This window comes from Phocaeicola sp. ICN-14070, from assembly GCF_037892625.1.
Taxonomy (GTDB): Bacteria; Bacteroidota; Bacteroidia; order Bacteroidales; family Bacteroidaceae; genus Phocaeicola; species Phocaeicola plebeius.
In genome coordinates this window covers 1-57,671 of record NZ_JBBKBF010000004.1, presented here as the reverse complement: position 1 = coordinate 57,671, position 57,671 = coordinate 1, and the positions used below count along the sequence as shown (strand labels likewise).

At 44.5% G+C, this 57,671-nt stretch carries 42 protein-coding genes, 2 tRNA genes and 3 pseudogenes (1 of these 47 running past the window's edge); 33 read left to right on the top strand and 14 right to left on the bottom strand.

What is annotated here, in order from left to right; translation table 11 throughout:
• From WKT20_RS02110 to WKT20_RS02080, 7 genes are all read left to right on the top strand, one after another.
• Positions 1-249: the end of a hybrid sensor histidine kinase/response regulator transcription factor gene (locus WKT20_RS02110; protein WP_340416746.1), read on the top strand. 3,588 nt of this gene lie to the left of the window's left edge; 249 of the gene's 3,837 nt are visible here — the last part of the coding sequence; its start codon lies beyond the left edge, outside the window; it ends in the stop codon at positions 247-249.
• A gap of 115 nt (positions 250-364) precedes the next feature.
• Entirely contained in the window at positions 365-3,337 is a 2,973-nt protein-coding gene (locus tag WKT20_RS02105; RefSeq protein ID WP_340416745.1) for a SusC/RagA family TonB-linked outer membrane protein, read from the top strand.
• A 21-nt stretch (positions 3,338-3,358) separates the two neighbouring features.
• Positions 3,359-4,930, top strand: coding sequence for a RagB/SusD family nutrient uptake outer membrane protein (locus tag WKT20_RS02100; RefSeq protein ID WP_340416744.1), 1,572 nt, complete (start codon positions 3,359-3,361; stop codon positions 4,928-4,930).
• Between the two features lie 18 nt (positions 4,931-4,948).
• Positions 4,949-6,397 (top strand): DUF5114 domain-containing protein, encoded by a 1,449-nt coding sequence (locus tag WKT20_RS02095; protein ID WP_340416743.1) that lies wholly within the window; start codon positions 4,949-4,951, stop codon positions 6,395-6,397.
• A gap of 14 nt (positions 6,398-6,411) precedes the next feature.
• The gene (locus WKT20_RS02090; protein WP_117670123.1) at positions 6,412-7,509 is read left to right on the top strand and encodes a glycoside hydrolase family 53 protein; all 1,098 of its coding nucleotides are present in this window, start codon (positions 6,412-6,414) and stop codon (positions 7,507-7,509) included.
• Positions 7,510-7,591: 82 nt separating this feature from the next.
• Positions 7,592-10,084, top strand: a complete 2,493-nt coding sequence (locus WKT20_RS02085) for a glycoside hydrolase family 2 TIM barrel-domain containing protein (RefSeq protein ID WP_340416742.1) — start codon at positions 7,592-7,594, stop codon at positions 10,082-10,084.
• Between the two features lie 6 nt (positions 10,085-10,090).
• A complete protein-coding gene (locus tag WKT20_RS02080) occupies positions 10,091-11,104 on the top strand; it encodes a glycoside hydrolase family 53 protein (protein ID WP_117670127.1) in 1,014 nt (337 codons plus the stop codon).
• A 175-nt stretch (positions 11,105-11,279) separates the two neighbouring features.
• Here the strand turns inward: WKT20_RS02080 and WKT20_RS02075 are convergent.
• Positions 11,280-11,444 (bottom strand): annotated as a pseudogene (locus WKT20_RS02075) (DUF4491 family protein); the annotation flags it as partial.
• A gap of 182 nt (positions 11,445-11,626) precedes the next feature.
• Between WKT20_RS02075 and WKT20_RS02070 the strand changes: the two are divergent.
• The 7 genes from WKT20_RS02070 to WKT20_RS02040 all read left to right on the top strand — a co-directional run bounded on the left by WKT20_RS02070 (position 11,627) and on the right by WKT20_RS02040 (position 26,282).
• Positions 11,627-13,273: a DUF6377 domain-containing protein gene (locus WKT20_RS02070; protein WP_278453680.1), complete on the top strand. Its 1,647-nt coding sequence runs from the start codon at positions 11,627-11,629 to the stop codon at positions 13,271-13,273.
• A gap of 214 nt (positions 13,274-13,487) precedes the next feature.
• The gene (locus tag WKT20_RS02065; protein WP_340416741.1) at positions 13,488-16,517 is read left to right on the top strand and encodes a SusC/RagA family TonB-linked outer membrane protein; all 3,030 of its coding nucleotides are present in this window, start codon (positions 13,488-13,490) and stop codon (positions 16,515-16,517) included.
• Positions 16,518-16,535: 18 nt separating this feature from the next.
• The gene (locus WKT20_RS02060) at positions 16,536-18,086 is read left to right on the top strand and encodes a RagB/SusD family nutrient uptake outer membrane protein (protein WP_118164529.1); all 1,551 of its coding nucleotides are present in this window, start codon (positions 16,536-16,538) and stop codon (positions 18,084-18,086) included.
• A 19-nt stretch (positions 18,087-18,105) separates the two neighbouring features.
• The gene (locus tag WKT20_RS02055) at positions 18,106-19,623 is read left to right on the top strand and encodes a SusF/SusE family outer membrane protein (protein WP_117702029.1); all 1,518 of its coding nucleotides are present in this window, start codon (positions 18,106-18,108) and stop codon (positions 19,621-19,623) included.
• A 20-nt stretch (positions 19,624-19,643) separates the two neighbouring features.
• The gene (locus WKT20_RS02050) at positions 19,644-21,443 is read left to right on the top strand and encodes a glycoside hydrolase family 66 protein (RefSeq protein WP_118244006.1); all 1,800 of its coding nucleotides are present in this window, start codon (positions 19,644-19,646) and stop codon (positions 21,441-21,443) included.
• Between the two features lie 14 nt (positions 21,444-21,457).
• On the top strand, positions 21,458-23,614 hold the full coding sequence (locus WKT20_RS02045; RefSeq protein ID WP_117702027.1) for a glycoside hydrolase family 97 protein: 2,157 nt from the start codon (positions 21,458-21,460) through the stop codon (positions 23,612-23,614).
• Positions 23,615-23,795: 181 nt separating this feature from the next.
• Positions 23,796-26,282, top strand: a complete 2,487-nt coding sequence (locus WKT20_RS02040) for a glycoside hydrolase family 31 protein (RefSeq protein ID WP_340416740.1) — start codon at positions 23,796-23,798, stop codon at positions 26,280-26,282.
• A 109-nt stretch (positions 26,283-26,391) separates the two neighbouring features.
• Here the strand turns inward: WKT20_RS02040 and WKT20_RS02035 are convergent, their stop codons facing one another.
• Both WKT20_RS02035 and WKT20_RS02030 read right to left on the bottom strand, forming a co-directional pair.
• Complete coding sequence (locus WKT20_RS02035) at positions 26,392-26,709, bottom strand: DUF4491 family protein (RefSeq protein WP_007559331.1); 318 nt, start codon at positions 26,707-26,709, stop codon at positions 26,392-26,394.
• Positions 26,709-27,179: an Lrp/AsnC family transcriptional regulator gene (locus tag WKT20_RS02030; RefSeq protein ID WP_007559330.1), complete on the bottom strand. Its 471-nt coding sequence runs from the start codon at positions 27,177-27,179 to the stop codon at positions 26,709-26,711. The genes WKT20_RS02035 and WKT20_RS02030 overlap by 1 nt, the downstream gene beginning before the upstream one ends.
• A gap of 274 nt (positions 27,180-27,453) precedes the next feature.
• On the opposite strand from WKT20_RS02030, the gene WKT20_RS02025 reads away from it, so the two are divergent.
• Genes WKT20_RS02025 through WKT20_RS02015 form a run of 3 tightly spaced genes read left to right on the top strand, consistent with a single transcriptional unit; the run spans position 27,454 to position 32,673 of the window.
• Positions 27,454-27,984 carry an NUDIX domain-containing protein gene (locus tag WKT20_RS02025; RefSeq protein WP_007559328.1) on the top strand — a complete coding sequence of 177 codons (531 nt, stop codon included), beginning with the start codon at positions 27,454-27,456 and terminating at the stop codon, positions 27,982-27,984.
• An 8-nt stretch (positions 27,985-27,992) separates the two neighbouring features.
• Complete coding sequence (locus WKT20_RS02020; RefSeq protein WP_340416739.1) at positions 27,993-31,010, top strand: tetratricopeptide repeat protein; 3,018 nt, start codon at positions 27,993-27,995, stop codon at positions 31,008-31,010.
• Between the two features lies 1 nt (position 31,011).
• The gene (locus tag WKT20_RS02015) at positions 31,012-32,673 is read left to right on the top strand and encodes a TonB-dependent receptor (protein ID WP_340416738.1); all 1,662 of its coding nucleotides are present in this window, start codon (positions 31,012-31,014) and stop codon (positions 32,671-32,673) included.
• A 2-nt stretch (positions 32,674-32,675) separates the two neighbouring features.
• On the opposite strand, the gene ribD is transcribed toward WKT20_RS02015, so the two are convergent.
• Positions 32,676-33,716, bottom strand: a complete 1,041-nt coding sequence (ribD, locus tag WKT20_RS02010) for a bifunctional diaminohydroxyphosphoribosylaminopyrimidine deaminase/5-amino-6-(5-phosphoribosylamino)uracil reductase RibD (RefSeq protein ID WP_340416737.1) — start codon at positions 33,714-33,716, stop codon at positions 32,676-32,678.
• Positions 33,717-33,748: 32 nt separating this feature from the next.
• Here ribD and prmC point away from each other — a divergent pair, with 32 nt between their 5' ends.
• From prmC to WKT20_RS01970, 8 genes are all read left to right on the top strand, one after another.
• Positions 33,749-34,591 carry a peptide chain release factor N(5)-glutamine methyltransferase gene (prmC, locus tag WKT20_RS02005; protein ID WP_117702021.1) on the top strand — a complete coding sequence of 281 codons (843 nt, stop codon included), beginning with the start codon at positions 33,749-33,751 and terminating at the stop codon, positions 34,589-34,591.
• Positions 34,588-35,067: a regulatory protein RecX gene (locus tag WKT20_RS02000; protein WP_118164513.1), complete on the top strand. Its 480-nt coding sequence runs from the start codon at positions 34,588-34,590 to the stop codon at positions 35,065-35,067. Before prmC ends, WKT20_RS02000 begins: the two co-directional genes overlap by 4 nt.
• Positions 35,051-35,740, top strand: coding sequence for a ComF family protein (locus WKT20_RS01995; protein ID WP_304313506.1), 690 nt, complete (start codon positions 35,051-35,053; stop codon positions 35,738-35,740). The genes WKT20_RS02000 and WKT20_RS01995 overlap by 17 nt, the downstream gene beginning before the upstream one ends.
• Positions 35,741-35,841: 101 nt before the next feature.
• Positions 35,842-36,477: an orotate phosphoribosyltransferase gene (gene pyrE, locus WKT20_RS01990; RefSeq protein WP_117670158.1), complete on the top strand. Its 636-nt coding sequence runs from the start codon at positions 35,842-35,844 to the stop codon at positions 36,475-36,477.
• A 128-nt stretch (positions 36,478-36,605) separates the two neighbouring features.
• A complete protein-coding gene (locus WKT20_RS01985; protein WP_340416736.1) occupies positions 36,606-37,034 on the top strand; it encodes an SRPBCC family protein in 429 nt (142 codons plus the stop codon).
• Positions 37,035-37,074: 40 nt separating this feature from the next.
• Complete coding sequence (argH, locus tag WKT20_RS01980; RefSeq protein WP_117702054.1) at positions 37,075-38,415, top strand: argininosuccinate lyase; 1,341 nt, start codon at positions 37,075-37,077, stop codon at positions 38,413-38,415.
• Positions 38,416-38,491: 76 nt separating this feature from the next.
• A tRNA-Gly gene (locus tag WKT20_RS01975) sits at positions 38,492-38,564 on the top strand.
• Between the two features lie 16 nt (positions 38,565-38,580).
• Positions 38,581-38,665 (top strand) — tRNA-Leu (locus WKT20_RS01970).
• Positions 38,666-39,061: 396 nt separating this feature from the next.
• On the opposite strand, the gene WKT20_RS01965 is transcribed toward WKT20_RS01970, so the two are convergent.
• The 3 genes from WKT20_RS01965 to WKT20_RS01955 all read right to left on the bottom strand — a co-directional run bounded on the left by WKT20_RS01965 (position 39,062) and on the right by WKT20_RS01955 (position 41,376).
• The gene (locus tag WKT20_RS01965; RefSeq protein WP_304208615.1) at positions 39,062-39,991 is read right to left on the bottom strand and encodes a J domain-containing protein; all 930 of its coding nucleotides are present in this window, start codon (positions 39,989-39,991) and stop codon (positions 39,062-39,064) included.
• A gap of 84 nt (positions 39,992-40,075) precedes the next feature.
• On the bottom strand, positions 40,076-40,507 hold the full coding sequence (locus WKT20_RS01960) for an Hsp20/alpha crystallin family protein (RefSeq protein WP_022052577.1): 432 nt from the start codon (positions 40,505-40,507) through the stop codon (positions 40,076-40,078).
• 284 nt (positions 40,508-40,791) lie between these two features.
• On the bottom strand, positions 40,792-41,376 hold the full coding sequence (locus WKT20_RS01955) for a LysR family transcriptional regulator (RefSeq protein WP_340416735.1): 585 nt from the start codon (positions 41,374-41,376) through the stop codon (positions 40,792-40,794).
• A 102-nt stretch (positions 41,377-41,478) separates the two neighbouring features.
• Between WKT20_RS01955 and WKT20_RS01950 the strand changes: the two genes are divergently transcribed.
• A complete protein-coding gene (locus tag WKT20_RS01950) occupies positions 41,479-41,724 on the top strand; it encodes a hypothetical protein (protein ID WP_117702017.1) in 246 nt (81 codons plus the stop codon).
• 20 nt (positions 41,725-41,744) lie between these two features.
• Positions 41,745-41,945: pseudogene (locus WKT20_RS01945) on the top strand (thioredoxin domain-containing protein); the annotation flags it as partial.
• Positions 41,946-41,956: 11 nt separating this feature from the next.
• Here the strand turns inward: WKT20_RS01945 and WKT20_RS01940 are convergent.
• From WKT20_RS01940 to priA, 4 genes are read right to left on the bottom strand one after another with little or no spacing between them, the layout of a single operon-like run.
• On the bottom strand, positions 41,957-43,183 hold the full coding sequence (locus WKT20_RS01940; RefSeq protein WP_118244031.1) for an anaerobic sulfatase-maturation protein: 1,227 nt from the start codon (positions 43,181-43,183) through the stop codon (positions 41,957-41,959).
• 28 nt (positions 43,184-43,211) lie between these two features.
• A complete protein-coding gene (locus WKT20_RS01935; RefSeq protein ID WP_117702014.1) occupies positions 43,212-43,694 on the bottom strand; it encodes a low molecular weight protein-tyrosine-phosphatase in 483 nt (160 codons plus the stop codon).
• Complete coding sequence (locus tag WKT20_RS01930; RefSeq protein ID WP_117702013.1) at positions 43,691-44,407, bottom strand: phosphatase; 717 nt, start codon at positions 44,405-44,407, stop codon at positions 43,691-43,693. Before WKT20_RS01930 ends, WKT20_RS01935 begins: the two co-directional genes overlap by 4 nt.
• Before the next feature lie 11 nt (positions 44,408-44,418).
• Positions 44,419-46,881 carry a replication restart helicase PriA gene (gene priA, locus WKT20_RS01925; protein WP_340416734.1) on the bottom strand — a complete coding sequence of 821 codons (2,463 nt, stop codon included), beginning with the start codon at positions 46,879-46,881 and terminating at the stop codon, positions 44,419-44,421.
• A 91-nt stretch (positions 46,882-46,972) separates the two neighbouring features.
• On the opposite strand from priA, the gene WKT20_RS01920 reads away from it, so the two are divergent.
• Complete coding sequence (locus WKT20_RS01920; RefSeq protein ID WP_340416733.1) at positions 46,973-47,956, top strand: Gfo/Idh/MocA family protein; 984 nt, start codon at positions 46,973-46,975, stop codon at positions 47,954-47,956.
• A 90-nt stretch (positions 47,957-48,046) separates the two neighbouring features.
• Here the strand turns inward: WKT20_RS01920 and WKT20_RS01915 are convergent, their stop codons facing one another.
• Positions 48,047-48,640 carry a porin family protein gene (locus tag WKT20_RS01915; RefSeq protein WP_340416732.1) on the bottom strand — a complete coding sequence of 198 codons (594 nt, stop codon included), beginning with the start codon at positions 48,638-48,640 and terminating at the stop codon, positions 48,047-48,049.
• A 269-nt stretch (positions 48,641-48,909) separates the two neighbouring features.
• Positions 48,910-51,195 (bottom strand): outer membrane beta-barrel family protein, encoded by a 2,286-nt coding sequence (locus WKT20_RS01910; protein WP_340416731.1) that lies wholly within the window; start codon positions 51,193-51,195, stop codon positions 48,910-48,912.
• A gap of 126 nt (positions 51,196-51,321) precedes the next feature.
• On the opposite strand from WKT20_RS01910, the gene WKT20_RS01905 reads away from it, so the two are divergent.
• Genes WKT20_RS01905 through WKT20_RS01895 form a run of 3 tightly spaced genes read left to right on the top strand, consistent with a single transcriptional unit; the run spans position 51,322 to position 54,491 of the window.
• Entirely contained in the window at positions 51,322-52,725 is a 1,404-nt protein-coding gene (locus WKT20_RS01905) for a sensor histidine kinase (protein ID WP_340416730.1), read from the top strand.
• A 10-nt stretch (positions 52,726-52,735) separates the two neighbouring features.
• Positions 52,736-53,437, top strand: a complete 702-nt coding sequence (locus WKT20_RS01900; RefSeq protein ID WP_118164577.1) for a response regulator transcription factor — start codon at positions 52,736-52,738, stop codon at positions 53,435-53,437.
• Between the two features lie 19 nt (positions 53,438-53,456).
• Positions 53,457-54,491 (top strand): threonine aldolase family protein, encoded by a 1,035-nt coding sequence (locus WKT20_RS01895; protein ID WP_340416729.1) that lies wholly within the window; start codon positions 53,457-53,459, stop codon positions 54,489-54,491.
• Between the two features lie 76 nt (positions 54,492-54,567).
• Here WKT20_RS01895 and WKT20_RS01890 read toward each other — a convergent pair whose 3' ends face one another.
• Positions 54,568-55,098, bottom strand: a complete 531-nt coding sequence (locus tag WKT20_RS01890; RefSeq protein WP_117702007.1) for a gamma carbonic anhydrase family protein — start codon at positions 55,096-55,098, stop codon at positions 54,568-54,570.
• 199 nt (positions 55,099-55,297) lie between these two features.
• Here WKT20_RS01890 and WKT20_RS01885 point away from each other — a divergent pair.
• Positions 55,298-56,321 (top strand): annotated as a pseudogene (locus WKT20_RS01885) (DUF5690 family protein); the annotation flags it as partial.
• 1 nt (position 56,322) lies between these two features.
• Positions 56,323-57,549, top strand: coding sequence for an NAD(P)/FAD-dependent oxidoreductase (locus tag WKT20_RS01880; RefSeq protein WP_340416728.1), 1,227 nt, complete (start codon positions 56,323-56,325; stop codon positions 57,547-57,549).
• Positions 57,550-57,671: the final 122 nt, after the last annotated feature.

The following is a 57,671-nucleotide window of genomic DNA, read 5'->3' as shown; positions in this document are numbered from 1 at the left end:
GCGCTTTGCAATCTTTCCGGTGTAGGAAGCAAACAAATCTACCGGAAAGTAAAACAGCTCACGGGCATGTCTCCGGTGGAATATATCAAATCCATCCGAATGAAGAAAGCCGCAATGCTGTTACAGCAGCGGAAATTTACCGTATCGGAGATCATGTACATGGTAGGTTATTCTAATGCGTCTTATTTCTCGAAATGTTTTCAGGGAGTATTTGGTAAAACCCCCAAACAATACGCTTCAGAAGACTGAAAAAAGCTGTTTTACAACAGTTGTCCGATTTCTTTTGTTATATGTCCGATATGTTTCTTTGAAGTAGCAGGTTGTATTCTACCTTTGCCACGAACAAAAAACCATAATACGTAACATGAAAAACAACATTTTTAATCTGCTGAAAGTGTTCCTGTTCTTTCTGATAATAACAGGAGGCGGAAACACAATCACACTTTCCGCGCAACAAAGCGGAAAAAGAATCATTACCGGACAAGTCATCGATGATGAAAATCAAGAACCTCTTATCGGAGTCAGTGTATTGGTAGTAGGTACCACAACCGGGACTATCACCGATTTCGATGGAAACTACTCAGTAGAACTTCCGGCAGGAAGCAAGCAACTTCAATTTTCGTACATCGGATACGCTTCTCAAACAGTAAATGTGTCTGCCAACGTATTAAACATTCGACTGAAATCGGATACAGAAATGCTGAGCGACGTGGTAGTCATCGGTTACGGTACACTGCGTAAAAGCGATTTGACCGGCTCGGTTACCAACGTGTCGAGCGAAGATTTCAATACGGGACTGGTCAGCTCGCCGGAGCAGCTTATCAATGGGAAAATCTCCGGTGTACAGATTATGTCGAACAGTGGTTCGCCTACGGCAGGTAGTACCATCCGTGTACGTGGAGGTGCTTCGCTGAACGCCAGCAACGACCCGCTTATCGTGCTGGATGGTGTGCCATTGGAACAAGGAGGTATCAGCGGAAACGATGGAAACTTCCTCAGTCTGATTAATCCGAATGACATTGAAAGCATGACCATTCTGAAAGATGCTTCTTCTACGGCAATCTATGGCTCACGTGCTTCAAATGGTGTTATCATCATCACTACTAAAAAAGGGAATTCCGACAAGTTGAAAGTAACGTTCAGTACAACCAATTCCATTCAGACCCGCACAAGAATGGCAGACATGCTGAGCTATGACCAGTTTGTAAACGTAGTAAAAACGCAAGGAAGTGCTGCCCAGCAAGCTTTATTGGGAACGGCAAACACCGACTGGAACGACCAGGTTTATCATAACGCTTTCGGAACAGATAACAACCTGAGTTTGGCAGGACGTATCGCCCCGAACTGGCCAATCCGCGTATCGGTAGGTTATTATAACCAGGATGGTTTGCTTAAAACAGACAATGCCGAACGCTTTACCGGTAGCCTTTCGTTGTCTCCGTCTTTTTTTGATGACCATCTGAAATTGACTATCAATGCCAAAGGTTCGCTCAATAAGAACCAGTTTGCCAACACTTCGGCCATCTGGGGAGCTTCTACCATGAATCCCACTATACCTGTTTATTCTGGGACTGACGCATTTGGAGGCTTTACAGAAGCCATTACGGGCGATGGGAGTCCGGTGACGGGCGGAGTAAGGAATCCGGTTGGTTTACTGGAACAACGCGATGCTCATAGCAAGGTAGTCCGTTTTATCGGTAACTTCGATGTTGACTACCGTTTGCATTTCTTCCCTGACTTGAAACTCCATGCCACATTGGGATACGACTATGCCGAAGGAAAAGGCTCGGAATACGTATCGCCCGAAGCTGCTCAATATTATACTACCGGGGGATATTATTATCCGTATGGACCGCAGAAAAACGAGAACAGGCTGCTGACCCTGTATGCTAACTACAATAAGTTTGTTGATACCCTCAACAGCAGTTTCGATGCAACCGTAGGATATGATTACCAATATTGGAAATCCGCCACTCCGGCTACTACACAAATGAATGCCGCCGGAGAAATACAAACTCAATACAGGACATCCGACCAACGTCATGTGTTGCTTTCGTACTACGGACGTCTGAATTATTCTTACGGTTCGCGCTATATGCTGACGGCTACTGTTCGCCGTGATGCCACCTCCCGCTTTGCACAATCGCAGCGCTGGGGTACATTCCCTTCTGTTGCTTTAGGATGGAGAGTTACGGAAGAATCGTTTATGAAAGACCAACAAGTATTAAGTAACCTGAAACTGCGTGCAAGTTATGGAGTCACTGGCCAGCAAGACGGTATTGGCAATTATAATTACCTGCCTGTTTATATCATCAGCCAAGATGGGGCACAAGGTATCGTAGGAGGTACTCCTATTTATACATACCGCCCGGAAGCATACGTATCAGACTTGAAATGGGAAACAACTACCTCGTGGAACTTTGGATTCGACTTTGGTTTCTTGAAAGACCGCATCACGGGTAGCTTGGATTATTATACCCGGAAAACAAAAGATTTGATTGCCACGGTTCCTGCCGCCGCAGGTTCTACGTTCGACCGCAACATCACAACCAATGTCGGTAACGTAGACAGCCAAGGTATTGAATTGTCTTTAAACGCTACACCGGTTCAAACCAAAGATTTAACATGGGATGTCAGCTTTAATATGACTTGGCAGAAAATGAAGGTTAAGAATTTGTCGATTGTGGAAGGAGGACAAGCTACCAACACACAAGTAGGGCCGGCGGTAGACGGACAATATGTGCAAACCCTTTCCGAAGGATATGAACCCTATATGTTTTATGTATATAAGCAGCTGTACGATGAAAAAACCGGAAAGCCTATTGAAGGTGTTTATGCCGATTTAAACAATGACGGTACTATCAACGAAGGCGACTTATACCGCTACCATTCGCCTGCCCCGGATTTTATCATGGGATTAAGTACTTCACTACAATGGAAACGATGGAACCTGGGCATGAGTTTCCGTGCCAATATCGGTAACTATGTTTACAATGGCATGGCTATGACTACCGGAGCCTTTGAAACAATGAGCTACAATGCTTATCAGCTGAACAATCTTTCAACCAGCTATCTGGAAACCGGATTCCAGACCCGCCAGCATTTATCCGACCATTACGTTGAAAATGCTTCTTTCTTAAAGATGGACAATCTTACATTGGGTTATAACTTCGGAGAAATCTTCAAGGGATGCAACCTCAATATCAGTGCGATGGTTCAAAACGTATTTTGTATCACCAGATACAGTGGCGTAGACCCGGAAGTACCTAATGGTGTGGACAATACGTTTTATCCGCGTCCGCGTACTTATTCTTTGAATATCGGACTTAATTTTTAATCTTCAATCCAGTACCAAGCTATGAAACGAATATTATATACAGCAATGATTTGCTGCGGATGTTTTCTTACTCCTTCCTGCGTAGGAGATTTGGATCAGTTCCCGCATACGGAAATCACTTCCGAAAATATTTATAACAGTGCAGAAAGTTATTATCAGGTATTAGCAAAATTATATACGGCAATGGTCACTACCGGCCAGGAACAGAACGGCAGTCAAGACCTCTCAAGCAACAAAGGATTCGATTACATGCGCTGTTATTTTAACCTGCAAGAAGTCGGTACCGATGAAGTGGCCTATACATGGTTATCCGGTGAAACGCTGAGCGACATCAGCAACCTCTCTTGGGATGCTACCGATGTATGGGTTTCGGATATGTACTATCGTATCTATTATAACATTGCGCTTTGTAATGAGTTTCTCCGTCATACTACAGACGATGCAATCGCTGCATTCGACGGACAAACACAGTCTACCCTGCGTACATATCGTGCGGAAGCCCGTTTCCTCCGCGCACTGTTTTATTACCACGCACTCGACTTTTTCCATGATATTCCATTTGTCTCTGAAAACGACCCTGTGGGCAGTTACATTCCCCCACGCTATACAGCCCAACAGATTTTCGATTTTATTGAGACGGAATTAAATGAAATTACAGGAACAGAGAACGGATTGCTGAACCGCGACGAATGCCCTTACGGACGTGCTTCGAAAGGAGCCGCTTACACGCTGCTGGCAAGAATGTATCTGAACGCTGAAACCTATATCGGCGAGGCTCGCTATACTGAATGTATCACTGCTTGTAACCATGCCATCGAACAAGGCTATACGCTGGAACAGGATTATGCCAAGCTGTTTAATGCTGATAACGATAAACGTACCAACGAAATTATTTTTACACTTCCTGTTGATGCTACCACTACTGTTTCATGGGGAGCTTCCACGTATGTGGTATGTGCGGCGGTACCTGCCGGCATGGCACAAAACTCAGTCGGAGTAGCCAGCGGATGGGGGTCTATGAGAATGCGCGGTGCTGCCTCTGCCCAATTCAATAATGACCCCAGAGGTATGTTTATCACCGAAGGGCAAACCCTCAATATTACAGACATGACTAACGAGAAGGAAGGTTATGTGGTAACTAAATGGTCAAACATAACCGATGCGGGAGAAACGGCATCCAATACGGCACAATCGGGTGTGAATACGGACTTCCCGTTATTCCGTCTGGCAGATGTTTACTTGATGTATGCCGAAGCTACGGCACGGGGCGGGCAAGGAGGCAGCATGGATCAGGCTTACAAGTATGTAAACGAACTGAGGGACCGTGTGGGAGCTGAACCGATTCCGAACTGGGCTGCCATGACCAATGACAATTGTATCTTTTTCCTTGCCGAACGCTTGCGCGAACTGTATTGGGAAGGCACACGGCGTACTGACTTGATTCGCTTTAACCGTTTTACTTCTAATACATACGTATGGGAGTGGAAAGGAGGAACACTGGCAGGAACAGGGGTAGACAGCAAATATAACATTTATCCTATTCCGTCTACCGAACTGACTGCCAATCCGAATTTATATAATGAGAACTATTAATACTTAAACTCTTTTGTTATGAAAACGATAAAAAGCCTGTTTGCTGTATTGTTCGCATTGCTTGCTTTTTCGGCTTGCGAGAAAGATGGCGACAAAATATATTTGCAGAGCCTGGAAAGCAATAACTTAATGGCTACCACCGACAGGGTTGAACTGAATGCTGACTTGGCTCAAGAGATAGTGGTTTCACTGGCGTGGACAGACCGCACGATTCAGATAAGTGACCCTGCGGTAGGAACAACTGTCACCGTTACAACCTATGTGGAAGCATCGCTGTCGGAGGATTTTTCTACCACCGTCAGCAAGACTGCAACGACTTCACTTTCCATCGCATTCACAGGGCTGGAACTGAACTCATTAGCAAGCGAGATTGGAGCTGTTACGGGACGGAATAATAAGATTTATTTCCGTCTGGCAGGAACTACCGGAACAAATATTCCTCCGGTATACAGCAATGTGGTAAGTATCGATGTCACACCATACAAAATGGATATGAACACCGGTACTGTCATCCTGTCAAATGATCAGACGGAGAATTTGGGTGAAACAGGTGTTACTTTTTACTCACCGGATGCCGACGGTATATACAGCGGATTTATCTCTATACCTGAAGCATGGTATCATATCCTTCTTAAAGAAGGAGACGGCTCGATATGGGGAACATCAGGAAGCGAAGGGGCATTCCATCTTACAGACGACCCGAACAACTCGCTCCAGAATATGTGGTTTCCTGGAACAGCTGGATGTTACTATGTTATCGTCAATACGCAAGCGGCAGAATGGAGTGCGCTTCATATCAGTTCGCTCTCTGTCAGCGGACTGACAAGCGAAAGCATCGACCTTACGTTAGACCAAGCCACAAACCAATGGGTTGCCACATTTACTGCCGACGCTGCCGGAAGCCGCACGATAACCATCAACGGGCAGGGAGAACTGTATAATGTGGAAACCGGAGACGGCTCGGGCACAGCCACCGGCATTGCGTTTGCCGCCGATGGAGAGCATGTCGCTTTAGCCGAAACTGCCGGAAACATTACGGTTGATGTGCCGCAGGCAGGAGAATGTACCGTCCGACTGAATCTGTATGATCCGATAAACTGCACGGTCAGCGTAGAGGCAGGAGCAGCCGAACTGCCGGGCGGAGGAGACTCCGGTGAAGAGACTCCCGTCACGCTTCCCGAATCGCTCGACGTGGTTTCTTATTCCACCGGTTCCGAAGTCATCTTGACTACACTCTACCCTACCGGCAGCGAAAGCGGTGTGTACACAGGCACTTATTCCGGAGAAGTAAGAGACCAAATCAACATCGTAGACCGGACGAACTCGGTATGGTATGGATGCGACCCGGATGAAAACTCGCAACTGTCTTCACAAGACGACAAATGGAATATATGGTTCGACGGAACCGGAGCGGTTACCCTTACCGTTGACCTTACTAACATGACTTGGAATTACACAGCAAATTAAAAAACGAAACAACCATGAAAAAGATAAAAAACTGGTGGATGGGCTTACTCCTATTGGCGGGGGTTGCCATCACTTCCTGCAACGACGATGATAAACCGGTATTCCCCGAAATTCCGGAAGAGACATACGATATGACGGGATTTGCCCGCGGTGCCGATGTAAGCTGGCTGACCGAAATGGAAGCTAACGGAAGGAAGTTTTATGATGCCGACGGAAAAGAACGGGAATGTATGTCTCTGCTCCGCGAACTTGGGATGAATGCTATCCGTTTACGTGTGTGGGTGAATCCTGTCGACGGCTGGTGTAACCAAGCCGACGTAGTTGCCAAAGCATGGCGGGCACATAACTTGGGATACCGGCTGATGATTGATTTTCATTACAGCGATACATGGGCGGATCCGGGAAATCAAACCAAACCGGCGGCTTGGGAGGATTATTCGTTTGATGAACTGCGTCAGGCTGTCGCCAACCATACGACTGAAGTATTGACTACGCTTAAAAATCAAGGTATCGACGTGGAATGGGTACAAGTAGGAAACGAAACCAGCAACGGCATGTTGTTTGACGAAGGCAAGGCAAGCACGGATATGGCAAACTTTGCGGCATTGGTCAATTCGGGTTACGATGCTGTAAAAACGGTTTATCCTGAAGCTCAGGTTATTGTTCATTTAGACCGGGGTAACGAGTTGACGCATTATGCATGGATATTTAATGGCTTGCAAGGGAACGGAGCGAAATGGGATATTATCGGAATGTCGCTTTATCCGGGCGAAGACCCTGATGAAAACAATGGACTGGCTGAATGGAGTCCGGTAGATGAAAACGGGCAGACATGGAAGGCACAAAACGATGCTTGCATTGCCAATATGCAATCGCTTATCAGTACGTATCATACCCAAATCATGGTTTGCGAGATAGGTATCCCGTGGAACTACGAACAAGCTGAAGCCTTTTATTCCGATTTCATGACCAAAGCTAAACAGGTAGAGGGATGCTTGGGGGTATTTGTTTGGGAACCGGAATGTTATGGAGGATGGAACGGATACCAAAAGGGCTTATTTGATGACAGCGGAAAACCTACTGCCTCACTGAATGCTTTCGCTCGTAACTAAAATTTGTTATCAGGAGGGGAGTAGTGAAAAGACTTCCCTCCTGAATAGATTATTCAAATCTAACTATTCAAAAACCAACAATATGAAACATACAAACCTATTTAAACTCATCTTCTTCTTTGTATGTGTTATCACGTCGGGCTCTGTATGGGCACAACGCAGCGAGCAGCTGTTAGAAAAAGGATGGCGGTTCACAAAAGGAGACGTGAAAGGGGCCGAGACTCCCGGATTTGATGATTCGGAGTGGGAGGCTGTTACGATTCCTCACGACTGGGCTATCTTTGGTCCGTTCGACCGCAGCCATGATTTACAGAACGTAGCTGTTACCCAGAATTTTGAAACGGAGGCTTCGGTGAAAACCGGACGGACGGGCGGATTGCCATACGTGGGTGTAGGCTGGTATCGTACTACTTTCCATGCACCTGCCGGCAAACAGATTACGCTGATGTTCGACGGCGCGATGAGCGAAGCCCGTATCTACGTAAATGGAAAAGAAATAGGCTTTTGGCCCTGGGGATATAATTCTTTCTATTTTGATGTAACACCGTATGTCAATAAAGATGGACAAGCAAACACGCTGGCAGTACGCTTGGAAAACCGTCCGCAGTCTTCGCGCTGGTATCCCGGAGCCGGACTTTACCGGAATGTGCATGTCATTGCTACAGACGACATACACGTACCCGTTTGGGGTACGAAACTGACTACCCCACACGTAAGTGTTGATTATGCTTCGGTAAAATTACTTACAACGGTAGCAAATGCCGACAATAAAGATGTCCGTATCGTAACCGAGATTGTTTCGCCCGAAGGAAAGATAGTTGCCGCCAAAGACAATACGCGCAAAATCACTAACGGAATGTCTTTCGAACAAAACTTTCTGGTAAATTCCCCGATGTTGTGGTCGCCCGAAAGTCCTTCATTGTACAAAGCCGTTTCTAAAGTCTATGCAGACAACCGGCTTGTTGATGAATATACCACCCGTTTCGGCATTCGCAGTCTGGAGTTTGTAGCCGACAAAGGATTTTTTCTGAACGGCAAGCACCGCAAATTTCAAGGAGTATGCAATCATCACGATTTAGGGCCGTTGGGAGCGGCTATCAATGTATCTGCCTTGCGCCATCAGCTGGTTTTACTGAAAGACATGGGATGTGATGCCATCCGTACCGGACATACCATGCCTGCCCCTGAGCTGGTGGAACTTTGCGACGAGATGGGTATCATGCTGATGGTTGAATCGTTCGATGAATGGGATATAGCCAAGTGTGAGAACGGATACCACCGCTTTTTCAATGAATGGGCGGAAAAAGACATTGTAAACATGGTTCGCCATTACCGCAACAATCCCAGCGTGGTGATGTGGAGCATCGGCAACGAGGTTCCTACCCAATGGAAACCAGAAGGTTGCAAAGTTGCTGCATTCTTACAGGAAATTTGCCATCGAGAAGATCCTACACGTCCTGTCACTTGCGGCATGGATCAGGTTTTGAGTGTGTTAGACAATGGATTTGCTGCCTTGTTGGATGTTCCCGGTTTCAATTATCGTACCCACCTCTATACGGAAGCATATAACCGCCTGCCGCAAAATATCGTGCTGGGTTCAGAAACCGCTTCTACGGTCAGCTCGCGTGGAGTATATAAGTTCCCGGTCGTTAAACGCCACACAGCGATGTATGACGACCACCAGTCTACCGGATATGATTTGGAATATTGTTCATGGAGTAATGTACCCGATGAAGATTTTGCATTAGCTGATGATTATCCGTGGACAATCGGGCAGTTCGTATGGACCGGCTTCGATTATCTGGGCGAACCCTCGCCTTACGATACTGATGCTTGGCCCAGTCACAGCTCACTGTTCGGTATCATTGATTTGGCAAGCTTGCCTAAAGATCGTTATTACTTATATCGTAGCATCTGGAATAAACAGTCGCCTACATTATATATATTGCCCCACTGGACTTGGCATGGGAGAGAAGGAAAAAATACGCCTGTGTTTGTTTATACCAGCTATCCCGAAGCCGAACTTTTTGTCAACGGAAAAAGTTATGGCAGGCAGTGCAAACTTACGGTCGAGGAAAGCAGGGCATTACAGGGAAAAGATTCGCTCTGGCTGCAACGCCGCTACCGCCTGATGTGGACAGACGTGGTTTACGAGCCGGGCGAAGTAAGAGTAGTGGCTTATGACGAAGCAGGAAAAGCGGTGGCAGAACAGACAGTCCGTACTGCCGGAAAGCCGCATCATATAGAACTTTCCACCCCTCACCATACACTAAATGCCGATGGAAAAGAGCTTGCTTATGTAACCTTGCGCATCGTAGATAAAAACGGCAATCTCTGTCCTACCGACGGGCGCTTGGTTAACTTTAGGGTAAAAGGAGCCGGAACTTACCGTGCTTCAGCCAATAGCGACCCCACTTGCCTCGATCTTTTCCATCTGCCCCGGATGCACGTTTTTAACGGAATGTTGACGGTTATCCTCCAGGCGGGCGAAGAAGCCGGCACATTGGAACTGCAAGCTACAGCTAAAGGCGTAAAAAGCGGAAGTATCCGGATTAACGTGAAACCTGTAAAATAACTGGGTATGAAGAAGATAATATATCTTGCGTGGATGGCTCTTTGTTCCTTCCACGCGTATGGACAAACAGACACTACGTTCTACAAAGGTGCCGACATCAGTTGGACTACCCAACTCGAAGCAGAAGGGCACCGGTTTTATAATCAGAAAGGCGAAGAACGTGAATGTACTGCCCTGATGAAAGAATTAGGGCTTAACGCCATCCGTCTGCGCGTGTGGGTAGACCCTGAAGACGGATGGAGCAGCAAGGAAGATATGCTTACACTGGCTAAGCGCGCTCAAGCAAACGACATGGAGCTGATGGTAGACTTTCATTATAGCGATTTTTGGGCAGACCCTGCACATCAAACCATTCCACGTGCTTGGCAGAACCTGTCGTTCGAAGATTTGAAGGTAGCTGTGGCCACACATACACGCGATGTCTTGTTGCTACTTAAAAATAGCGGCATCAAACCTCGCTGGGTACAGGTGGGCAACGAAACCAGCGACGGTTTCCTTTGGGAGGTGGGACGCGCCAGCACCAATATGCCGCAATATGCTGCCTTGACCACTGCAGGTTATGATGCCGTAAAAGATATTTTCCCGGAAACGACTGTCATCGTCCACCTTGACAACGGGTTTAACAACGAATTGTATAATTATATCTTTGACGGACTGAAGGCTAACGGAGGGAAATGGGACATGATAGGTATGTCGCTTTATCCGTACTGGTCGATTATGTACAAACACGTTAAAAATGCTGATGAAGCGATAACGCGGTGTATGGATAATATTCGTCGGATGAGCCGAAAATATAACTGCCCCGTCATGATTGTTGAAACGGGAATGGAGTCGGCAAAACCGGAAGAAGGGAAAGCGCAGCTTGCCCGTATCATCCGCCAAGCCCGTATGGAAACCGAAGGAAAATGCCGGGGTGTGTTTTATTGGGAACCCGAATGTAAACCCACTCCTTACGTATTGGGTGCATTTACTGCCGATGGACATCCTACCGCCATTATGGAAGCCTTTACGGAAAATTAGTGAGTGTAAGAGTTTGAAAAGCCTTTTTTTATTGCATTCTATTTTTTCATAAGGTAATTTTCAATTACGTTTAATTATTAGGCTCAGTCCTTCATGGAGCATATCATGGCTTCATTACTATGTCTGTAAAAAACGGGTTCTGGAAGTTGTCATATTGCTTCTAGAACCCGTTTTCTTACTGCTCGTATTCTTTCTTCCGTTTCGGATTCATCGGGAACCAGCCTTTCAGCACGCGTTCGCGCTGTTCGAAGACCTCCTTGATGGTCCAGAAAGAAGAGAATGAGAAAACTCCCAACAGGGTCGACAGCAGAATCTGACTTACCAGTACGGAACCGATAACCTATATTTCAGTAATTTATCTCATTATGGACAGAAGGCGGCTGGAGCATTGAAATAAATTTATGGTATATTCAAATCAGTTATAATTTGAGAAAGAAATATTTATTGTTTCATTTAATTGATTAATTTTGTGTTCATACGATAGATTTGAATTTGGTTTAACTTATAGTTATTGTATCTAGAATGAAGAAATTCTTGATTTCGTTGTTTCTGCTTTTTTTTGCTATTGTTTCTATGGCAGATGAGATGCCTATGTTGTTATCAGAGCTTGATAAAGCAATTAAAGAACGTCCTTTGTATATAAAGAAGCGTTTGGAATACTTGGAGCGTTTGAATAAAATGTTAGATAATTCAGAAACTAATGAACAACGTTATCATATATTAGGAGAGTTATATTCTGGATATTCTTCTTTTAATGCTGACTCTTCATTGCATGTGGCTCGTGCTATTTATGAAGTTGCTCAACGTATCCAGAATGAGGATTACCAGATAAATGCTTTAATGAATATGGCGGAGATTTCTGGAGTTGCTGGTATGTTTAAAGAATCTCTGGATTTGATGAAAAAGGTTAATCGGAAACGGTTGCCTGATTATTTGCGACCTTATTATTATCATGTTTATCGTACTGTTTATGGGAATATGGCTGATTATACGGTTTCTGTTGCCCAAAAAGGCCAATATAATAGATTAACGGATTCTTATAGAGATTCTATTTTGCTGGTAAATAATCAGGAGTCTGTTACTTATCAAATTGTTAAGGCTGATCGTTATAATGTTCATGGTCAATGTAAGGAAGCTATTGCAATGCTTGAAGACTATACTAATAAACATAAAATGGAAGTTCATGATGAGGCTATACTTTATTATACATTATCAAACTCTTATTCTTTAATTGGAGATAAAGAGAACCAGAAACGCTGTTTGTTGCTTTCTGCTATAGCTGATATGAAATCGGGAGTTAGAGAATATGCTTCCTTGAGAGAACTGGCTGTGTTACTTTATCAAGAGGGAGACCTCGATCGTGCTTATTCTTATTTGAAACTTTGTATGGAAGATGCAGCTATGTGTAATGCCCGTTTACGGATTATAGAAACCTTGAAAATATTTCCGGTGATAAATGAGGCTTATCATTTAGAAAAAGCAAGGCGGCAGCATAAGTTACAAATAATGTTTATTTGTATTTGTATCTTGTCATTTATTTTATTGGGAGGAGTTTATTATATGTATTACCAGATGAAACGTCTGGCGGTAGCACGACGTCAAGTAATAGATGCGAACCGGAAACTACAGGATTTAAACAATGACTTGTGCCTGTCAAATGCTAAGTTGAAGGAGTTGAATCACGCATTGAGTGAGAATACTTATTTAAAAGAGATTTACATAGGACGTTATCTTGATCAATGCTCAACGTATATTGAGAAGTTGGATGAATACCGTAAAAGTTTAGCTAAATTAGCTGCGGTTGGAAAGGTTGAGGAATTGTATCATCAGTTGAAGTCTTCTCGACTGGTTGATAAAGAATTAAAAGATTTTTATGCGAGTTTTGATGATACCTTTTTGTTGCTGTTTCCGACTTTTGTTGATGATTTTAATAAACTATTAATTGAAAGTGAAAAAGTTCATTTAAAGCCTAATGAACGGCTTAATACAGAGTTGCGTATTTTTGCATTGATTCGGTTAGGTATTACAGATAGTGTAAAAATAGCTCAGTTCCTTCGCTATTCGGTTACTACCATTTATAATTATCGAACTAAGGCACGGAATAAGGCGGCTTGCAATCGGGATGAATTTGAAAAATATGTCATGCAAATTGGTAGTTTAGAGCAGTAGCGTCTTGCTTTTCATTTATTGGATTACTACTTTTTTGACATTGGAATCATTCTCTAATATTATAATAATTAGAAAGTTATGATTATTTGAATATCTTAAGTTACTACTTTTATACTTGGTTGCCTTGAAACTTTTATATTAGCATAATACTTTTGCATTGTTGGAAAAGGATGTAGTAATATTACATCTAATTTATTAATTAAAAGTCTAATTTATGCAAAACAGCACTTCAAGGTTTCTACAAAAGAAGCGAGCGCTTTCTCTTTTAGGAGGGCTATTTATTACAGCAAGTGTATTTGGTCAGAATCTTACGGTAACAGGTACTGTAAAGGATGTTACAGGAGAACCTGTTATTGGGGCAAATGTTATCCAGGAAGGAACGTCGAATGGTTCTATAACGGATATTGATGGAAAATTCTCTTTAAGTATTCCTAAAGGATCTGTTTTGGTGATTTCTTATATAGGATACGCAAGTCAGAATGTAACAGTGACAGGTAACCAGCCGCTCGTTATTACTTTGAAGGATGACACGGAACTATTGGATGAGGTAGTTGTTGTGGGATATGGTACGATGAAAAAGAGTGACCTGACAGGAGCAGTAGGTTCTGTCGGAGCGAAGGATATGAAGAACTCTCCAATATCTAACGTAGGTCAGGCACTGCAAGGTAAAGTTGCAGGATTGCAGATTATAGATAGTGGTAAGCCCGGAGATAATGTTACTATTCGAGTACGTGGTATTGGTTCTATCAATGATAGTAATCCGTTGATAGTAATTGATGGAGTACCTACAGATTTAGGACTTAATTCTATCAATATGGCAGATGTCGAGCGTGTTGATGTTCTAAAAGATGCTTCTGCTACAGCTATTTATGGTTCTCGCGGTGCTAATGGTGTAGTAATGGTTACTACGAGAAAGGGAGAAAGTGGGAAAGGTAAGCTTTCTTTCAGTGCTAATTGGGCTGTACAGAATGTTACGAATCAACCAGATATGTTGAATGCGAGTCAGTATGCAGCTTATAGCAATGATATGCTTTCTGCAGCTGGGCAAACAACAAATCCTTTGTGGGCGGATCCTTCTTCATTGACTTCAAGTACTGATTGGCTTGATGAAATGTTCCGTACAGGACTATCACAAAATTATACAGTTAGTTACTCTGGAGGGAATGAAAAGTCTCATTATTATGTTTCTGGTGGATTGTTAGAGCAAAAAGGTGTGGTAGAGAGCGTTAAATATCGCCGTTTTACGTTTCAAGCCAACACGGACTCTCAGGTTTTGAATTGGTTGAAGTTCTCAAATAACCTGACATTTTCTACTGATACTAAAACTTCAGGAAGCTATGATGTGGCCGGTGCAATGAAGGCACTTCCTACACAGCCGGTTAAAACAGATGAGGGTGACTGGAGCTATCCTGGTTATCCGGACTACGACAATCGTTCACAGGCTAACTGGTACGGAACGATGCGTAATCCTATTGGGCCTATATACAATGATAGCAAGCGGACGGATGGATATAATCTCTTGGCTAATATTTCAGCAGAAATAAAGTTTTGTGACTGGTTGCAGTTTAAGTCAACATTTGGCTATGATGCTAAATTTTGGTTTTATGAGGACCTTTATCCAAAGTATGACTGGACTGCTTCTGGAGAAGCTGGTGAAACAAGTAAGTACCAAAGTAGTGATAAATCTTTTACTTACTTGTGGGATAACTATTTTACTTTTAATAAAGATTTTGGAAAGCACCATTTAGATGCTATGGTAGGTAGTTCTGCACAGTGGAATAAATATAATTACATGAATGGTAATGTATCCGGCTTTTTATTTAATGAATTTAGTCAGTTGACCAATGCGAAGGAAATAACAAGCTTGACGGGTTCCATGAGCGAATGGGCTTTACTTTCGTATATGGCTCGTGTCAACTATTCATTTGATGATAAATACTTAGTTACGGCAACTGTACGACGTGATGGTTCTTCACGTTTTGGAGAAAATAATCGTTGGGGTACATTCCCTTCTGTGTCATTAGCATGGCGTATATCCAAAGAATCTTGGTTTCCACAAAGTGAGGTCGTGTCCGATTTAAAATTACGTGCAGGATATGGAGTAACTGGTAACCAGGCTTCAATTGGTAATTATGATTTTGCAGCATTGTTTGATATCCGTAAATATGCTTTTGGAGGGAAGGTTGTCGATGCGTTGACTACAACAAGTTTGTATAATCCTGATATCCGTTGGGAGGCTATTCATCAGGCCAATATCGGAGTTGACTTAAGTTTGTTTAATTCGCGTGTAAACCTATCTTTGGATGCTTATGTAAAGAATACAAAGGATATGTTAGTTTCAGCTTCAGTTCCTATTACTGCCGGATTTGATGAAACAGTCTCAAGTTGTCAGACTAATGCTGGAAAGGTCCGTAATAAAGGTGTTGAGTTGGCTTTACATACTTATAACTTTGTCGGAGGGGATTTTAACTGGGATACTAGTTTGAATTTGACTTATAATACCAATGAGATTGTAGATTTAAATAGCAACATACCGATGTTCCGTAATGAGATTGCCGGTGAAAATGTAATTCGTTTGGCTAATGGATTTCCGATAAATACTTTTTATGGATATGTGACTGATGGTATTTTCCAAAATTGGGAGGAAGTTAATTCACATGCATTCCAAAGTACAGAAACTTGTCCGGGAGATATTCGTTTTAAAGATCTGAATAATGATGGAAAGATTAATGAAGATGACCGTACTGTTATCGGTAATCCATCTCCTAAGTGGATATTCTCAATGAATAATAATCTGAGTTATAAAGGATTTGATTTGTCTATTTATTTGCAGGGAGTGAGTGGAAATGATATTTTTAATGCAAATAATATAATGAATGAGGGTATGGCTGGAGCTGCGAATCAGACTACGGCAGTTCTGAACCGTTGGACAGGGGAAGGAACAAGTTATGTCATGCCTCGTGCGGTACTGAATGACCCAGCTAAGAATAATCGTGTTTCTGACCGTTGGGTTGAGGACGGCTCTTATTTGCGTATAAAGAATATTACGCTAGGATATAATTTCCCCCAAAAATGGATAAAGAAGTTAACCTTGGAGAATGCACGTCTGTTTGTTTCTTGCGATAATGTGGCTACTATTACTGGATATTCTGGTTTTGACCCAGAAGTAGATATTAATGGGATAGATAATAATCGTTATCCTATTTCACGAACTCTTAGTTTAGGAGTCAACTTTAATTTCTAATCTGAAAAAACAATTATTATGAAACATATTACTTATATAATATTGGCATCTGCTTTGCTGACTTGTTCTTCTTGCAGTGATTTTTTGGAAAAGTATCCTAAGGATTCTCCTAGTACTACTATTCCTATGAGCGATGATTTGGCTGTAGCTATGACTAACGGATGTTATCAGTCTTTACAGTCTATGAATCTTTATAATCAGCGTATCTGGAGTATGGATATTTGTGCCGGTGATAGCGAAGCGGGGGGAGATCCTTCTACAGGTACTGATGGAGTTGAAACAAAAGAAATTGCTAATTTCTATGCAACTCCAAGTAATAATCTTGCAGTTGGATTATGGAGAGGAGGATATACTGGTATCGGTAATTGCAATACAGCCATTCAGTCTTTATCAGCTAATGCGGATAATATTTCTCCGGAAATATTGACCCGTTCTTTGGGTGAGGCTTATTTTTTACGTGCGCATTATTATTTTATCTTGGTTCGTTGTTTTGGAGGAGTTCCTATTCGTACAGAACCGGCTAAAGTTAGTGACCCTAAAGACATTGCCCGTAATACAGTAACAGAAGTCTATGACCTGATTATAAAAGATTGTAAGGAGGCTATAGAGCGCTTACCTCAAAAAAATGAGTTAGCTCCAGCTGACTTAGGACGTGTTACTAAGGATGCCGCTTGCACTCAGTTAGCAAAAGTTTATTTGACTCTTGCTTCATACGGTAATACCTATGCATCTTTAGCACCCGAAGAAGGATTTTATCAAGCAGTTGTTGATTTATGTGATGAGATCGCTACGATGGGATATGATTTGGCAGCTTGTGATTATGCTTCTTTATGGAATGAGAATTTAATTAAAAATAAGAATAGTGCAGAATCTATTTTTGAAATACAATATTCTGGAGAGAATGCAGGAACGGGCGGTTTTTGGGCAAATGATGGACAGTCATCCTGGTGTTCAACATTTATGGGGCCTCGTAACTCTGGATTTACTTATGGCTCTTATGGGTGGAATCAACCTACTGATGAATTCTTTGAATCGTATGAAGAAGGTGATAAACGTAAAGATATTACCGTATTTTATGAAGGATGTCCGGATTTTGATGGAAAGTCCTATAAGGCAAGTTATGCTTTTATGACTGGGCGTAATGTGCGTAAATTTATTATTCCTATTTCTTTAAATTTATATCAGGATGCAGAGACAAGTCCTCAGAACTTTATAGCTTACCGTTATGCGGATGTATTATTGATGAAGGCGGAGGCTTTGAATGAATTGGGTGAAACGGTTCAGGCGCAAACTCCATTGAATATAGTACGACGTCGCGCCGGATTAGGAGACTTTCTGTCAACTAATAAGGAGGAAATGAAGGAGAAAATCATTCATGAGCGCCGGATGGAACTTGCATTCGAAGGTCATCGCTGGTTTGATTTAATCCGTATTGATGGGGGAGATTATGCCTTGAAGTTCTTTAATTCTATTGGCAAGGTAAATGCAACTAAAGACCGTATGTTACTACCTATTCCACAAGTAGAAATGGATGCGAATGCATTGATGGTACAGAACCCCGGTTATTAATAACTTAAACTTATAGATTATGAGAGTTCAAAATATATTTTTTTATTTATCCGTATTGCTTTGTTGTGTTTTTACGTTAAGTTCTTGTTCAGAGGATTTGACTGAAACAAATAAAGGCTATGATGTGCTGACATTGACTGCTGATAAGGAGGTGATTAATCTTAATGAAAATGATGCGGCTTTGACAGCTCTAACATTAAAGTGGACTAGTGGTACAAATTATGGGACAGGAGCGCGGCTGAATTATAAGTTGGAGCTGCGGGAGAAAGGAAGTACCGAACCAACAGAACCATTGTTAAATAAGCGATTTAATGATCAGGAACTTTCTTATGCTTTTACAGTTAGAGAATTAAATGATTATTTGCATGCTGCTGGAATTAGTTTGACATACGGTGAAACAGTGGAAGTTGAAGCAACTGTGATTGCAGAGGTTGTTGGTTATGAAGACTATGAGCAGAATTCTTCTGTTTCTTTTAAAGTGACTACTTATGAACCGGTTTCTGAGACATTATATATTTGTGGTGATGCGACGGAAGGTGGATGGTATGTAGAACAAATGGGAGTGTGCAGTCTGGTTGATAACCAGCAACCTGGTATTTTTAATATTACTGCAACATTGACCGAGGGTAAGGATTTTAAGTTCTTTACTCAAATGGACTTTTCTTCTATTGCTTATGTTTGTGCTCCTGATGGAGAACAAATATTAAGTGATGGTATGACCATAAATATTATTCAAAAAGTTGATGATACGGTAGATGACTTGAATTTTCAGGTAACAGAAACCGGAACCTATAAGCTTACGATTGATTTGTTGAATAATACTCTGAATATAGTCAAGAGTACTCCAGCGGCTCCAGCTTTTAATACTTTGTATTTTGTCGGTAGCTTTACTAATTGGACTTCTAAACCGATGAAGCAAGATCCTGTGAATCCGTTCGTATTTTTATATGGTGATGTATTTACATGGACTCCTGATGGTGAGTTTAAGTTTGGAACCATGGATGGAAGTTGGGATAATATGTATATGGCAACTCAAGATAAAGCTCCGTATACGGATACTAATGTAAAATTGGGTGGTACAGATCAGAAATGGGTTTTGAAAGAAGAAGAATGCGGAAAGGCTTATAAGATTCGTTTGGACATAACAACAGGCCAGGAAAAAATGGTGATGGCTCCTTTTGAACCTTATACGGAAATTTCTTTGCTAGGTGATGCTACTCCTGCAGGTTGGACTTTGCCTTCTTCTGCTCCAATGACAAAGATTGACGAATATACTTATCAGTGGACTGGAAATCTGACAGCAGGTGAAATTAAGTTTACCTGTGATAACCAGTCTGATTGGATGGGAGCTTGGTTTATGGCTGTAGAAAATGGTCTTACATTTGAAGCAGGTGAATATGATATGTACTGGATTGATAAAACGAATCCAGATTATGGTTATGGAAGCTTAGATAATAAATGGGTTGTGACTGATCCGGGAAACTATACGATTACCCTGAATCAAGCTACAGAAAAACTCTTAGTTCAGAAGAATTGATTAAATTAGAATTGTTTATCATGAAAAAAATAATTTACTTGGCAGGAATTTTTCTCCTTTTTACTGCATGTAAGAACGATGACGGAGCAGGAATGGCAAATTTGGAATATGAAGGAGGTGAAGTTTCTGTTAAAATAGAGGAAGGAACTGGTATTTCTTTATTTACGGATAAAGCTTGTTATGCACCAGGAGAAACAGTAAGTTTTGGTATTTTAGGTGACATTCCGTCGAACGCAAAAATTCGTTATCGTCATTTGGATGAAGTAATTGAAGAACAACCTTTGGCTGGTTCGTCATGGACGTGGACTCTTCCAACTGTAGATTTTACAGGTTATATGGTTGATATTTATGCATCATCGGATGATAAGGAAGTAATTTACGGAACAATTGCGGTTGATGCTTCTAGCGATTGGAAACGATTTCCTAGGTATGGATTTGTGGCAGAGTTTGGTCAGAAATCGGATGAAGATATAAAGGATGAGATGTCTTATTTGAGCCGTTGCCACATTAATGGTGTACAATTCCAAGACTGGCATAATAAGCATCATTGGCCTTTAGGAAGTACTCGTGATGGACAGATTATGCCTGTGTATAAGGATATTGCCAGTCGTGATGTATATACGGAAACTGTGGAAAAGTATATTGAGGTGCAGCATGCTTTGGGGATGAAGTCCATTTTTTATAATCTTTGTTTTGGTGCTTTGGATGATGCGAATTTGGATGGTGTGAAAGATAGCTGGGGGCTTTTCAAAGATTATAAGGCAAAAACGCGTGATTGCCATGAATTGCCTGATAGTTGGAAAAGTAATATTTATTTGACAGATCCGGGGAATAAGGCATGGCAGGACTATTTGATACAACGTAATACAGACGTATATAATCATTTTGCTTTTGATGGTTATCAGATAGACCAGTTGGGAAACAGAGGAACCGTATTTAATGTATATGGTAAGGAAGTTGATTTGCCACAAGGTTATGCGTCATTTATAAAGGCAATGAAGCAGGCACATCCAGATAAGAGGTTGATTATGAATGCTGTCAGCCGCTATGGCGCAGAACAGATAGCCAAAACAGGAAAGGTCGATTTTTTGTATAATGAGGTATGGGGTAAAGATAATGACCGTACTGAGGCGAAATTTAGTCATCTGAAAACAATTATAGATGAGAATAATGAATACTCTGGCAATCAGTTGAATACCGTATTTGCAGCCTATATGAACTATTGGTTGGCTGAAAATGTAGGTGAATTTAATACTCCTGGGATCTTGTTGACCGATGCGGTGATGTTTGCGTTGGGAGGTTCGCATTTGGAACTTGGTCCTCACATGTTGTGCAAGGAGTATTTCCCTAATGACAATTTGAAAATGACGGAGGCTTTAAAAAAGAATATAATTCATTATTATGATTTTATGACTGCTTATCAGAATGTGCTGCGTGATGGTGGTTCATTGACAACTAATGTCGATATTGTATCTGTTGACGGTAAATTTGAGGTGCAATCCTGGCCACCGGTTAAAGGAAAGTTATGTACGATAGGGCGTAGTCTGGAAAATCAGGATGTTATTCATTTGTTGAATTTATCACAAGCTGATAGTGATGAATGGCGTGATGATTATGGAACTATGCCGGAACCAAATACAATTGAAAACCCTTCCTTTAGTATTTGTCCTTCACGTTCTGTGAAAGGTCTTTGGATGGCATCACCTGATTATGCCGGAGGAGCCGTAATCCCAATTGCATTTAAGGTAAATGGGAACCGTTTAGAGTTTACTTTGCCTTCATTAAAATATTGGAACATGTTGGTTGTTGAATATAAATAAGAATAAAAAACAGTATGAAGCTAAAATTAATTATATCTGCATTATTATTTTCAGCATTAAATGTTGATGCTGATGTGGTAACATCACCTAATGGAATCGTTTCAATTGATTTCCAGTTAAAGAATGGGATACCTACTTATAAAGTAGATTACAAAGGTAAACCTGTAATTAAAGAAAGTAGATTAGGTCTGGAATTACGTGATGGAAAGAATTTGATGGATGGCTTTGAACAACTTAATGCTACTACATCTACTTTTGATGAAACTTGGCAGCCTGTATGGGGTGAGGTCAAAGAAATACGTAATCATTATAATGAACTTCTTGCAGAGTTGAAGCAGCCATCAACAGATCGTTATATGAATATTCGTTTTCGGGTATATGATGATGGGGTTGGATTTCGTTATGAATTTCCCCAGCAAAAAAATTTAGTTTATTTTGTAATAAAAGAGGAGCATAGTCAGTTTGCTATGACTGGTGATCATACGGCTTGGTGGATTCCTGGGGATTATGATACACAAGAATATGATTATACAGAATCTAAATTGTCAGAAATACGTTCATTATTGTCTAATGCGGTAACTTCTAATGCTTCTCAAACTGTATTTTCCCCAACAGGAGTGCAAACATCATTGCAGATGAAAACAGATGAGGGGTTGTATATTAATTTGCATGAAGCAGCTTTGGTTGATTATTCATGTATGCATTTAAATCTGGATGATAAAAATTTAGTATTTGAGTCATGGCTTACTCCTGATGCAGACGGATTCAAAGGACGTTTACAAACTCCATGTCATTCTCCATGGCGTACAGTTATGGTCTCTGATGATGCATGTGATATTTTATCATCTCATTTGATTTTGAATTTGAATGAGCCATGTAAAATTGAGGATACTTCTTGGATTAAGCCTGTAAAATATATGGGGGTATGGTGGGAGATGATTGCTGGAGGGAAGCCATGGAGCTATACTAATGATATTCCGTCCGTGAAGCTTGGAGAAACGGATTATCGGAAAGTAAAATCTAATGGTAATCATCCTGCTAATACAAGAAATGTGAAGAAGTATATTGATTTCGCTGCGAAACATGGATTCGATCAGTTGTTGGTAGAAGGATGGAATGTTGGTTGGGAAGATTGGTTTGGAAATCAAAAAGATTATGTTTTTGATTTTGTGACTCCTTATCCTGATTTTGATATTGAACAGTTGAATAGATACGCACATGATAAAGGAATAAGATTGATGATGCATCATGAAACATCTGGTTCATCTCGTAATTATGAGAGACATCTTGAACAGGCTTATCAGTTAATGAATAAATATGGCTATACAGCCGTAAAAAGTGGGTATGTGGGAAATATCTTGCCTTATGGTGAACACCATTATGGGCAGTGGATGAATAATCATTATTTGTATTGTGTTGTAGAGGCTGCTAAACATAAAATAATGGTGAATGCTCACGAAGCAGTTCGTCCTACAGGACTTTGTCGTACATATCCTAATCTGATTGGAAATGAATCTGCACGTGGAACGGAGTATCAGGCTTTTGGTGGCAGTAAAACATTTCATACGACAGTCTTGCCTTTTACGAGACTTCAAGGAGGGCCGATGGATTATACACCAGGTATTTTTGAAATGAATATTTCCAAATTAAATCCAAATAATAGCTCACACGTAAATGCTACATTGGCAAATCAATTAGCATTGTATGTAACGATGTATAGCCCTCTTCAGATGGCTGCAGATCTTCCAGAAAATTATGAGCGTTTTATGGATGCTTTTCAATTTATAAAAGATGTACCGGTTGATTGGGATAATAGTATTTATCTTGAAGCAGAACCAGGGAAATATGTAACTGTGGCTCGAAAAGAAAAGGGAACGAATAATTGGTTTATTGGTAGTGCTACAGGTAATGCTAATCATCAATCAGTTATTTCACTTGATTTTTTGGAAAAAGGGAAGAATTATATAGCTACCATATATGCTGATACTAAAGATACTGATTATAAGTTAAATCCTCAATCATATCAGATTGTAAAAGGACTTGTAAACTCTAAGAACAAACTAAAAATAAATACGGTAGAAGCAGGTGGGTATGCTGTAAGTCTATTTGAGGTTACAAATTCAGACGAAATGAAGGGGTTGAAAAAACTATCTGTATCGCCTATAAAATAATATTTATTATAAAGGTTGATATAACTAATTAGAACTTTGATGTTAGCACCTCTGTGAGGTTAGATTTACAGAGGTGCTTATTCTTTTTTTAGGATGAAGAACTTTACTCTATGTGATATAAATTAATTGAGTCTTGGATAGATTGTAAAGTTAGAGAATTATAATTATAAATCATAAGCCTATGTTTAGATATATTGTTGGATGGTTGTTGCTAGCTGTGTCAGTCGTAGTGCAAGCTGCAGTGCCTGTTTGTAAGTCATTTTCGCAACAAGGGCGTGAAGTAACATTTCATTTGGATAATGGTGCAGCTTTTCAATTGAAATTGTGTGGGCAATCCGTAGTTCGGATATGGTACTCTCCAGACGGGAAATTACAACGGTTAAATTCTTCGTTTGCTGTTATTAATGAAGAACTGGAAGATGTGGGAGTAGTCAATGTGAATGAGGAAGCGTCTTGTTATGAGATTTTTACACCTGTATTGAGAATACGCGTTAATAAATCCCCCTTGAAGCTCCAGGTTTTTGATAAATATCAAAAGCTTATTTTTAGTGATTATGGTGATGGCCGGACTTGTGAAGGTGAAAAGAAGGTAGAATATAAAATGCTGAGGCGTGATGAGCATTTTTTTGGATTGGGAGAAAAAACCGGTAAATTAGATCGACGAGGGGAAACATATAAAATGTGGAATAGTGATCGGCCTTGCTATGGTGTAGCTGATGATCCTTTATATAAGAGTATTCCGTTTTTTATGAGTAATTATCGTTATGGTATATTTTTAGATAATACTTATAAAACAGAGTTTAAGTTTGGAACAGAGAGTCGAGATTATTATAGTTTTGAAGCTCCAGGTGGTGAAATGATATATTATTTCATGTTTGGCAAGGACTATAAGGAAATTATGGGGCATTATATAGGACTGACAGGAAAGCCAATTATGCCACCCAAATGGGCTTTGGGATTTGCTCAATGTCGTGGAATGCTCACTCGTGAGGATTTAACACGGGAGATTGCAACTGGATATAGAAAGCGTGGTATTCCTTGCGATATTATTTATCAAGATATTGGTTGGACTCAGAACTTGCAAGATTTTGAATGGCGTAAAGGTAATTATAAGAATCCTAAACAGATGCTGGCAGATTTGAAATCACAAGGTTTTAAGGTTGTAGTATCACAAGATCCTGTTATTTCTCAATCTAATAAAAAACAGTGGCAGGAGGCTGATAGTCTTGGTTATTTTGTAACTGATTCAACAACAGGCAAAACTTATGATATGCCTTGGCCATGGGGTGGAAACTGTGGTGTGGTAGATTTTACAAAGCCTGAGGTAGCAGATTGGTGGGGAGCATATCAGCAAAAGCCTATAAATGACGGTATCAGTGGATTTTGGACGGATATGGGTGAGCCTGCTTGGAGTAATGAAGAGGATGTGGATCGTTTGGTAATGAAACATCATTTGGGAATGCATAATGAGATTCACAATGTCTATGGGTTAACTTGGGACAAAGTTGTGAAAGAGCAGTTTGAAAAACGTAATCCCAATCGTCGTGTATTTCAAATGACTCGTGCTGCTTATGCAGGATTGCAGCGTTATACTTTTGGTTGGACTGGTGATAGTGGAAACTGTGACGATGTAACGCAGGGATGGGCGCAGATGGCTAATCAGATTCCTGTATTACTTTCTGCAGGATTAGGCTTGATACCTTTTACTACAACTGATATATCAGGATATTGTGGAGATATTAAAGATTATTCAGCAATGGCTGAACTTTATACACGTTGGGTACAGATGGGGGCTTTTAATCCGTTAAGTCGTATTCATCATGAAGGTAACAATGCAGTTGAACCATGGCTTTTTGGGGAAGAAGCAGAACAGAATGTGAAAAAAGCTATAGAATTGAAATATTCATTGATTCCTTATATCTATACGTATGCTCGCGAAGCTCATGATGCAGGATTGCCAATTATGCGTCCAATGTTTCTTGAATATCCTTATGATATGGAAACACTTGATACAGATGCACAGTTTATGTTTGGTAAAGAATTGCTTATAGCTCCAGTCGTAAAGAAAAATGCGAAAACCAAGAACTTGTATTTGCCAGAGGGTAACTGGTTGAGCTATAATGATAAAAGGACGCTTTACTCGGGAGAACAGTGGTTGACAGTGGATGCACCATTGTCATGTATCCCAATGTTTGTAAAGCAAGGATCAATCATTCCTACTATGCCAGTGATGAATTATATTGATGAACATCCCGAATATCCTGTTATATTTGAAGTCTTTCCAGCAGTAGAAGGTCAGAGTGCTTCTTTCCTTTTGTATGAAGATGAAGGGACCGACTTGGGATATTTAAAAGACGAGTTCTTGAAGACTCCGATTAATGTGAAAACAACAGTTGAAGGGTTTGAAATTGCTATTTCCCCACGTGAGGGTAGTAACTACCAGTTACCATCTAAGCGGAATATGATTTTCCGATTTTATGTAGAAAAATCTCCTCAGAAAGTTGTGATTGCTGGGAAAAAACAAAAAAAAGTAAAGCCTGAAAAATTACATGACCAGGAAAATATATTTGCTGATGCTGTAATATGGAGTTATGACAAGGAAATGCAAATTTTAAATGTGCTTGTTCCTGATAGTGGGGAAGCGTTGGAGATGAGTATTATACAATAATATGCAGGTCGTAGATATGTATGTTTTGAGATTAGGAGTTATATAATAAAAATAGAATCAGAAAGAAAATCTAATATTCTTTCTGATTCTATTTTTATTTGAAGTATAATTACTGTTCATATTCCTTCTTCCGTTTCGGATTCATCGGGAACCAGCCTTTCAGCACGCGTTCGCGCTGTTCGAAGACCTCCTTGATGGTCCAGAAAGAAGAGAATGAGAAAACTCCCAACAGGGTCGACAGCAGAATCTGACTTACCAGCACGGAACCGATAAGGCCGGCGATGCCCAATAGTAGAAAAATCCACCAGCAGCGCGTTCCCCAATAATATTCCGCTTTGACTACAACCGGATGAAACAGACCGATAATCAGGAATGTGCAGATTCCGATAAGGATTCCTTCCCAATGAAGGCTGTCAATCCATTCCATTATTCGTCGGCGTCTTTACGGATGGGAATTTCTTTCTTGATGCTCTGTTCCAGTGAAATCAAGGTTTCCGTAGCGGTTACACCCGGAATTTCCTGAATCTTGGAGTTCAGCAAATCCATCAGATGCTCGTTATCGGTAGAATACAGTTTGGTCAGCATGGTGTACGGACCAGTGGTGAAATGACATTCCACGATTTCCGGAATCTTCTTCAGTTCTGCCACTACGCTCTTGTACATAGAGCCTTTTTCCAGCTTGATTCCTACGTATGTGCAGGTGCTATATCCCAGGCTCTTGGGATTTACATGGTAGCCTGAACCGATAATTACGCCAAGGTCAATCAGGCGCTGAACGCGTTGGTGAATGGCAGCACGTGACACGCCACATTCTGCTGCAACGTCTTTGAACGGGATTCTGGCATTCTGTGAAATGATTTCCAGAATCTGTTTGTCAAGTTTATCAATTTTCTCCATACTACTAAATGGTTCTTGTTTTTATCATATTGTAAGCAAATGTAGAAAAACTTTTTTATCTATATGCTATTTTGCCGAAAAAAACGTGATTATTTTGGGTGAAAGAACAAATTGTGGGTAAATTGTGTAAGTCGTTCGGCCCTATTTGACTATCTTTGACTCCTTGAAGATAGGATGCAGTTGGAAGGTAGAATCGAAAAACATGTTTTTCGTTCGTACTTCTCTCACCTTTCACTATCTTTGTAAGACTTATTATTTATTAAACTCAAGAACTATGCATCCATTGGAATTGTTTAAGTTTTGTCCCGTATGTGGTTCTCCTCATTTTGAAATACATAATGAGAAGTCCAAGAAATGTGCGGACTGCGGGTTTGTGTATTATTTTAACTCAAGTGCGGCTACAGTGGCTTTTATCCTGAACGGGAAAGGAGAACTGCTGGTTTGCCGGCGGGGAAAGGAACCTGCCAAGGGCACGCTGGATTTGTCGGGCGGATTTATCGATATGTTCGAGACTGGCGAAGAAGGGGTGGCACGCGAGGTAAAAGAGGAAACGGGTCTGGTGGTGACGGAAGCGAAATATCTGTTTTCCTTGCCCAACACGTATCTGTACTCCGGTTTCCTGGTACATACACTCGACCAGTTCTTCTTGTGTCAGGTGGAAGATGACCATCTGATAAAAGCCATGGACGATGTGGCCGATGCATGGTGGATGCCGCTGGACAAAGTGAATCCGGATGATTTCGGGCTCGACTCTGTACGTAAGGGAGTCGCACGCTTTTTGGAAACCTGTCGGAACAAAAAATAAAAGGGATTATGGGTAAATATAAGAAATATATATGGATGGCGGGGTTGTGTTGTGCCTTGCCGTTAACGGTTTCCGGGCAGCAGGTGGAGCCGCTGACCGGGGCAGACCGTTTGTTTAACGAGGGGCGGGAGCTGTTCTTGCGTCAGGATTATGCGGCAGCCCGACAGACTTTGGTGCGCTATACCCGTCAGGCGGGGGAAAAGGCCTGGGCCGATGAAGTGGACTATATGTTGGCTTGTACGGCCTATGAATTGAAAATGCCGGATTGCCGTGAAGTGCTGTCGGATTATCTGGAAGCACATCCGGAGTCGCGTTACCGCAATCGGGTACAGGCGCTGATAGGAGCCAGCTATTTTTCGGAAGAGAAATACATGGAAACCATTGCTACGCTGAAAGGTTGTGACATTTCTCTTTTATCCGATGAAGAGCGGGATGCCAGTGCCCTGCGTATGGGTACGTCGTACCTGAAAGTCGGTAAATTGCAGGATGCGGCTTTCTGGTTCGCTGTGTTGAAAGAGACGAGTAAGGACTTCCATAACGATGCGGTGTACAACTTGGCTTATATTGATTACGTACAGCAGAAATATGATACCGCCTTGCAGGGATTCCGTGAGGTGCAGGATGACCGGAAGTTCCAGAAGCTGGCACCTTATTATATTGCCGACATTTACCTGATTCAGGGAAATTATGCACAGGCCCGAAAGGTGGCAGATGCTTATCTGGCTTTGTATCCGGAAGAGAAGTATGCCGCTCAGATGAACCGTATCTCCGGTGAGGCGGCTTACGGACAGAAAGACTATGCGGCTGCCATCCAGTCGCTGGAACGCTACCACGAAGCGGAGGAGGTGCCCGCTCGTTTGGCCATGTATAAGTTGGGTATGAGTTATTTTAATACGGGAGTCTATTCCAAGGCGTTGTCGCGTTTGGGTGAGGCAACCGGTGCGCAGGATGCGCTGGCTCAGAATGCTTACCTGCACATGGGATTGGCCGGACTGCAGTTGAAGGAGCGCAACCAGGCACGTATGGCGTTCGAGCAGGCTTCGCGTATGGACTTCGACCGTAGCATTCAGGAACAGGCTTTGTTCAATTATGCACTTTGTATTCATGAAACGTCTTATTCTCCTTTTGCCGAGTCGGTAACGGTGTTCGAACGCTTCCTGAACGAATATCCGTCGTCGGTATATGCTGAAAAGGTGAACGATTACCTGGTAGAGGTGTATATGAACACCCGCAGCTATGAAGTGGCGTTGCGTTCTATCGAGAAAATCACGCATCCGAGTGCCCGCATTCTGGAAGCGAAACAGAAACTGCTTTTCCGTATGGGAACACAGCTGTTTGCACAGGCCGACTATCGGAATGCCATTGATTATTTTACCCGTTCTTTGCAGTTGGGTCAGTATAATCAGAAAACCAAGGCCGATGCCTATTATTGGCGCGGAGAATCGAAATATCGTCTGGAACGTTATCCGGAGGCGGCCAATGACATGCGGCTGTATCTGGAGTTTGCTACCGACAAGAATTCACAGGAATACGGACTGGCTCTTTACTGTTTGGGATACAGTCTGTTCAAGCAGAAACAATATAATTCCGCACGCGACTGGTTTGTCCGCTGTGTGCAGAACGGACGTACACAGGAGGCTTCTGTAGCAGGCGATGCGTACAACCGTATCGGTGACTGCTATTTTTATGAGCGCCGTTTTGAAGAAGCCCGCCAGCAATACGCGCAGGCTGTCATCACTTCTCCTTCGCTGGGAGATTATTCGTTGTTCCAGGAGGGTATTGTGAAAGGACTGCAGCGTGATTATGCTGGAAAGATTCAGGTGCTTAACAAATTGATTACGGATTATCCGTCGTCGGCTTATCTGGACGATGCTTTGTATGAGCAGGGACGTGCCTTTGTGCAGATGGAGGATAGTGAGAATGCTATCAAGCGCTATTCGTTGCTGGTCCAGCGTTATCCGGAAAGCGAACTTTCACGTAAGGCGGCCAATGAAATAGGTCTGCTTTATTATCAGAACGACCGCTACGAGGAAGCCATTGCAGCTTACAAGCAGGTCATTACGAAGTATCCGGGTAGTGCGGAGGCGCGCTTGGCACAGCGTGACTTGAAGTCCATCTATGTGGATTTGAATAAAGTGGATGACTATATGGCGTTTGCTTCTACGGTACCTGGCGGTGCGACTTTCAACGTGAGCGAGCGCGACTCTTTGACGTATACGGCAGCCGAACGTGCTTACATGCGTGGGGATATTGCCGGAGCGAAGACCAGTCTGACCCGCTATCTTCAGTCGTTCCCGCAGGGAGCTTTCAGTGTGGATGCGTCTTATTATTTAGGTTTGATTGATTATAACCAGAAGGATTATGCGGCGGCAGCAGCCCGTCTGGAAGAAGTGTTGCGTTTTTCCGGAAGCAAGTACGAAGGAAAGGCTTTGGCACTTTGTGCCGATATGGCTTACAACCAGAAGGAATATGCCAAGGCGTTGAACCTTTACAAGCGTTTGGCCGACCGCTCGGCTGTTCAGGAAGAGCGTCTGCAGGCTGAAGTGGGTGCTCTGCGAAGTGCTTGTGCGTTGGGCGACCGGGCTGAAACCGTGACGACTGCTTCGGTGCTGCTCAAGCAGAGCAAGCTGACGCCGGAGGTACGTAGCGAGGCGTTGTATTTCCGTGCCAAGGCGTTGTTGGCAGAAGGGCAGAAGAAGGCTGCACTGGCCGACTTGACCGAACTTGCCAAGGATACGCGTAATGTGTACGGAGCAGAAGCCAAATACCTGGTGGCACAGACCTACTTTGATGAGGGAGAAACTGCCAAGGCAGAGAAGGAAGTGCTGGAATACATCGAAGTCAGTACACCGCATGCATACTGGCTGGCAAGAAGCTTCGTCCTGCTGTCGGATGTGTACGTGAAGCTGGATCGCAAGATGGAGGCTAAGCAGTATTTGTTGTCTTTGCAGCAGAATTATCAGGCCGATGATGACATCGCCGGAATGATTGAAAGTCGCCTGGAAAAACTTAAAAGTGTAAAGTAAGATGAAATACATAAGTACGATATTGGTTTGCGCCGGTCTGTGGCCCGCAGCTACGGTATGTGCGCAGAATGGAGGGGAGAAAGATTCTACACTGAACCGGACGGTGGTAGTGGAAAATCAGTACAACCCCGAGGTGATGGATGCCTTTAAGGTGAATGTCATGCCCGAGGTGGAGGAGCCGGCGGCTCCGAAGCAGGCCATTAATTATGCGACGGATTTGCGTCCGTTGGGAGCCTGGAAAGCCACTCCTATGGAGGCGATGTCCAGAGAACTGGCTCAGAAGGGAGCTGACAGGGGCTATGTCCGTGCGGCTTACGGTACGCTGAACAATGTGGACCTGAGAGGAAGTTATCTATGGGATATTTCTTCGAAAGACCGTCTGGGAATCATGGCTTCTTTGTACGGGCTGAACGGGGATATTCCGCATTTCATGGAAGGAGAGGAGTGGAAATCGCGTTTTTACCGTACGGATGTGTCGCTGGATTACCGGCATGATTTCCGGAAGGTAGCGTTGAAATTAGGAGGTGCCTTTGCTTCGCAGGTATTTAATTATATGCCGTCCATGAATGAAGGGGTGGAGAACTGGCCTACCACACAGCGTTATACATTGGGTGAAGGGTATGTAGGAGTGGTGTCCCGCGACAAGGACTTGCCTATACAGTTTGCTTTCCAGACCGGCTTGCGTAGCTTCAGCTTGCGTTATGATAATTATTACATGGAGTATGGTTCTGAAAATATTTTCCATACCGAAGGTTTCATGGCTGGTAATATCAATGAGGAACAGCAGGTGGGCGTCGGTCTGGAGATGGACAACCTGATTCACGATGTGTCGCAGCAGGATTATACGCTGTTGCAGTTGAATCCGTACTACACCTATCAAGGTGAATCCGTGAAGTTGCGGGTGGGGGCCCATGTGGATTTGCAGACGGCTTATGGCAGCGGACTAAAGGCTGCGCCGGATGTCAAACTGGAATATACGTTTGCCGATACGTATGTGGCTTACCTCAATGTATTGGGCGGAACACGTCTGAATGATTTCCGCCGGTTGAATGATTTCTCACCTTACTGGACAATTGCACAGCAGATGCGTACTTCCTATACACCGCTAGATGCGAAAATCGGTTTGAAGGCTTCTCCGGTTATCGGATTAGGTTTCGAACTTTACGGAGGTTACCGTATTACCAAGAATGAACTGTTTGCCGTACCGGGAGAATTCTATACGGATGAGCAGAATGTGTTCTATACAGGTATCCTGCAGGATAAGGGAAAAGTCGGTTATGGAGGCGTTTCTGTGAGCTATGCCTACCGTGACTGGGTAGACTTTTCTGTAAACGGTACGTATTATAGCTGGAATGTGACGGAAGAAAACGAAGGCTTGTTACAGTTGAAGCCCGAATTGAAGGCCGATTTCAGTGTGCGTGCCAAGGTAATCAAGAATTGCCATGCCCTTTTGAACTACAACTACGAACGTCGTCAGAAGATGGGTGATTTTGGGCGTGCGGATGCCATCAATAACCTGTCTGTAGGAGCAGAGTATGAGTTGCTGAACCGCATCAACGTGTTTGGCCGCCTGAATAACCTACTCAATAAGGTATACGCTACTGAAGCAGGTTATCCGGTGGAAGGTCTGCATTTTATGGCAGGCATCAGCTGCCGTTTCTAAATTTATTCTGCGTGGCGGCAGTGCTGAATCAGTGCGCCGTCACGGAAAAAGAAACGGCTTTCTTGTCCGTGCGGAAGGAGGGGAGCAGGAATACCGTCGTGCAAGGTCACGCGGGCATGTTCTATGAATGCTTCGTCCCATAGTCCTTGTTCCAGAAAAGCCTGGAGCGTCTGGCTTCCGCCTTCTACCAGTAATGTTTGTATTTTTTGCTCATAAAGCACCTGCATGATTTGCGGGAGAATATTCTGGCCGAAATCCAGTGTCACGTAAGTGAGGTTCTGGGTAGCGGCCTTTTCTTTTTCCGTAAAGACGAGGGTAGGAGTACTGCCGTCGAACAGGTGCAGGTGAGGCGGCAAAGTCAGCTGTCGGTCGATGACCAGCCGGAGCGGGTTCTGTCCGTACCATTCGCGTACCGTGAGCGAAGGGTTGTCGAGCAGGGCTGTGCGTCGTCCCACGAGGATGGCTTTCTGTTCGGCCCGCATCTTGTGAACCGCCAAGGTGGAGAGAGGAGTGGAAAAGCGTACCGCGTTTCCGTCTTCACGCCGGATGTCCAGAAAACCGTCGGCCGACTGTGCCCATTTCAGGGTGATGTAAGGACGTTTCTTCAGGTTGAATGTCACGAAAGCACGAATCAGTTCCCGGCATTCTTTTTCCAGTACACCGACCGTCACTTCAATACCGGCATCCCGCAATTTCTGGATTCCTCTTCCGGCTACCAAAGAAAACGGGTCTACACAGCCTACTACGACTCTCGGAATCCCTTTCCGTATGATTAAGTCGGCACAGGGAGGAGTTTTCCCATAGTGAGAACAGGGTTCTAAGCTCACATAAATGGTAGCATCTTTCAGCAGGCTTTCATCTTTGACCGAGGCGATGGCATTCACTTCGGCATGGCCTTCTCCGCAGCGCACGTGGTAACCTTCACCGATGATTTTTCCGTCGCGTACAATGACGGCCCCCACCATGGGGTTGGGAGCTGCATGGCAGATACCGTTTCGGGCCAGTTGTATGCAGCGCCGCATATATTTTTCGTCTATCGTCATATTCTTCGTTTTTTATCGTTACTTTTGCAACTATGCATCCGGTTTATGTATATATCAAAAAAGAGCTGAGTCCTTTTTATGCAGAAGAAGAGGCTTCAGCCATGGCAAAGTGGATATCTTCGGATATTCTGCATCTCTCTACTCTTGAACTTTATACAGGCAAAGATATGAATTTTTCCACGAAAGAGTGGGCGGAACTGGAGGATATTCTTCGGCGCTTGAAGCAGCGGGAACCCCTTCAGTATATTTTGCAGGAAGCCTCTTTTTGTGGAAGGTCTTTTCATGTGGAACAAGGGGTACTGATTCCTCGTCCGGAAACGGAAGAGCTGGTGGAATGGATTGTCTCCGATTATCGGAAGGCAGGACAGGTGCGTATTCTGGATATTGGCACCGGAAGCGGCTGCATTCCCGTATCGCTGGCGCAGCTGTTGCCGGAAGCGCAGGTTTCTTCGTGCGATGTGTCGACTGAGGCTTTGCGCATTGCAGCTATGAATGTAAAGCGTTATGGAGACAAGGTGACTTTGTTCTGTGCCGATATTCTGAAAGAGGAACTTCCTGAATGTCAGGTGGACGTGCTGGTGAGCAACCCTCCTTACATTACGGAAAGCGAACGGACGGATATGGAGGCGAATGTACTCGACTGGGAACCTGAATTGGCATTGTTTGTACCCGATTCGGATCCGTTGCGGTTTTACCGGAGGATAGCCAGGAAAGGACTTGACTGGCTTTCGGAAGAAGGAGCATTGTATTTTGAAATCAACCGTGCTTACGGGGCTGAGACTGTGCGGATGCTGGAGGAGCTTGGATACCGCCAGATTGAATTACGGAAAGACTTGTCGGGAAACGACCGGATGATAAAAGCAATCAGACCATGAAAGAATATAGTGAAGCAGAGATAAAGAGTAAAGCCGAAGTGTATTGCTCGTCGGTGGAGCGTTGCCCGTCGGACGTGGAGGAGAAAATTCGCAAGTGGGGGGCTTCGGAAGAAGTGGCGGAACGGATTATGGCCCATTTGCAGAAAGAACGCTACTTGGATGCAGCTCGTTTCTGCCGGTTTTATGTGCGCGACAAGTACCGTTTCAATCAGTGGGGGCGGATGAAGATTGCACAGATGCTCCGTATGAAACGCCTGTCGGATGAAGATATCCGTGCCGGACTGGAGGAAATTGATACCGAAGAATACGATGGAATCCTGAAGAAGATGCTGAAGCAGAAAATGAAAGGAATAAAAGCTGCCAATGACTATGAACGGAGCATGAAGCTGATTCGCTTTGCCGTAGGTCGTGGCTTTACGCTGGAAGAAGTACGTCGTTTTGTCAATCAGGTAGAGCCGGATGAATATTTTGACTGACATCCGGGATTTTCTGTTTCCCCGTCTCTGCATGGCTTGCGGACGGAAGTTGCAGGTCTCCGAACAGGCTCTTTGTTGTGATTGTCTGTCACAGCTCCCTCATACGCACTTAGGAAATACACCGGGCAATGAAATGGAAAAGATTTTCTGGGGCCGTTTCCCGATACAGCGGGCGTCGGCTTTGTTTTATTATGCTCGTGGAGGGAAAGTTGCCCATATATTGGCCGGTATGAAATACTATGGCCGTCAGAAAGTCTGCCGTCAGATGGGGGAGATGCTGGCGCATGAGCTGCTCCCGACGGGGTTCTTTGAGGGAGTAGATTATTTGTTGCCGGTTCCCTTGCATCCCGACCGTCTGCATACCAGGGGATATAACCAGAGTCGTCTGTTGGCAGAGGGCATTTCTGGGCGGACGGGTATTCCAGTATGCGACGGGTTGCTTTGTCGGGTTCGTAACAACCAGACCCAGACCCATAAATCCGTGTTGGAGCGGCAGGAAAACACGATTCATCTTTTTCATCTGGCTGGCGATACCCGTATGCTGCAAGGCAAACATGTGATGCTGGTGGATGATGTGCTGACCACAGGGGCTACGTTAGGTGCTTGTGCAGATGTATTGGCTGATATTGAGGGAATAAGTATCAGCATTGTTACACTGGCGTGGACGAAATAAAACAATCTGACGGGTTTTAGTAAAATTAATGCTCTTAAATTTTCTATTCCCGATGTATTTCTATAATTTTGCAAAAACATTTATCAGAGAATTAAAAAGTTATGAAAGCTTTGGAAAGATTATTTGCAGAAAAGTTGCTGAAGGTGAAGGCTGTGAAGATTCAGCCGGCTAACCCGTTTACTTGGGCATCAGGTTGGAAATCGCCGATTTATTGTGACAATCGTAAGACGTTGTCATATCCTGCACTTCGTAACTTCGTAAAGTTAGAAATTTGTCGTGTTATTCTTGAAAAATTCGGTGAAGTAGACGCCATCGCAGGTGTAGCTACAGGTGCGATTGCACAGGGTGCGCTGGTGGCAGAAGAGTTGAACTTGCCGTTCGTATATGTTCGTTCAAGTCCGAAAGACCATGGCTTGGAAAATTTGATTGAAGGTGAATTGCGTCCGGGTATGAAAGTGGTTGTTGTAGAAGACCTGATTTCAACCGGTGGAAGCAGTTTGAAAGCGGTAGAAGCTATCCGTCGCGACGGTTGTGAAGTAATTGGAATGATTGCTTCTTTCACTTACGGTTTCGATGTATCAGTAGAAGCCTTCAAGAAAGCAAAAGTAGAACTGGTTACACTGACCAACTACAATGCGGTGCTGGAAGTAGCTTTGAAGACCGATTATATCAATGAAGAGGATATCCCTGTGCTGCAGGCATGGAGAGAGGATCCTTCTCACTGGACTGGAAAATAATAGATTCTGTAACTGGGAAAGCAGTCTCGGATTGTAAATAGGAGATGTCATCCTGAGCGAGTCCACTCTGCTCAAGATGACATTTTTTTATGCGATGACGGGAGAATTTTCCTGAAGATTGAAAAAATATGGCTGTACAATTTGAAAGCAATGTGAAGCATGTTCCTTATAGTCAGGAACGAGTATATAACAAACTGTCCGACCTGAATAACCTGGAAGGAGTTCGGGAACGTCTGGACATGGTGAAGGACAAGCAGGACGGGAAACTGGAAGATATGTCGTTCGACCGTGATTCCATTACCTTGAAAGTACAGGGCATCAGTCTTACATTGCGCATCATTGAGCGTGAACCTTTGAAGTGCATCAAGTTTGAAGGTGACAAATCGCCCATACCTTTGAATCTGTGGATTCAGATTCTGCCTGTAACACAGGAAGAGGCTAAAATGAAAGTGACTATCCGTGCGGAAGTGAACATGTTCATGAAAGCCATGGTGTCAAAGCCCCTGCAGGAGGGAGTAGAGAAACTGGCTGACATGCTGGCCATGCTTCCTTATTAATTGAAATGACCGGCAGATGCCGGAGATAAAAACTGAAATTATGGCTCAAAAACTTTGGGAAAAAAATGTACAGGTAAATGCGGAAATTGACCGCTTTACCGTGGGACGTGACCGCGAAATGGACATGTATCTGGCAAAGTACGACGTGTTGGGTTCGATGGCGCATATTACCATGTTGGAAAGTATCGGTCTGCTGACCTCGGACGAACTGAAGATTTTGCTGGAAGAACTGAAAAATATATACGCTTCCGTAGAACGCGGGGAGTTTATGATTGAAGACGGAATAGAGGATGTACATTCACAGGTGGAACTGATGCTGACACGCCGCCTGGGGGATGTGGGAAAGAAAATCCACAGTGGACGTTCGCGCAATGACCAGGTGCTGGTCGACTTGAAGCTGTTTATCCGTGCTCAGTTGAAATCGGTGGCAGAAGCTGTAGAACGTTTGTTCCATGTACTTATTTCTCAGAGCAACCGTTACAAGGATGTGCTTATGCCGGGATATACCCACCTGCAGATTGCCATGCCTTCCTCTTTCGGTCTGTGGTTTGGAGCTTATGCAGAAAGCTTGGTGGACGATATGATGTTCCTTCAGGCTGCATATAAGACCTGTAACCGTAATCCATTGGGCTCGGCAGCAGGTTATGGTTCTTCTTTCCCGTTGGACCGTGAGATGACCACCCGCCTGTTGGGATTCGATTCAATGAATTACAATGTGGTGTATGCTCAGATGGGCCGTGGCAAGGTGGAACGCAACGTATCGTTTGCGCTGGCTTCCATTGCCGGTACACTGTCGAAGATGGCGTTTGATGCCTGCATGTTCAGTTGTCAGAACTTCGGCTTCGTGAAGTTGCCCGATGAATGTACCACTGGTTCCAGCATCATGCCGCACAAGAAGAATCCTGACGTGTTTGAGCTGACCCGTGCCAAATGCAACAAGATTCAGGCTCTTCCGCAGCAGATTATGATGATTATGAACAATCTTCCTTCAGGTTATTTCCGTGACCTTCAGATTATCAAGGAAGTGTTCCTTCCTGCCTTTGAGGAGCTGGAAGACTGCTTGCAGATGGCTACTTACATCATGGAGAAAATCAAAATCAACGAACATATTCTGGATGATGACAAATACCTGTATATGTTCAGTGTGGAAGAGGTGAACCGTCTGGCTTCAGAAGGAATGCCGTTCCGTGATGCATATAAGAAAGTAGGGCTGGACATTGAGGCTGGAAACTTCTCACACGATAAGACCGTACATCACACGCATGCCGGAAGTATCGGTAACTTGTGCAATGACAAGATTGAAGAACTGATGCAGCAAGTGGTGAGTGGCTTCAACTTCGAGAAAGTGATTCAAGCTGAAAACTCACTTTTAGGAAGATAATTGCATAAAATTAGAAAGAAAACGGGTGAAAAGTTTGGAGTATATCGCAAAACTCCCTACATTTGCACCCGTAAACGCGGAAATAGCTCAGTTGGTAGAGCATAACCTTGCCAAGGTTAGGGTCGCGAGTTCGAGTCTCGTTTTCCGCTCTTTCTTTGAAAGGATGCTCGAATGGTGGAATCGGTAGACACGAGGGACTTAAAATCCCTTGGCCATTGCGGCTGTGCGGGTTCAAGTCCCGCTTCGAGTACATGAAAAAGGCTCTGTAAATCAATGATTTACGGAGCCTTTTCCTTTTTATACGCTGGATTGGACTTATCCTTATTACATTCAGTTTATGCGTTTCTGGGGCTCACGGTTAAACCGAAAGTTAAACCATGAGTTAAATCCGGATGCTGTATGAATGCTACAGTTAAAGTGAGTATGCAAAGTGTCTACTGTTCCAGTTTATAAAAAGAAAAGACGTCTAGTTATATCAGGAAAAGTCATGCTTTCAGTACTTCTTAGGCAGTACTACAGTACTCCCCTGAAAGTACTACAGTACTTCCTTGACAGTACTGCAGTACTTCCACGGAAGTACTGGAAATTATGAAGCTGATATAAATGAAGCTGATATAAATGAAGTTGTTATGAAATTGCTGCTTTATCAGCTGGCAGCGCGCAGCTGGTTGAACAAATCCTTCTGTTTTTCGGTCAGGGAGGTCGGGATATTGATGTGGTACGATACAATCATATCGCCGAACTGGCCGGTCTGTTTGTACACTGGGAATCCTTTTCCTCTCAAACGGACCTTCGTGTCGTTCTGTGTACCCGGTTTTACTTTCAGTTTGACCATTCCGTCCATGGTTTTCACTTGTATCTCTCCACCCAGTACGGCAGTGTACAAGTCGATATTGACGTGGGTGTAGAGGTCATCTCCCTTACGTTCGAAGGTATCATCCTTATCGATGACAAAGGTGATGTACAAGTCTCCGTTTTCTCCTCCGTTCATGGCTTTCTGGCCGTAGCCTTTCAGACGGATGGTCTGTCCGTCGGCCACTCCTGCCGGCACAGTAATACGGATATTTTCACCGTTGATGCTGAAAGTCTGTTTGTGGGTGACGTAGGCTTCATTGAGCGACAAGTGCATCTGTGCTTCTATATCCTGTCCCCTCGACATGGTGTGGTATCCTCCTCGTCCACCTCTTCCGTGCCCGAAAAGCTGTTCGAAGAAGTCGGAGAAGCCGCTTGCTCCTGTTCCTCCAAATCCTTCCGTAAATTCACCGTCGTTCATGGAGTACCAGTAGCCGGAGCCACCGTGCTGTTGCTGTGCCCTGCTGTATGCCTCACGTTCCTGCTTAAACTCATCGGCATGTTTCCAGTGTTCGCCATATTCGTCGTATTTCTTACGCTTTTCGGGATCGCTCAATACTTCGTTGGCTTCATTCACTTGCTGGAACTTTCCTTCTGCCGACGGGTCATCCTTGTTCAGGTCAGGATGATATTTCTTGGCCAGCTTCCGGTATGCCTGCTTGATTTCATCCTGAGTGGCATTACGGTCTACTCCCAAAATCTTATAGTAATCAATAAATGCCATATATCAATCGTTTTAAGTTAGTTCCAAAATAAAAACTCTCGCCCACAATGGATGCAGACGAGAGTTTTCCGTTATTTGTGATGATTAATGTATTTCAATCACACGATTAATTTTTGCTTTTTCTTCCTGAGAATACTTTGGCAGCTCAATAGTCAATACACCATTTGCTACATTGGCAGTAATCTTTTCCTTATCGACATTGTCGGGCAAGTAAAGTGACTGCTGGAACTTGGTGTAAGAGAACTCACGTCGTAAGTATTTTTTGTTTTCCTTGTCTTCGTTTTCAACTTTCTTTTCCATGGAGATGACCAGTTCGTTTTCATCACCCAAGTGGATATTGAAATCCTCTTTAGTCATTCCCGGAACGGCTACTTCTACTTTGTAATCCTTGTCGCTTTCCACCACATTGATTGCAGGTGCGGTAGCGTTTGCTTTTTCCATCCAGTTGTTATCGAAGAAGTCATTAAAGATACTTGGTAACCAGTTCTGATTGTAATATTTTCTAGTCGGCATCATAGTTGTAATCTCCTATTTTTAGTTGTTAATCAATTTTGTTTCTGAACCCGAACCCTTTTGAAATTCAAGTTCACTTACTCTTTTGCAAACAGTGTACCACAAATCTTGAATGGGGGTTGTTGTAACTTCCATTTTTAATGTAATACCTTTATTTTAAACCTTCTATGCCGATTTTTAAACCTTTGCAAACTATATTAGCTGTCTGATGGAATGGGTTGTAACAAATTGTCATTTTAAATTTAAATTGTAAAGACAAAAAGTCTTATTCTGTGACATATTGTCATTTATTCACTCTTTGAGTGCCGTAATCTGATGGAATGTGAAGACAGACGCTTTTCCTGCATCGGTGCGGGAATGATGGATTTAAGAGTATCTATAACCGCATTGACCATTCTTTCGCGGATAAAGTCTTCTTTGATAAGAATAGATACGTGGCGTTGTGTCGGAGGGTTTGCCTGAAGAGGTAGGACGTGGGCTTTCTGTTTCTCGGTTAATGACGCAATATGAAGTTCGGGGATGATGGTATACCGGAAATGATGGATAAAGTCGGGTACGAGATAGGGAGCAATGGTGGGCAGAATACCGATACGCAGGTTACCGTTCATGCTGTCCGTTTCGTCGGCTACTACCTCCTTTATGCATTGGGTTTCATTCAGTACAATCTGTGCCTGGCGGATGATTTTTTCACCGATGCGGGTAGGGGTGATATTTTTCCGGTCGCGGTTGAATATCTTGACATCAAGTTCTTCTTCCAGCTTTTGAATCATCGCACTGAGGGTAGGCTGTGTCACGCCACACGCCTCGGCTGCAAGTACAAAGTGGTGGTACTTGTCCAGTGCCACGATATATTCCATCTGTTGTAACGTCATGGTTCAATAGATATTATCAATACAAAGATAAATAAAATCTGTTGTGCCCTTGCGTATTTCCCTCTACATTTGCATCAGAAATAAACAAAAAAGGTGTTGACAATGAAAAGATTATTTCGTAATTGGGGTGTTCTCCGGGTGATACGCCTCCTTTCGGAAGCTGTGTTTGCCGCTTATGGTATCTATGCCTCAGACTCCCTGATGATAGTATTGGGCGGGTTGTTGATGCTGATGGCCATGGTGAACTGGTCCTGCTGTGCGGCAGGAGGATGTGACATCTCGTCTGGGAACAAAGCATTGTATAAGGATTTTGTGAAACCTTATCAGGCAACAAAGGAAAGTAAGTAAAAATTTAAAAACAGAAGAATATGAGTGCAGTACATTTAACCAAAGCAGATTTTTTGACAAGAGTAGCAAACTATGAAGCGAATCCGAACGAATGGAAATTCTTAGGTGAGCGTCCGGCCTTGATTGATTTTTATGCCACCTGGTGTGGTCCGTGCAAGATGCTGGCTCCGGTATTGGATGAGTTGGCCGATGAATATGCCGGACAGGTAGACATCTATAAAAAAGGAGAGCCTTACAGCTCTCCTTTTTTTATGGCTTCCATGATGTTGGCCGGAGCACGTTCGGCCAGCAATTCTTTTTTCATATAATCCATGTAAGGGGCTACGTGCTGGAAGAACTGATGGTAGCCTTTGCATAAATAGTTCAGTCCAGGTTCACCATCGGCTGTGCGGGAGAATCGGTTTTTCGGGCATTCACCGTTGCAGGCAAAGAGGAACTCACATTCCTTGCACTGGCGCGGGAGGGAGTCTTGTTTCATTTGCCCGAACTTCATCTGGCGTTCGCTGTACATCATTTCTACCAGTGTCTTTTCATGAATGTTGCCCAGCTTGTATTCCGGAAATACAAAGTGATCGCAGGAATATACGTCGCCGTTGAATTCCATGACGCCGGCATGTCCGCAAGTCTTGGCCATGGTGCAGACACCCGGCTGCGCACCTACCCAGTTGGCCAGGGTGGAGTCGAACAACTGGATGAAGAAATTACCTACATCCTGGCGTACCCATTCGTCAAACAAGATGCAGAGGAAGTTGCCCCATTGTTCCGGTGATACGGAGAAGTCGGCTAATCTTTCGTCTTCCTGTAGCGGACTGGCCAGATGACGGCCGTCGGCATGGGGGCTGATACGCTCTACAATCGGGGTAAACTGGATGTAGTGGCAGTCAATTTCCTTGAAGAAATGATAGAAGTCCAGCGGATAGTCTGCGTTGAAGTCATTCACTACGGCCAGGGCGTTCCATTCTACCCCGTGTTTCTTCAGCAAGTGAATGCCTTGCATTACCTTGGTGAATGACGGGCGTCCCTGACGGTTCTTGCGGTATTCATCATGGAACTCCTGTGGTCCGTCGATGGACACGCCTACCAGCCAGTTGTTCTTTTTGAAGAATTCGCACCACTCATCCGTCAGCAAGGTACCGTTGGTCTGGATACAGTTGTCGATGGTACGTCCTCCGGCATATTTCTGTTGCAGTTCCATCACTCGCTTGTAGAAGCTGAGCGGACGCATCAGAGTCTCTCCGCCGTGCCAGGTAAAGAGCACCTGCGGCATGGTCTGTGAGCCGATGTATTCGCGGATAAATTTCTCTAACAGCTCGTCGCTCATCACATGCTTGGAGATGTCTTTATATAAGTTGGCCTTTTCCAGGTAGTAACAATAGTCGCAAGCTAAGTTGCAGACTGCCCCTACGGGTTTTGTCATCACATATAGCGGACGGGCAAAAGGCGCAATGGTTTGATTCATGGTATCGTGGTTTAAGTAAGTATTCAAGTTATTTTTCGTTTTCTTCGGAAAGATGTGCTAATAGTCCTTCGCAGGCATCTTCCAGGATGTCGAGCACATTCTCGAAGCCTTGAGCTCCTCCATAATAGGGATCAGGCACATAGTCGATTACCTTGGTACGGCAGAAATCGGTCATGCGGTGAATCTTCTGTTCACTTTCCACGTCGGGCGCTTTGTCGCGCAGGGCATCGATGTTGCGGTCGTCCATACCTAAAATCCAGTCGAAGTGATAGAAATCTTCCGTGCGTACCGGACGCGAGCGGTGGGTCAGCTGGTAACCTCTGCGGCTGGCGTGAGCCCGCATACGTTCATCGGGCAGTTCTCCTTCGTGGAAACCGCTGATGCCTGCGGAATCAATTTCAAACTCTTTTTCTCTTCCTGCCCGGCGCACCAGCGTACGCATGATTTCTTCGGCAGAAGAGGAACGGCAGATGTTGCCGAGACAGACGAATAATATTCTTTGTTTCATCATTTATCAAGGTGTAAATACTGTTTAAAACGTGCTACATCCGTATTCAGGATGAGGCTTTCGGGAAACTCGGTTTCCTTGACCAGCTCCAGGGCATGGTCGTAAGTCGCAATGTCGAATGAGATGTGTGCATCACTTCCCAGGATGACAGGCACCTCATATTGTTTGCAGAGACGGAGTATCTCTAAGTTGTTGGGCCGTGCTTCCACTTTGTTGCGGCAAGGCTTCAAGGAACTATTGTTGATTTCCAGCAAGGTGTGATGGGCTTTGGCGGCCTGCACAATCGGTTCAAAAAGCAACTTGGCCGTACCATCCCCCGGATGGCTGATGATGTGGGTGTAAGGATTTTCGATGGCTTTAATCATTCCTTGCGTATTTTCTTCGGGAGTTCCCGGTGTGTAGCACAAGGAATGAATACCTGCGATTCGCAAATCCAGCAAGTTCATGTGGAATTCATCCAGGTCGAGTGTGCCTTGCGTGTCAAGGATATTGATTTCCGCCCCAAGCAGGAGCTCGATGCCGTACATCTGCCGCGGTACCACGTGTAGGTTGCGAAAGTAAATCAGGTGACAGCTTCCGGGAATTCCCGGTGTATGTTCCGTGATGCCGAGCAACTTCAGGCCTTTGTCGGCTGCTGCCCGTACCATTTCCTGCAGACTGCTGAAAGCGTGTCCGCTGGCAATGGTGTGCGTATGTACATCTAATTCTATCTTCATGTGTATAGGGTTTAGGTAGGGTCTACATCATAATATACCATCAGTGAGCGGAAGCGCTCATCTTCTATGAGGGTGCGCTGTACCTGTGTCAGGTAGCGGCGTACCTTGCTCATGGAAGCTTCCTGCTCTATCTTGATGACAATCTTCCGGATGAAAAGTGATTGTATCCGTGCCACGGGTGGTTTGTCCGGACCTAATATCCGTTTGCCCATGCCTTGTCGCAGGTGAGCGGCCATCAGGTCGGCTGCCTGGTTCAGGATGTCTTCCTTGCGGTGCTTCAGATATACGTAAATCAGCCGGTAGAAGGGAGGGTATTTGAACAGGCTGCGTTCTTCCATCTGTTCCTGATACAAACGGGTGTAATCGTTGGCCATAATCTGATGAATAAGCGGATTCTCCGGCGACTTCGTCTGAAGCACCACCAGTCCCTGCTTGTTCTTTCGTCCGGCTCTTCCGGCCACTTGTGCCATGAGCTGGAACGCCCGTTCGTACGAGCGGAAATCGGGATAATTTATCATCGAGTCGGCATTCAGGATACCTACCACGCTTACCCGGTCGAAGTCCAGTCCTTTGGAAATCATCTGCGTACCAATCAGAATATCCGTCTTCCCCTCTTCAAAGTCGTTGATGATACGCTCGTAGGCCGTGCGGGTACGGGTGGTATCCAAGTCCATTCGGGCCACTTTGGCTTCCGGAAAAATCTGCTTGATGTCGTCTTCAATTTTTTCTGTGCCGAATCCGCGGTTCATAAGCTCCACTCCTCCACAAGCCGGACAGGCTGTAGGCACGGCGTAGGTATAGCCACAATAGTGACACGTCAGCTGGTGAAGCCCTTTGTGATAGGTCAGACTCACATCGCAGTTCTTGCAGCGCGGTACCCATCCGCAGGTGCGGCATTCAATCATCGGGGCAAAACCCCGTCGGTTCTGGAACAAGATGACCTGTTCTTTCTGCTCCAAAGCTTCCCGTATTTTCTGTAACAAAAGCGGAGAGAACTGTGCCGTCATCCGTTTCTTACGGGCCAGTTCCTTGATGTCCACTAACTCAATGTGTGGCAACTGAATCTGCTGATGGCGTTCGGTCAGTTCTACCAGACCGTATTTCCCATTTCGGGCATGGTAATAACTCTCCAGGCTGGGCGTGGCCGTACCTAACAGGGTTTTGGCACCGTACATGGAAGCCAGCATGATGGCGGCATTCCGTGCATGATAGCGTGGGGCAGGGTCTTGCTGCTTGTAGCTCGTTTCATGTTCCTCGTCCACGATGACCAGTCCCAGTCGCCGGAACGGAAGGAATACCGAGGAACGGACTCCCAATATCACGTCGTAACCTTGTTCGGTCAGTTGCTTTTGCCAGATTTCCACCCGTTCCGCATCCGGAAACTTGGAGTGATATACTCCTAAGCGTTTGCCGAATACCCGTCGTAACCGTTCGGTAATCTGGGTCGTCAAGGCAATTTCCGGAAGAAGATAGAGCACCTGCTTTCCGGCTTTCAGCACTTCTTCTATCAGGTGGATATAGATTTCCGTCTTTCCGCTGGCCGTCACGCCGTGGAGCAGGCATACGTTCTTGGTCTGGAAGGAAGTCAGGATTTCATAAAACGCCCGTTGCTGTGCGGAGCTCAGGGTGTGTAGTGGAACCGTTTCGGCGTGGTTTCCCGTAAGTCGGCCAATCTCATGCAAGTACGTCTCCAGTATTTGTTTGTCTACTAAGTTCTTGAAGACGGATTGCGTCTGTCCGGAGGCATCGAGCAACTCCTTCTTGCTGACTTCCCGGATATTTTTCCCTTCGGTGTTCCATCCCGACAATTCAAGGTATTTCATCAGGATGGCCTGCTGCTTGGGGGCTCGTGCTAGTAAATCAAACTGAATGTGCAGGTGATGTTCGTTCTGCAACACTTCTGTCAGTCGTACCCGTACTTCCGTACGCGGTTTATAGCTTCGTTTGATTTCTTCCTTGATGCAGATAGCCTCTTTCTCCAGCAGCGATTTGATGACTGGCAACAAATTCTTCATGCCGCTGGCCTTTTCTAGTTGCGTAACGCATTGCTCCGGGTCGGCACTGAGCAAGTCCAGAATACGCTGTTCCCGTGGAGGGAGTGGTTCCGAAGCCACAAAGTCCGGATTGTATTCCACCAGTGTTTCGCTTTCCAGTTTCATACCCGAAGGAAGGGCTGCTTTGTACACGTCTCCCAACGTGCAGAGGTAATAGTCGGCCAGCCATTTCCAGAAAGAAAACTGCTGTCCTAACAAAACCGGGCGTGAGTCGAGCACTTCCGAGATGTCTTTGGTTTCATACGCCTCTGGGGCCGTTTCGTGTACCTTGGTAACAATGGCCGTATAAAACTTTTTAGGACCGAAAGGCACGATGACCCGGCAGCCAGGCTGTATGCTGGCTTCCATACCTTCCGAAAGCGAATACGTGTACTGGCTGGCAATGGGCAGGGGTACTATGACATCCACGAATTTTTTCATATTGCAAAGTTACAAAAAGCCCCTCACATAGCTGGTTCCCTCCTGAAACTTTTATAGATTTGTACCTGCTGTTTTTAATCTTTAATTCAAAATGAAAATTTACAATATTGGAATCATCGGATGTGGTAGCATTGCGGCAAAAATGGCGGCTACGCTTGGAGGAATGAAAGGGGTGAAACGCTATGCCGTGGCTTCGCGCACGGTAGAAAAAGCAAAGGCTTTTGCCGAGAAATGGCAGTTTGCGAAGGCTTACGGGAGTTATGAAGAACTGGCTTCCGATGCGGAAGTAGATTTGATTTATATTGCCACTCCTCATGCCATGCACTATGACAATGCCCGTTTGTGTATTGAGAAAGGAAAACCGGTGCTGTGTGAGAAGGCCTTTACGGCTAATGCCCGTCAGGCAGCTGACCTGCTGAAACTGGCTGAAGAGAAGAAAGTATTTCTGACCGAAGCTATCTGGACCCGTTACATGCCGCTTTCGTTGAAGATTCGTGAGCTATTAGAAGAAGGAGTGATTGGTACTCCTCATATCTTATCGGCCAATTTAGGGTATGTAATTGACCGGAAGGAACGTATCTTACGTCCGGAACTGGCGGGCGGTGCCTTACTCGATTTGGGTGTGTACCTGCTCAACTTTGCTGCCATGTATTTCGGAAAGGAAGTAGCTTCCGTGCATTCCGTCTGCCAGAAAACGGATACAGGAGTGGATGCACAGGAAAATATTACGTTGCTGTATAAGGATGGCAAGATGGCTGCCTTGCAGGCAAGCATTCATGCCGCTACCGATCGCATGGGTATCATTTCGGGAGATAAAGGTCATTTGATAGTAGAAAACATCAACAATCCGCAGTCGGTCAAAGTGCTGGATACGAATTATCAGACTGTAGCCGTATACAATGTCCCGCAACAGATTACAGGCTATGAGTATCAGGTGTACGCTTCATTGGAAGCAATTGAAAAAGACTGGCTGGAATCGCCTTATATGCCGCATGCCGAGACACTCCGCATCATGCAGCAGATGGATGCACTTCGCCGGGAATGGGGAGTAGTGTATCCTTGCGATAACGAATAAACGGTCTGTATGATAAAAAAGGAAACCTCCTTTCAAAGTGAATATTCTATATCACCTGAAAGGAGGTTTTTTATGGTTTTCTATGTGTTTTTAGAATAGGTAAGCAACAGAAACTTGCCAAGTATTTTGTTTGAAACCGATAGTGGCCAAATCTTCTATGTCACCATCATGTATTTTTCCATTGTCTTTTAGAGCGAAGTTGTAGTTGGCACCTACCTGCAAATGGCCAAGGAGTTTCAAACCTGCACCGACATTGAAACTGGTCGTATTTTTCTTGAATTCGCATACTTTGTCGATAGAACTAAACCAGCGGTCACCTATATTGAATCCAAACTGAGGACCTACAGCTACGTATGCACCTACCAGGCTACTGAATCCGACAGTCCATCTCAGATTGATAGGAATTTCAATGCTCTTCTTTGTAGAAGTTCCTTTTTCTGAGTCTACGCCGAACTGGTTGTATAATACAGAACCATCAATACCTAATCCCAAAAGTGGCAATGTAAACTCGGCAGTCGGACCGATAAAGAATCCGGCTCTGTTGTCTGAACTTAGAGTCTCTTTAGAAAGATGTAGTTTGGAAACGTTCAAACCTGCTTTTACTCCAAATTTTATTTGGGCTTGTGCCGGAATGGCAAGTGCCAGACAGGCAATTACCATCAGTGTAGATAATAACTTCTTCATATCTTGTTTCGTTTAGAGTTTCTGCAAAGGTAGATATTAATTGGAAATAGAAAAGAGGGTATTAGCAGAAAAGTGTAATTTATCTCGGAATATTTATTATTAGACAAAAAGAAATTTTAGGTTTTCTGTGGCGGAACTGTATGTTTCTCATGGCAGAGCCCTATGTTTCCCATAAGAAAAACATAGGGCTTCGCGGTGAGAAACGTAAAAGATAAGGATTTCTTTGTTGATTAATTCTTTGTCCTTATTATTGGAGAGAGTCTGTTTTTTTAATTCCCAAACCGTGAGGTATCTACTTCCTTCACTTCTTTTTTCTTGTAGCCACCAAAACGATAACTGAACGAAAGGGTAATGCTCTGCATGTAGCTTTTGGTATTCATGTCGAGATGTTGCGCACCGTTCCGGACTTTTGTTTTGGGATTCATCGTATTGAATAGGTCACGTCCTTTCAGTTGAAGCATGGCTTTGTCTTTGGCAAAGGTGTAGCGCAGGGCTGCATCTACGAAGGCCACTGGCTGAATGTCGTAACTGCCTTGTATGGATTTTGTTTGTCCGAAAGCGGTAACTTCCATTTTCAGGTTGGGCTGACGGCAGAGCTGGAAGGTATGTGTCCAATGCCCTACACCGACCCATTGCTTCTGATTGAAAGGTGCATCGTAATATGCGCTGGCCTTGTCGTGTTTTAAGGTGGCCTGCAGGGTGAGACGGCTGTCCCACCAGCTTCCTGCCTTGAAAGGAAGGATGGCGGTGAAAGAAAGGTCCTGAGTGTAATCCCAGTTCTGCCAGTTGTAGAGGGCTTTCAGACGGTCGGAATCCAGGTAGACGGTCTGCATGAAGTAGTCGGGTGTATAGCTGTAGCTTGCCTGAAAAATGTATTTGCTTTTCAGAATGTAGGTCAAGTCGACGTTGTAATCGGTGTAGGGACGAAGGAATGGGTTTCCCAGACTTTCGTTGTAACCGTTCAGGTAGCTGGTGGCGCCACTCAGTGTCCAGTAATCGGGATAAGTCTTGTCAGAGCTGAAAGACAACTGGAGAATGTGTGAGGCAGACGGCATGTAGTTCAACTGGAGAGTGGGGTAGACAGCCCATTTCCGGTAATCCTGCATCTGGTAGTATTCCAATGTGGCAGAGGCACTCAGGGTCCATTGGGAATTGAACGCCTTGTCGAATCCGGCGTAGACGTTATAGGTGTATTCACGGATACGGCTGTGCAGGTCGTTACCTTGCATTTCCGGCAAATCATAGTTTTGGGTGTTCCGGTTGTTGACGTAGGTAAAAGAGGTTCCGTAGTTCAATGTCCAGTTTTGTGGCAGTGTGTGGTGCTGGTCGGCATAGATTTTCCAGCGGTCAATGTGCTGGTCGGAACAGCTTATGAAGCGGGTTTCTACCTTTTCCGGACTTCGGTCGAAGAAGTTTTGTGTATCGGTCGAGGTAAAATACGTGTAGTCGGCTCCTGCCTGAAATCCGAATCCGGAGGTATAATACAATGCGGCATTGTGCATCTGATGGTGAGCCTGAGAATGATTGAATGATTCGGAAATATTCCCGTTGGAATGGCTGTCGCCGGTTTTGTCCGGACTGAACTGGGTGGTATAGGACAAGTTCAGCGAGTTGTCTTTATCAAATTTATACGTCCCTCCGGCGCGCAGGGTGTGCGTCAGACTACGTCCTTCATTGTCCGTCACCTGATTCACATCATATACCTGCTCCTTTACCGTATGCCGGGCGATGAAATCAATGTAGCCACGGGTATAGTTGCTCCGAAGGTTGTACATGAATTCAAGGTCTATTTTAGGAGAAGTATAGGCCAGTGTGACGCCTCCGTTGCCCCCGGCTTCCTTCTGCTGTTTATATTCACCGTTGACTTCTCCTTGCAAGCCTCCTTCGCCGGGTTTATATCCTTTCAGTACGAGGTTGATAGCCGCACCGCGCACGTGGTACTGCGGAGGAGCGCTGTACATCACTTCCGCTTTCTCCACACGCGAAGCCGGTATACCCTTTAAGAGAGTGACGAGTTGTTCGTAGGTCATGGACGAGGGACGTCCGTTCAGCAGCAGACTGACTCCGCCTGCTCCGGCCAGCGTCAGTACATCATTCTGTTCGATAACCCCCGGAAGCTGTTTGAGGGCTTCGTACGCATTGGTGACCAGCCGCTGGGAGGTCAGCTGCGGCATGTCATAGGTCAGACGGCTGCCTTCCACGGTGACCAGCGGGCGTTCGCCTTGTACCACGACTTCCTGAAGGGCGTAGTCTTTCGGTTGCAGTGTAAACGTGCCGGCATCGGTCCCTGTGCCTTCTTTCTCCTGCGGTTCATATAGCAGGTGTTGGAACAGCAGGCGGTAGCGCGCCGGCTGGTGATTCAGCAGGAAAGTACCGTCAGCATTTGTAATGGTAGCTTCTACAAATATGGAATCGGGTGTTTGGAGCACGACCGTGGCCCCGTCAATAGGCTGACGGGAAGGGTCGGTAACTTTACCTGTGATGGTTTGTGCGGTGGCTGTTCCGAGCATCGTACCGAGGAGTAACAAGATGCTCACTAAAAAATACTTTTTCATATCGTTCGTGTCTTTATCTTTCATTATCTTTGACACTGCAAAACTAAAAAGCCCGTTTCGCTTTTTGGGTTAAGACAAGGTTAACGCTACGTTAACGTCTTTCGTTTACGTGAAGAATATACGCTTATGAAGATGAAACACATTCGCTGGATTGCGGTAGTGGGGCTGATTGCGATTGTCGAACTACAGTATGTCTGGCTGGTCAACACTTACAAACTGACCCGTGAGAACGTCATGCGGCAGAGCCATGAGCTTTTTAAAGATGCAGCACTTCAGGAAGCCTTTGGTCGTATGATTATCTGGAAGCAATTGTATGGGAAGAAGGATTCTACTTATACTTATCAATTTAAGCTTGAGGCGGATGTAGTGGACAGCGATACGGTACAGGAGGAGGAGATTCCGGAAACGCGTCAGTATATCGAATCGGCTGTGTTTATCGCCATACAGGAAGGGGTATCGAATACGTTCAAGATGGATGTGTCCTTGCATAATTTGGATTCTATTTATGCTCACATGCTGGATTCGGTTGGTATCTCGGCCAAGGTGTCGACTTGTATGACGGATTCGCTAGGTAATGTATTGCGGGCATCTTCTCCACAGGCAAAACTGGAAGGACAAAAATACTTGAGAACAAGGCTGGTGCCTATTAATAAGGCATATACTCGCTATCTGCAAGGGGTGATTCTGAATCCTTACTGGGTGATTTTCCAGCGTATGACTCTGTTGCTGATTGCCACGGTGCTGATTATGGTACTGGTCATTATCTGTATTGTGTATCAGATTCGTGTCATTATCCGGCAGGATAAGATAGCCAAGATGAGGGAGGACTTTTCGTATGCCATGATTCACGATATGAAGACTCCACTGAGTTCCATCCTGATGGGAACGGAGATTCTGGAAAGCGGACGTCTGGACGGACAGCCGGAAAAGAAGGAACGTTATTTTCGTATTGTGAAAGAGGAAGGAGAGCATCTGCTGGCGTTGACCAACAAGGTGCTGACGCTTTCCAAGCTGGAGAATCATGCATTGAAGTTGCAGCAAGCGGATTGTTTGCTGCGGCCGATTTTGGAGGACTTGGCGGAGAAGTACAAGGCAAAAACTACCAAGCAGGTTGCGTTTGTATGGGACTTGCAGGAAGATGTGGTTTGGGCAGATGAGGAATTTCTGAAAGAAGCGCTCAGTAATTTGATAGACAATGCATTGAAATATTCGGGCGAAGCAGTGGAAATCACATTCCTTTCGGAACGGAAAGCGGATGGAACGGTCTGTGTAACGGTGGCCGATAATGGTTTCGGTATTCCGTTGAAAGACCAGCGGAAGATTTTTGAGAAATACGAACGGGCGGCAGCCAGTGAACGCAGTCGTTCCGGTGGAGCATCTGGTTTCGGACTGGGACTGAATTATGTGCTTCGGATTATGGAGGCGCACGGCGGACGGGTCACGCTGGAAAGTATAGAGGGGGAATACAGTCGGTTTACCTTGGTTTTTCCTCCGGAGAGTGCCCTGGAAAATAAAAAAGAGGAACAATGAAATGGAAGAGATAATCAAATTGTTGTTGGTGGAAGATGACGCGAATCTGTGTTACATCATTCAGGGTGGTTTGGAGGATATGATTGGAGGGTATCAGGTGCTGACGGCATCCAATGGCGAGGAAGGATTGGCCGTTTGGAAGGCACAGCAGCCGGATGTCATCGTAGCCGACATTGAGATGCCGGTAATGGACGGATATGAGATGGTACGGCGTATCCGGGAACAGGATGAGTATGTGCCCATCTTGTTTACTTCCGGGCGTGTGTCACCGAAAGATGTAGTGAAAGGTTATGAACTGGGTGTGAATAACTATGTCAAAAAGCCATTTCTGGCCGAGGAATTGCATGCGCATATCACGGCATTACTGAAACTGACGCGAGGGGTATCGGCGCAGAAAGAAGTCCGGGAGGTACCCATCGGGAAACTGTTCTCGTTTGATACGGTGCGTGGCGTATGGAAGCAGAAAGGGGGAGAAGAACGGATGCTGACGGTGCGGGAAGCCGATTTGCTTCGTATGTTGTGTGAACACAAGGGACAGGTCGTGCGGCGGGAAGTCATCTTGTCGCGTCTATGGAATACGGAGGAAGATTATTTTGCTTCGCGCAGTTTGGATGTATTCGTGTCTCGCTTGCGCAAACTGTTAGCGGCCGATGATACGGTGGAACTGAAGACCGTGAAAGGAGTAGGTTTGATGTTGGAAGAAAAAGTATAATTTAAAATACAAAACGAATATGCAATATTTTAAAAGTGATTACATGGAAGGAGCGCATCCCTTGATTCTGGAGCGCTTGTGTCAGACGAATATGGAGAAAACTTCGGGCTATGGTACGGATGAGTATTGTGCATTGGCTCGCCGGAAAATTGCAGAAGCTTGCGGATGCCCGCAGGCAGAAGTACATTTTATGGTGGGAGGTACACAGACCAATTCCACGGTCATTACGGCCTTGCTTCGTCCGTATGAGGGAGTGATTGCAGCAGAAACGGGTCACATCAACCAGCATGAAGCTGGGGCGGTGGAAGCAGGAGGACATAAAGTGCTGGCTTTGCCTCACCATGAAGGAAAGTTGGATGCGGAAGAAGTAGACCGTTATGTGACGGCTTTCTACCAGGACCCGAGCTGGGAGCACATGGTGGCTCCAGGAATGGTGTATATATCGCATCCTACAGAATACGGCACACTTTATACGCTGGATGAATTGAAGGCTTTGTCTGCCGTGTGCCGTAAGCATAAGATTCCGTTGTTCCTCGACGGGGCTCGTTTGGGTTACGGACTGGCGGCACGGGATACGGATGTGACTTTGAAAGACATCGCTTCCTTGTGTGATATTTTCTATATTGGTGGAACCAAGGTCGGAGCCTTGTTTGGTGAGGCAGTCGTAATTCCTCAGCCCGGACTGATTCGTCAGTTTGATACGATTATCAAGCAGCGGGGCGTGTTGTTGGCCAAGGGGCGTCTGTTAGGTTTGCAGTTTGATACCTTGTTTACGGATGGCTTGTACTTGAAAATTGCCCGTCACGCCATTGATATGGCTGACCGGATTGTGGAAGGACTGAAAGCAAACGGTTATACATTCTACATTCGTCCGCAGAGCAACCAGTTGTTTGTACAGCTTGAAAACAGCTTGTACGAGAAACTGGCACAGCGTATCGGCTTTGAGGTGTGGGAGAAACGGGCTGACGGTACGACAGTGGTACGTATCGCGACCAGTTGGGCTACACGTGAAGAAGATGTGGCTGAATTGCTGGAAGAGTTGAAAAACAAGTAATCTTAGGCAAAGATAAAAAGGAACAGCCTCGCAACATTTACGGAATTAAATGCCGTAAACCTTGCGAGGCTGTTTTTTATTTCTCGGTTTCTTCCTCTTTGAACCAGGAAGCATACATCAGATACCCGTTGGCAATCTTCTGATTCAGTTCCTTGCTCTGTGTAGGGTCAACTTTCTTGATAAACTTGGCGGGTACGCCGCCCCAAAGCGTATGTGGTTCAATGACGGTATTGGCAAGTACCAGTGCGCCGGCAGCTACGATGGCTCCTTCACCTACTACGGCATGGTCGAGCAGGGTAGACCCCATTCCAATCAGGGCATTGTCGTGCACACAAGCTCCGTGAAGTGTCACGTTGTGGCCGATGGATACGTCATTGCCTATTTCTACGGTTGATTTCTCATATAATGTATGAAGTACGGTACCGTCCTGAATGTTCACACGGTCGCCGATACGGATGGAGTTTACATCTCCCCGAAGTACTGCATTGAACCATACGCTGCAATCCTTTCCCATTACTACATCGCCGATGATGGTGGCATTGTCGGCCAGATAACAATTTTCACCGATTTGAGGAGTAAACCCTCTTACTGATTTGATAAGTGCCATAGGTAAATCATTTTTAAGAGGGGCTAAGTTAGCGGATTTTTCTGAATATCAAAGAAGCTCCAGAATTCTTTTTTCCCGTTTCAGGTCCTCTATGTTTTTATCGGGAGAGACTAGCATCATGCTTTTGATTACGTCTCCAGTGTGGCAGGTATAGTCATAGTAGTCAGCTTCTTCCGGAGTCAGCTCTTCTTTAGGAATGACTTTGGTAGGCTTCGGACTTTTGGAAGCACCTTATAATGTAGCTGCCATGTTTGTCAACGGACTTTCATTAGGTTGTACGTGGGGAGTGATTTTCAGTTTTATCGAAGGACGGAAGGTGACGGACATCTTGGCCAGTCTGTTCGGGGTGAGCATGGTGTTCAGCTCGGGAGTTGCAAAAAGCTTTGGCTTGTTTGCCATGAATGAAATGCAGATAGACCAATTCTGGATGCCGGCAGTAATCGGAGGTTTTGCCTTGCCTTTGCTGGTCTTTATGGGATGTATGCTGAAACGTTTGCCCCAGCCTACGGCAGAAGATATTGCGTTGCGTAACGAGCGGGTAGTGCTTGATGGAAAAGGATGTGTGGCTTTGTTCCGGAAATATGCTCCGATTCTTACGCTGCTTTTCATCGGTAACTTCATGTTGCTGGTCTTGCGTGATATTAAAGAAGATTTCCTGGTGAACATTCTGGATATGAGCAATCAGTCTTCCTGGTTGTTTGCTCGCATTGATACCATTGTCACATTGATTATTTTGGGGATATTTGCCTTGTTTGCATTTTTCCGTAGTAATATCAGAGCGCTGTTGTGGCTGATGACGCTGGTAATAGCTGGATGTCTGACCATGACATACGTGTCTTTCCATTATGAAACGCTGGACTTGAAACCGGTCACCTGGCTGTTTATCCAAAGTTTATCGCTTTACATAGCTTATCTGACTTTCCAGACCATTTTCTTTGACCGTTTTTATTGCCTGCTTCCGCATCAAGGGAAACGTGGGATTCTTTATTGCGCTGATTGATTTTATCGGGTATCTGGGTACGGTAACCTTACTTTCTACCAAAGAATTCCTGAACATCGAGTTGGAATGGTTTGCCTTGTTCAACCATATAGCCGGTTTTGTAGGAGCCACTTGTTCGATTCTGTTTATTGTGGCCAGCATCCTGATTCACCGGAAGTACATGCAAGGCTTGAAACTCAAGAATACAGATTTTTATATAAACCCTCAATATAATACGATTTAAGATGAAACAAGATTATGACATTATTATTATAGGAGGCGGACTGCTGGGATGTGCTACCGCATATCAGCTGGCAAAACGTCATGCAGGGAATATCCTGTTGCTGGACGGAAATGAAATTGCCTCTCAGGCATCGGCCCGTGCGGCTTGTCTCCTGACGCGTGCTCGTACTAAACCGGCATTGATGGAGCTGGTACAGGAAACATACGATTGTATCGAGGAGATAGAATCTCTTTTAGATGAGTCGCTGGAACTCCAGATGTGCGGAAGTATTACAATTGCTTCATCAGAAGCTTCTTTGAAAGGCTTGGAGGCGTTGGAAGAAGCGGCCTGCCGTTTTGGAATACCCAATGAACGGATTGGAAAGGAACGGGTAAAGGAATTACTTCCTTGGATTGAGGAGGAAGCGGTAGATGTGGCACTTTATATGCCGACGGATGCGTTCATTGATTCAGCACTTCTTTGTTCGGGTTATGCCAAAGCTGCCCGTAAGCTGGGAGTAACTTTACGTTCAAATTGTAAGGTAAAGGAAATTCTGGTGGAAGACGCTGAGGTGAAAGGTGTCAGACTGGCAACCGGAGAAGCGGTAACGGCTCCGGTGGTAGTAAATGCAGCTGGTTCATGGGCTAACTTGCTAATGCGTCCGTTGAAAGTCGGTTTACCGTTTACTCCTGTAAGAAGCCATTTCTGGATTACTTCCATTGATGCTACACGCTTCCCTGCCAATCATCCGTTTACGATCATTCCGGATGCACGTGCCTTTACCCGTTCCGATGTGGGGGGCTTGATTATCGGTCTGCGCGAAAGCCAGTGCCAGGCTTTTGACCTTTCTACATTGACTGAAAAACTGGAGGATTTTGATTTTAATAAGGCGGCAAAGTGGACTGTGCTGGATGAATGTGCCCCGCTGTTAAAAAAGTATTTGAAAGATATTGACGACCTCCCGATTGCACACTATATGTCTGGACCTTCCTGCTATGTGCCGGATGCAAAATTCATTATTGGTCCGGTAGCACGTTACAAAGGATTGCATACGGTGACTGGATGCTGCGGAGGTGGAGTCGCTGCCGGAGGTGGTATGGGCCGTCTGGCTGCCGAACTGATTTTAGGAGAAACTCCGTTTGTGAATCCGGAATTGTTCTCTCCAGAACGCTTTGGAGAGGTCGATCCTTTTTCTGCTGAATTCCAGCAGCGCTGTGCCGACGCACGTTCCAATAAAAAAGGAGGATAAGACAGGGTGTGTATTTCTCGTCAATTCAATACTTCGGTAAAAATTTACCGAAGTATTGTTGTTTCTATGAGGAAATATTTTTTTGCAAACCTCGGGTGGAAAACCGTGTAATGTTTCCATTA

Bases quoted from the DNA above. Each gene is read 5' to 3' on its own strand.
- WKT20_RS02105 (WP_340416745.1), top strand. From the start codon at position 365: ATGAAAAACAACATTTTTAATCTGCTGAAAGTGTTCCTGTTCTTTCTG.
- WKT20_RS02100 (WP_340416744.1), top strand. From the start codon at position 3,359: ATGAAACGAATATTATATACAGCAATGATTTGCTGCGGATGTTTTCTT.
- WKT20_RS02095 (WP_340416743.1), top strand. From the start codon at position 4,949: ATGAAAACGATAAAAAGCCTGTTTGCTGTATTGTTCGCATTGCTTGCT.
- WKT20_RS02090 (WP_117670123.1), top strand. From the start codon at position 6,412: ATGAAAAAGATAAAAAACTGGTGGATGGGCTTACTCCTATTGGCGGGG.
- WKT20_RS02085 (WP_340416742.1), top strand. From the start codon at position 7,592: ATGAAACATACAAACCTATTTAAACTCATCTTCTTCTTTGTATGTGTT.
- WKT20_RS02080 (WP_117670127.1), top strand. From the start codon at position 10,091: ATGAAGAAGATAATATATCTTGCGTGGATGGCTCTTTGTTCCTTCCAC.
- WKT20_RS02070 (WP_278453680.1), top strand. From the start codon at position 11,627: ATGAAGAAATTCTTGATTTCGTTGTTTCTGCTTTTTTTTGCTATTGTT.
- WKT20_RS02065 (WP_340416741.1), top strand. From the start codon at position 13,488: ATGCAAAACAGCACTTCAAGGTTTCTACAAAAGAAGCGAGCGCTTTCT.
- WKT20_RS02060 (WP_118164529.1), top strand. From the start codon at position 16,536: ATGAAACATATTACTTATATAATATTGGCATCTGCTTTGCTGACTTGT.
- WKT20_RS02055 (WP_117702029.1), top strand. From the start codon at position 18,106: ATGAGAGTTCAAAATATATTTTTTTATTTATCCGTATTGCTTTGTTGT.
- WKT20_RS02050 (WP_118244006.1), top strand. From the start codon at position 19,644: ATGAAAAAAATAATTTACTTGGCAGGAATTTTTCTCCTTTTTACTGCA.
- WKT20_RS02045 (WP_117702027.1), top strand. From the start codon at position 21,458: ATGAAGCTAAAATTAATTATATCTGCATTATTATTTTCAGCATTAAAT.
- WKT20_RS02040 (WP_340416740.1), top strand. From the start codon at position 23,796: ATGTTTAGATATATTGTTGGATGGTTGTTGCTAGCTGTGTCAGTCGTA.
- WKT20_RS02035 (WP_007559331.1), bottom strand. From the start codon at position 26,709: ATGGAATGGATTGACAGCCTTCATTGGGAAGGAATCCTTATCGGAATC.
- WKT20_RS02030 (WP_007559330.1), bottom strand. From the start codon at position 27,179: ATGGAGAAAATTGATAAACTTGACAAACAGATTCTGGAAATCATTTCA.
- WKT20_RS02025 (WP_007559328.1), top strand. From the start codon at position 27,454: ATGCATCCATTGGAATTGTTTAAGTTTTGTCCCGTATGTGGTTCTCCT.
- WKT20_RS02020 (WP_340416739.1), top strand. From the start codon at position 27,993: ATGGGTAAATATAAGAAATATATATGGATGGCGGGGTTGTGTTGTGCC.
- WKT20_RS02015 (WP_340416738.1), top strand. From the start codon at position 31,012: ATGAAATACATAAGTACGATATTGGTTTGCGCCGGTCTGTGGCCCGCA.
- ribD (WP_340416737.1), bottom strand. From the start codon at position 33,716: ATGACGATAGACGAAAAATATATGCGGCGCTGCATACAACTGGCCCGA.
- prmC (WP_117702021.1), top strand. From the start codon at position 33,749: ATGCATCCGGTTTATGTATATATCAAAAAAGAGCTGAGTCCTTTTTAT.
- WKT20_RS02000 (WP_118164513.1), top strand. From the start codon at position 34,588: ATGAAAGAATATAGTGAAGCAGAGATAAAGAGTAAAGCCGAAGTGTAT.
- WKT20_RS01995 (WP_304313506.1), top strand. From the start codon at position 35,051: ATGAATATTTTGACTGACATCCGGGATTTTCTGTTTCCCCGTCTCTGC.
- pyrE (WP_117670158.1), top strand. From the start codon at position 35,842: ATGAAAGCTTTGGAAAGATTATTTGCAGAAAAGTTGCTGAAGGTGAAG.
- WKT20_RS01985 (WP_340416736.1), top strand. From the start codon at position 36,606: ATGGCTGTACAATTTGAAAGCAATGTGAAGCATGTTCCTTATAGTCAG.
- argH (WP_117702054.1), top strand. From the start codon at position 37,075: ATGGCTCAAAAACTTTGGGAAAAAAATGTACAGGTAAATGCGGAAATT.
- WKT20_RS01965 (WP_304208615.1), bottom strand. From the start codon at position 39,991: ATGGCATTTATTGATTACTATAAGATTTTGGGAGTAGACCGTAATGCC.
- WKT20_RS01960 (WP_022052577.1), bottom strand. From the start codon at position 40,507: ATGATGCCGACTAGAAAATATTACAATCAGAACTGGTTACCAAGTATC.
- WKT20_RS01955 (WP_340416735.1), bottom strand. From the start codon at position 41,376: ATGACGTTACAACAGATGGAATATATCGTGGCACTGGACAAGTACCAC.
- WKT20_RS01950 (WP_117702017.1), top strand. From the start codon at position 41,479: ATGAAAAGATTATTTCGTAATTGGGGTGTTCTCCGGGTGATACGCCTC.
- WKT20_RS01940 (WP_118244031.1), bottom strand. From the start codon at position 43,183: ATGAATCAAACCATTGCGCCTTTTGCCCGTCCGCTATATGTGATGACA.
- WKT20_RS01935 (WP_117702014.1), bottom strand. From the start codon at position 43,694: ATGATGAAACAAAGAATATTATTCGTCTGTCTCGGCAACATCTGCCGT.
- WKT20_RS01930 (WP_117702013.1), bottom strand. From the start codon at position 44,407: ATGAAGATAGAATTAGATGTACATACGCACACCATTGCCAGCGGACAC.
- priA (WP_340416734.1), bottom strand. From the start codon at position 46,881: ATGAAAAAATTCGTGGATGTCATAGTACCCCTGCCCATTGCCAGCCAG.
- WKT20_RS01920 (WP_340416733.1), top strand. From the start codon at position 46,973: ATGAAAATTTACAATATTGGAATCATCGGATGTGGTAGCATTGCGGCA.
- WKT20_RS01915 (WP_340416732.1), bottom strand. From the start codon at position 48,640: ATGAAGAAGTTATTATCTACACTGATGGTAATTGCCTGTCTGGCACTT.
- WKT20_RS01910 (WP_340416731.1), bottom strand. From the start codon at position 51,195: ATGAAAAAGTATTTTTTAGTGAGCATCTTGTTACTCCTCGGTACGATG.
- WKT20_RS01905 (WP_340416730.1), top strand. From the start codon at position 51,322: ATGAAGATGAAACACATTCGCTGGATTGCGGTAGTGGGGCTGATTGCG.
- WKT20_RS01895 (WP_340416729.1), top strand. From the start codon at position 53,457: ATGCAATATTTTAAAAGTGATTACATGGAAGGAGCGCATCCCTTGATT.
- WKT20_RS01890 (WP_117702007.1), bottom strand. From the start codon at position 55,098: ATGGCACTTATCAAATCAGTAAGAGGGTTTACTCCTCAAATCGGTGAA.
- WKT20_RS01880 (WP_340416728.1), top strand. From the start codon at position 56,323: ATGAAACAAGATTATGACATTATTATTATAGGAGGCGGACTGCTGGGA.